The following is a 56,783-nucleotide window of genomic DNA, read 5'->3' on the forward strand; positions in this document are numbered from 1 at the left end:
GCCGCGCTTGCCGCTCGGCGGCGGCACCCAAACCATCCCAGGATCAAACCAGATCGACAGCGATCCGCGTCGCTTCAAGCTGTCATTGTAAGCCGACCAGTTCATGGTCTTGTACTTTGTAGGGGCCCAACTACTCATGCCCTCAAGCTGGATTCCAAAGATGAATCCCTCGACCGATTTGTGCAACAAAGCCTATCAGCGATGTCGTTGGGGACGACTGCACGGTGATAATAGACCGCTCCTCGGCGGTATAATCGGGGGTGTCCGGGCATCTTTTCCAGAGCCTTCACTGTAACACCACGTTCTAGATACCCTTATAAACAAGGGTATTCAAGCAAATCAACACGTTATGAAGAATTTGGTGGAGCCTAGGAGGATCGAACTCCTGACCTCTTCGCTGCCAGCGAAGCGCTCTCCCAGCTGAGCTAAGGCCCCATCAATCAGACCTCTCAGCCTGTGCGCGCCTGATTAGGCGTATTCAGAGGCGGGTTCAAGCAAAAAAATCCCGCCTCCGATAACTTTGTGCAACGATCAGCTGTCGTCGTCTTCGGAGGCCACGTCTGCGATCTCTTCCAACGGAACGTTGTCGTCTTCTTCGTCGTCATCCAGAACATCGTCATCGATTTCTAGATCTACGTTTTCATCATCCTCAAGCACCTCATCGGAGGTTTCGAGGTTCTTGGCTTTGAGCGTCGCCGCATCTTCGGCATCAGCCGCGATCATGCGGCTCTTGCCAGCTTCTACTTCGACCACGTCGCCCGTGTAGGGGCTAACGATCGGGTTCTTGTTCAGGTCATAAAAGCGCTTGCCTGTGGTTGGGCACACACGCTTGACGCCCCATTCTTCTTTGGGCATGGGAAATCCCCTTTGAATCGGTTGTGTCTCTCTCGACGGTCTGCGGCAACTGCCATATGAATGAGGCCGTGTCAAAGGGGTTTCGCCCGAACCCGCCCAAGGAGGGCCAATGTCGCAACATATCTTCCCCGGAAACCCACCTTTGTCGGTGGTTCTGCGCCATTCGACCCGAGCGCGCCGGATCAGCCTTCGGGTGTCCCGTCTTGATGGGCGGGTGACGCTGACAGTGCCCAAAGGCGTGCGGGACAGCGAAGCGTTGAACTTCGCACGCCAAAAGGAGATGTGGATTCGGGCGCAATTGGACAAACAGCCGATGCAGGTTCAGATCGCCCCGGGGGCAGAACTGCCTGTGGGCGGGCGTATGCGGCGTGTGGTGGCCGGCGCGGGGAAGTCGGTGGTGCTGGGGGTTGATGAGATCGCGGTGCCCGGTGATGCGGCGCGTGCAGCCGCGCGCGTGCAAGGCTTTCTGCGAGAGCTGGCGCGCAACCGGCTGGCGGAGGCGGTGGATCATTATGGCGCCCGCTTGGGACGCCATCCGACCCGATTGACGCTGCGGGACACGCGGTCACGGTGGGGATCATGCAGTTCGGCCGGGGCGTTGATGTTTTCATGGCGATTGGTGATGGCCCCCGAGGAGGTGCTGGATTACGTCGCGGCCCACGAGGTGGCGCATCTGACAGAAATGAACCATTCCAAGGCGTTCTGGGATCAGGTCGCACATATTCATGGCTCCTATCAGGATCAGCGCAATTGGTTGCGTGATCAGGGACAAGATCTGCACCGGTATCGCTTTGTGTGACGGCGCATTGACCTTGGTGCCATTTGTGATCACACTTGCACCATGATCCCCACAAACCGCGCCCAGCAAGACGTTTCCACCTCTGCACATGACCGCGTGTATCGCGCTTTGCGCGCACGCATCATGTATGGGGAAATGGCGCCCGGCGAAGCGTTGACGCTGCGCGGGATCGGCAAAGAATTTGACGTGTCGATGACCCCGGCACGGGAGTCGGTGCGGCGGCTGGTGGCCGAGGGCGCGCTGTTTCTGTCGACTTCGGGGCGGGTGTCCACGCCGGAGTTGAGCAACGAGCGTTTGGAAGAGCTGGCGGCCTTGCGCGCCTTGATTGAAGTAGAACTGGCAAGCCGGGCTTTGCCGCGTGCGCATATGGCGTTGATCGAGCGTTTGGTGGCGATCAACAACACCGTATCGGAGGCCGTCGCGCGGCGGGATGCCGTGGGGTACATCCGCGCCAACCTTGAGTTCCACCGCACGCTGTATCTGCGGGCGCAGGCCCCTGCGATGCTGGCAATGGCAGAGACAGTGTGGCTGCAACTGGGGCCAACCATGCGCGCGCTTTACGGGCGGTTGCGGCGGACGGAACCGCCGACTCAGCATAGGTTAATTATTGCCGCGCTGAAGGCCGGAGACGAGCCCGGATTGCGGCTTGCGGTGCGCTCTGACGTGACGCAGGGCCTGCGTTTGCTGGCCAGTTGAGCCAGCGTTAACTTTTTCAAATATTTTCAAAATGGCTGTCTGTTTCACGGCTGCATGACGTCGGTATCGCGACGGTGCGATTTTTGAGTCGGGCGTTTGTGAATGCAACGCCCGGCGGTTTAACCGTGCGTCGGCCAGACGTGGTGTTCGTCGTCGATGACAAAGGCGTGGCTGTGGCGGCGTCCACCGTGTTTGATGACGTGCGGATGTGTTGCCGGCAGGTCGGGATGTTCGTGTTCGATCTCGGCCTCGGTACGCGGCCAGAGCAGACGGCCTGCGAAGGTGGCAAGCAGGGCCAGACCCCCCATGATGAGCAATGAGGTGCCAAGCCCAAAGCGTGCCCCGCTCCAACCGGCCAGCGGGTAGGTCACAAGCCAGCAGGCATGGCTGAGCGCGAAGTGCGCGGTGAACACGGCGGGGCGGTCACTGGCACGAGCCGAGCGGCGCAGCAGACGACCGGAGGGGGTCAGCACGGCGGAGTAGAGAAAGCCGGTGAGCAACCAGAGGCCAAGAACCAGCGACCAAGGAAGAGGGCCGAAGGCTGTCAGGCCGATGCCATGCGCCAGCGTCACGGCGGAGAGAAGAAAGGCGGCAGCGGTCATAACAGGCCGGTCCGGGACTTCGTCCAGAACGCGGGGGAGAGACAGCGCTGCGAGCATGCTTCCGGCACCGAAGGCGCCCATGGCCACCGCGAGCCCGCTTTCACTTAGACCGTAGGTGTCGCGCGCCAAAACCACGGTGTTGACCAACACAAAGGCGCCCGCAGAGGCGGCTGCGGTGTTGAAGGCCAAAAGCCCACGCAAACGCGGAGTGGCGAGGTAGATCCAGCTGCCACGGGTGACGCGTTGCAGGAAAGGCCGCTGGGTGTCGTCGGAGCGGGCGGGCAGCGGTGTGATCCAGATCAGGAGTGTCGAAAACAAGAAGCCGAGCGCGGTGCCGACAAACAGGCCGCTGTAGGAGATCAGCAGCAACAGCACACCGGCAAGCGCGGGCGACAGCAGGTTTTCAAGGTCATAGGCCAGCCGTGACAGGGACAGGGCGCGGGTGTAGTCGGCCTCGTCTGTCAGAACGTCCGGAATCGTGGCCTGAAACACCGGTGTGAAAGTGGCTGAGGCGGCTTGCAGCAGAAAAATCAGCGCGTAGACCTGTGTGATGGTTTCGACAAACGGCAGGCAGAGCGCCACACCGAAGCGGATCAGGTCAGCCGCGATGAGCACCGCGCGGCGTGGCAATCGGGCCACCAGAGCGCCCATGATCGGGGAGAGGCCGACATAGGCCACCATCTTGATGGTGTAAGCCATGCCCAGAACCGCCCCCGCCTTTGGGCCAGCGAGGTCGTAGGCCAGAAGGCCAAGCGCAATGGTCAGCAGACCGGTGCCGATCAGGGCAACAACCTGAGCGGCGAACAGTCGCGAGAACGTGGGGTGTTTGAGGATCGCCAACATGTGGCCAGAGTAGCGGACGTGGGGCGGGCTTCAAGCGGGGAATGGAATGATGTTGCCGGCAGCTTTGTGGACCGAAATCGACGTTGTTTTTGGGATCGGATGATCGTCGCCAATCAATTGCCGAAGTGGCCAAGATTTGTTTGATTTAGGAAAGCGGACATTCAGCCCAACCGGTCCGGAGAACCAGACTGTGGACCGGGGTCGCAATCGCAACATATTTGTTGCCCCAGCAGTGGGAGGTGTGTTCAGTGTCGGTGATTGCCGCTGACTGAGGCTTACTCTTTTCGATAAAGAGCCGTGGAGCCGACGTGGCTTTCAGCCCATACGGCCGGGTCTTCGATCCGAGCGCACCTTAATACCTTGATCACGCAACTTGGAGAAATCGACATGAGCACCACCGGCAAACAGTTATTCACGACGCTAGAAAGCAATGGCAGGCTCACCGTGGCGATCGAGGACGTGACCTTTCCCGATCCTACCGGCAATCAAGTCCTTGTGAAAATGGAGGCGGCACCGATCAATCCGTCGGATCTCGCCATACTAACCGGGGCCGCCGATCTTGAAAACGCCGAATACTCGCCTGGTAAATACGTCGCCACCATGCCAGAACCGTTCAATGCGGGATCCAAGGCACGGCACGAGATAAAACTTCCTGCGGGCAATGAAGGTGCGGGAACCGTCGTCGCGACAGGGGACGGGGACATGGCCAAATCGCTGATGGGGCAACGTGTCGCTTGTGTGCCGGGTAATGCCTATAGCCAGTATTGTATCGCCGATGCCAAAATGTGCCTGCCACTGGGGGACTACTCGTCCGAGGATGGAGCAAGCGCCTTCGTCAATCCCATGACTGCGCTTGGGTTTGTGGAAACCGCGAAAATGGACGGGCAGAATTCCATACTGCATACGGTTGGGGCCTCCAATTTGGGGCAAATGTTGACCAGAATTTGCAACGAAGACGGCATTGGGCTGGTCAACCTTGTACGCAAGGAAGAGCAGGCCAAATTGCTACAGGAGCTCGGCACGACCCATGTGGTCAACACAGCGGCTGACACATTCATGAGCGACCTCCGCTCAGCGATCGACGATACCGACGCCTTCTATGGGTTTGATCCGATTGGCGGCGGAAAATCGGTCGACACTGTTTTTAAAGCCATGGAGCAGGTCGCGGTCAAAAAGATGACCGAGTATTCGCGCTACGGGTCCAACACGCAGAAGCGCATGTTCATCTATGGGCGCCTGGACGTTGGTCCGACGCTCCTTTCGCCAAGCTATGGCTTTGGCTGGACCCTGTCAGGATGGCTTTTGTTTCCCTTCATGCAATCGGTGGGCATGGAAACCGTGGGACGGATGCGCAAGCGTGTGTTGAAGAATCTGACGACAACGTTTGCCAGCCACTACAAGAAACGGGTTAGTCTCGAGGAGATGCTGACAAAGGAAGCCGTAACCGATTATCGCGCAATGAAAACTGGTGAGAAGTATCTGGTTATGCCTTGGAAATAACGGCTTGAACTGGATTTCGAGGCGCCAACTCGGGTGACCGCGGGGGTGGCGCAGGCCATGAGCCGCCCCACGTGCTCTCGCTCGGCCCATCGCGCCCCTTTCAAAGCCGAGATGCGGTGCGAGGGCGAAGGTAGTTGCACCCCGACGCGTTCCATGAGATTCGCGAGGTCCGCTGGATGCCTGTTGTCAGCGCCAGAGCGGACCCGTCTTGGATCGGCTTTCGTTTGCGCAGCATTTGAAATACGGGCGGATTACGGACATTTTCTGCGTTTGCGAAAACACCGAGTGAAGGCGACAAAAGCAACGGTTCAAAGAAAGCAGACGAGGAACAGTCGCGTGACTGAATTCGATACGCCATTTTCCGAACTTTAGAGGCAACCGAGACCCCCCGCGTTGCCCTCGATCCCACGTCTCAGATTTTTGGTTTTCTGTGAATATTTTATTGCCAAAACTCCCCGACAGGCTCCGTCTTTCCAAACACCTAAAAGGTGTGTCGATCTGTTGAAGCCGCCCCGCTTAGCTGGTGTGTGCCGAGTGATCCGGCCAGAAATTCAGTGTGGCCGCAAAGGAGAATTTCGTAAGCAGTAATATTCATTGCCAGGTTCAGCTTTTACTGTCACGCTAAAACAGATCCGCAAATTCAACTGTAGGGTTTGTTGAGTGTAAGACACTTAGGTAAGCGCTGTTTCCGGTTCGCAAAGTCACGGTCTTACTCCGAGAAATTTTAAGGAGACGATTGTGAAGAAACGCACTGCAATGGGAAAGACCTCGCCAAAAGACCCGCATCTGACACCCAATGACGCCAAACTGGCTTTGGATGATCTTAAATCATTTTTGCCGACCCAGACCAAGGCGCAGGCCATTTTCGAAGATCTTGGCGTGGACGTTGACCCCTTGTTTAATGCGGGAAAAGACACCACCAAACAAGCCGATAAGCTGGGCAATGACCTGGAGGAAATTGACGCGCTGTGGACAGCGTTGACCAATGACAAAACCGACGACAAGGCTGTTTTGAAAGACATCGATGTTCTGATCAACGATGCGGAAAAAATCGAATCCGACATAGGGTTGTTTCGCAAGTCCACCGTCAAGTTGGACAACGAGGCCAATACACTGATGCGCAAAATCGGCACGGCACAGCAAGCATTGAAAAAAAGAGTACTGGACGACAAGGCCGACATTCTGGACGCGGAAAATAGCATGACAAGGCTGGAAAATAAACAATCAGAGGTCGACGATGGGAACTGGTTGGAAAAATGGAACAACAGGGTTTCAATCCCTTTACCCGACAGTGGCGGTAGTGGGAGCGGGTTCCTAGATGACGTTGGCAGTGGGATTAGCGGATTTGGCGACAGCATCTATTCCGCATTGGGCGGTGATACCGCTGCCGAAAAGCGGGCGAAAAAACGGGATATCCAAGTCGCCATTAATAACCTTGAGATAGAACAGCGAAAGCTGGAAAAAAAGCGCGATGATGTTGTGCAAGAACAAGTAACCGTTCAGAGCGAGCTGACCATGGTCGGGCATGTCGACAAGGACGCTGCGACGCTGCAAAATCTGGCGAAAACCATCAAAGAAAAATTGATCGAAGCCAAAAACGCACTGGAGGCGGAAAAAGCCAAAGGGGTGAAGTACACCTCGATCGCCCAGATCCGAAAATTCTACGAAGACCGTATTGGCGAAGACATGAAAGAGCTTCACCAATGGTTGAAAGTTTTTCATTCCTGATTTTTTGACACCCCCACTTTTCCCAAACAGACATTTTAAGGATTGAACATGGCTGACGGCGCACCAAATTTGGCTGACTTTGAAAATGCGATGGATGGCTTCGAAAAATTCATCACCGGCGACAAATCCAAAAATCACGACGGCATGCGAGAAAATTGGATCTACCTTCAAATGTTCGCAACCTACGGCATTCGATTACCATTTACTGAAGCCGATCTAAAAACCAGCTTTCTGTTTGCCGAGAAAGACACCGCTTTGGTAAAAGGAAAAAAGCTAAAGGATACAGATTTTGCGTGGCTGCCCAGCCTGTCGCTGGCCTATACTGGCGTCAATAAATCCAGCAGATTTTTCCATGATACCGTCTTGCAAAACATGATTGATCTCTCGTCTGGGCTGACGATCTATTCTGACGAGAGCGGCGGCAAGGGAAACGAATTCGAACTGTTGATCGAATTGATGGACGGTGGCGAGGATGAACACAATGCGGTTCTGGACATCCTAAAAACCCGAGGAGACAAGGCCCGGGCCAATTCAGTATTGGCCAAAACCGTTTTGGAAAATCTAAAAGAGTATCATGCAAAACTGATTGTGAACCAAACCGCCGTGCAAGCTTCTCACAAGGAGATCGCCAAAGACGAAAAAGTTTCGGACGATGCGATCAAGCTGTTGGACGGCGATGCGGATACCGACGGCTCCATCAAAAATATCATGGCCAAAATCAAGCATGATAAATCTGTCATTGAACACGACAAGCTGATGCTGGAAACATCCGCAGCCTATGCCTGGGCGACGATTGTCGGGCTGATCGCAGCGGCGACAGTTTGGGGAGTTTACGGCAAGGAATGGAAAGAGATGTCGGACGACATCGATCGGCTGGACGGCAAATTGAAATCCGCGAACGAAGATTTAAGCCGCGCGATGGCGGTGCACGCGGTCAACACACAAGCAACAGACAGTTTGGAAAAATTGCTTGGCCATCTGGTCGTTGCCATCGAAAAGTCCGATGCAGTGCACAAATCGTGGAACGGAGTGGTTCAGGGAATTGATTACCTGTCGGCGCAGATTTCAGGATCAATGAAATCCACCGGACCAACGGATGACAAGCTGCGCAGCAACCGCCAGGTAAAACACTATATGAAGCACGCCGCTGAAAAGTGGACGGCCCTGAAACCGATAGTCGAACAGGTCAGCGATAATATTATTATCAGCGTTGATCCAACCGAGCTCAGCCTGAAAGATATGGCCGCCAGAATTCGTGCCGGTGACAAATAGTTTCAGCCCAAAATTTTTCAAAGGCAATTTTCATGCAAAATCTAGAATCCCTTTTCTCTGATCGCAAAGTCAAAAGCTGGGGCGTGCTTGCGTTCCGGTCGGTGACCGTTGACGGGATCGCACGCGCGCCCGTGCTGCACGCCAGCAAACTGATCGGGGAATTTGCATCGCTTGATCCCGACCCTTTGGACAAAATCTGGTACATATATTGCGACCACTTGATACTGGATGCGCCTTTGGAAATCACATCGGACGCCATTGTCTTCGCCCGCACTGTAGAGATTGAAAATGGCGGACATCTGCTAGTCAACGGCCCGTTGGAGCAAGTTGACATCATCACGCAATTCGTCGCAACCAAGGGAAAAGCGGCCAAACTTACCCTTGTCAGTGGAGAAGCAGGGCAAGCCCGACACGACATCACGGCTGACGGGTCTGCGGGTGCAATGGTTGCCGTTCTTCAGTCAAAAAAGGGTATCGTTCAGAAAGACTGGGCAGATGCCAAAGATGAAATCTCTGATCTGACCGACGGGTTAGAACACGGTGAAATTTTGCACCAAGGATTGGTGACCAGCTTTCAGTTGGCGATCATGACTGACAAATCAGAACCTGAAATCGCCGTTGATCAATTACACTGGATCGACACAATTGCCGCCTCTCGTGCCGCGACGATGACATTGGCTGCGCAATCGCGCACGCAAATCTGTTGGTTGGCCGCAACATTGCAGGGCACAATCATTGTGCCTCCTTTGGCTTTCACGGAATATTCGGACTCTGCAAAGGCCCAAATTGCGGCGCTTGAAGCGCAAAACACAGAGTATGAAAACTGGGTCGCATTGCGGAGCAACGATGCAAATTGGGTCAAAAACGCGAGACTTTCTGTGGCCCTGTCTGGGAACGAGGCAAGTCTTTCACAACAGCTTGAGGAACGCGCTGAGACCGCGTTTAAAAGCGCAACTATTGCTTTGGGCGCATCCTCGAGACAGATGGCGAAACTGGATCAAAATTTTAGCCATGCCCGCAATGATTTTGACGCCGGCGTAAAGATCTGGAAACGCGACCAGCAAATTAAGGCAACAATCGATCTGATAAAGAGCCTCATCAAATTAGGCACGGATATTGCGGCTATCGCTGGTGGAGGCGGTGAAGGCGCAGGTGCGGGGGCCGGCGCAAAAGCTGGCGAAGCGGAACAGATCGAGGGGGCCGGCGAAGCGGAACAAATCGAAGGCGAAGGCGAAGGCGTCGAAGGTGCCACGGGCGAAACTGAACAGACCGGTGATTCAGCGACCAAAGCGAAAAAGGACGGCATGACCACCAGCAGAATGAAGGATATTGGCAAAAGCTTGCCAGGTATTGGCGGTGACGTTGTTGATGTCGCAAGCAAGGTGCAAAAATTCGCACAGATCAACGCCACTGCAAACCAATTACACAAAATGGCTGGTGACACCTATGAGCAAGTGGAAAAAGGCGAAAGCGAAAGCATCACATTTGCACCGCTCAAAGGATTAAATTTTGTCACGGGAGGGGAGCAAGTCTGGAAGGCGCTTTCGATTTCAATCGACGACATGTTTGATCGCAACAAAAGCACACTGGATGATATTGAGGGCGGTCCCGAATTTTGTGTGGCGTTCAAACAATTGGTTGCCGGCGCGCAAGCGTTTTGTTCGGTCAAACTTGCAGTCGCAAAATCTCAGAACGCAATGGCCGAAGCAAAATTGCGCCAGCAGGCAGCCGACCGCGCTTTAAAACTAACGGAAAATTATTCGGGTGAATTACAGGCAGAACAAAGTTTGGTTCAGCAGTTTGAGCAGGCTGCATTTGGGCGGCTGTTGGATTCAAAACGAGCCGTCTATTTGGAACTGGAAAATTATCAGCAGGCAATTCGGTATTTCACTTTGGACTTGTCATTGGATATTCTGCCATCTTTGACTGCAACAGTTCCGGAATTTGCCGAAACCGGCGGTGCTATTGCGGGGTACAAACTGGCTTTTCCAGAAGGCGTGACCGCGGGCGATCTAGGCGACACAAAAATCACATTTCATGTCGAGGAAAGCATGCGATCTGCCGATGGCAGTTTGCTTTTGCCAATCGGGCTGGACCAACCTGAGTTGAAATTGCTTGCGCAGATCCGTTTGGATTCCATTCACCTTGAGTTGTTTGACGCGGACGAAAAGAAGATCCGCGTCGATTTCATGCAGATTATTGCAAATGGAACTTATCTGGATCGATCTACTAAGAATGAAGTTTTCAAATTTACGGGGCATGCGGCCGAACGCGACATGACTTTTGATGCGGCGGGAAAAATGAATTTGAAAGGCTCGCCTTACGGCGCCTACAAACAAGTGATCTTCAAGCCAACGCCGTTCACTCTTTGGAATTTGAGGGTGGATGATCCCGATGCTTTGGCCAAGATTAGTAAAGTTGAATTCTATTTTTCTGGCGAAGGTCATTTGTTGGTGCCGGGCCAGCCTCAAACATACGCGTAGACATGTTTGTTGCCTTTAGAACTACTCGTCAAAATTGCCCCCTTCACGCGAAGTTTGTGTGCAATTTTGACATTTCTAATTTCAATGCGGGGTGATCGACGAATAGCGTTCTGGGAAATCATCTGTGGCAAGTTCCGTACCGCGAGATGGGTCATCAAACAACAAGATGCCGCCGCCCTCTGCTGAGTTAAGCCCACTAAGCCCGCCTACCGTTTTGGCTTATCGCGCCAGCTGTCAAAGGCGGTGTTGATGTTGATGTCACCGGCGCGGGTTAGGGAGCAGCAACGCGACGATCATCGAGCTCCTCGCGACAGATCGATCGATTTATTGCAAACGCCGCTTCCTGCGCGTAGCTGCCATCCTATGTGGACGGAACACAAGCCAGCGTACTCGCAGGATTGGCGGCAAGCGACCTGAGCCGCCCCTACGACCTTTGGCGCATAGACGAAACCTGTTTCGCCAAGGAGACTGACTATCGGGGTTTGTTCCGTGAGTGGTAGAACCTGTCTCGACCGCCCGGCCAACCCCAACGCGCTGGGCGGTCATCACAAACTCGAACACAGCAAGCCGAGTATACTCCCCGAAGCATGAACGGCCGGTTCAGTGATGCTGCGGTGCGGTGACGGACAGTGCGTTGAAAGTCTCCTGTGGGCCGGGTCTGCCATAAAAAGCGGAGATGCTTTGCAACTTTGAAAAGGTCGCTATCTGCGCACAACCGCCACTAGGGTGCTTGGCGGGTGCCGGAGAGACAGGCGTGTGCCCATCGAGGTCGGCTGTCAGCCCATAGCGGCACCTGAGTTTTGCGCCTTCCACGTCAAATTGGGAGGGTATTTACAGGAGGTCTCCCGAGAGTCTGTTCGCATTCTTGGTAAAAGAGATTGTAAATCACGTTGCCAACTTTATCCGACAGAAAAAAGTAGAGCACAAAATTGGCAGCTGGGTTTCCATCGATATCGGTTTCTGACTGCGGGGCGGTTTAATTGAGATTTTGGACGATCGTCTCGCAAGCCCGCACCGCATCGTGGCTAAAAGACGGTATCAGATAGTCCGGCCAGCTCGACATTTTGACAACAAGAACACCGGCACTTTGGTCAATGTAGATCAGTTGGCCAAATACGCCGCGCGCCATGAACACGCCGTTTTCTACGTCATGGGTCCACCAGAAACGCCGGTACGCGCCATTGGGCGACAACAGCGTGTAGGGTGACTTGAATTTGGACGGGTCGGCACCTTGGCAAATGCCCTCGATCCATGCCTGCGGAACGACTTGGTGTCCTCCGACGCGTCCGCCGTCCATCACCATTTTGGCAAATCGTGCATAGTCGCGCAGGGTCGCGTTAAACCCACCATCCGCCAGCGCGGTACCCGCGTCATCTACTGTGAAAAACCCACTGTGTTCGCAACCTATCTTCTGCCAAATACGGCTCGAAAGAAGCGACGCTAAATCATCGCCGCCGACACGTTCCAGCGCCCATGCGATGACATCCGTTTCGATGGACCGATAAGAAAAACTCTGCCCGTGGTCTCTCTCCTTGGGCAAGGTAAGGATGACATCACGAATGGTGGGTTTGATTTCGCCCTCGCGCACCGGCCGCCACCCCGAAGCGATATCAATCCGGGTCATGTCGCTGTTGGGCAGGCCATAATCTTCGGTAAAGCGCGCACCCGACAGCATATCCAGTGCTTGGTCGACCGTGCAGCCGCTATAGCCGCACTCGCCCAGCTCGGGGACGATGTCTTGCAGCGGTTGTGCTAAGTCCAGCAGCCCCTCACCATGTAGGACCCCAGCCAAAGTGCCGACCAGAGATTTTGAAACGGATTGCCCCAAATGGGCCGTGTTGCGCGAGAAGTCATTGGCGTAAAATTCGTCGACAATTGTGTCGCCCTTCAGGACGAGAAGACCATCTGTGTAGCTCTCCCAGATCCAATCCTCGACCAGTAGATTTTGTCCAGAAAAAGAGGTGAAGGACAGCTGAGAAATGTCCTGTCTGTTGTCCGCGAAATTGCGCACAGCGCCGCTGCCGGATCGCACATCCACAGTTGGGAACAAACTCCGCATGTTTTGGAAAGACCAACGGTTAAACGGCGCCAAATCCCAGTTGTCCAAAGACGGGCGCTTTTCTGGCGGCGGAGGAAACCCCTGCATGATGCCAATCTCGCGCGCAGTCTTGGGCCGTTGCCTGACGGATGTTGGATGCATAGTCCACGCTTTCGCACGGTGACTCAGTCGAGAGCCACATTTTTAAGGGAAAGGCGGCGGCCTATGCGGCCGCCGGTGTTGATTGAACGGGGGAAGCGTTACTGCTTCAGGCGTGTCCAGACCTTGTTGTAAAGCGCCACAACATCCTGATCGCAGGGTTTGACAAAATCCGGCACCGGCGCGTCAGCTGGCATCACGATTTCAGGCGCTTCCAGCATCTCTGCATCCATGTATTTTTCCGACCCAAGAACACCATTCGCATAGCGGGCAAAGTTCGAGGTCATGGCGGCGTTTTCCGGATCCATCATGAAATTTACAAACAGCTTGGCGTTCTCCATGTTAGGGGCATCCGCCAGCACGGCCACGTTGTCCATCCAGCCGGTAAAACCTTCCTTGGGATAGGCATACTTCAGGGTTGGGCGATCGGTGCGAGCCCGCATAGCAGCCCCATTCCAGCTCTGTGACAGGTCCACGTCTTTGGACGTCAGTTTTTCGATCACCGCATAGTCCATGGTGCGCCAGTCAGCTTTCGCCTTGAGCAGCAGATCCAACAGCTCTTTCATCTGTTCGGGATTGGAGTTGCAGCGCGGGTGTCCAAGGTAACGCAGGCCAGCGTTGATCACATCGTTCATGTCGTTGAGCATGTTGACGCGGCCCTTTAGCTCTTCTGGTGCGTCAAAAATGAGACCAAGGGTGTTGATGTCGCCATCGTAAATGGCGCTGTCGACTGTAAAGCTGGTGGTGCCCCACTGATAGGGAACCGAATACTTGCGACCGGGATCCCAATAGACATCCACCCAATTCGGATCCATGTTCTTGAAATTGTCCATGTCGGCTGCGTTGATTTCGGCCAGCAGGCCTTCTCCCACCATGATTGCGATCATGTAATCGCCGGGCACAACCACGTCGTAACCGGTGTTGCCCTCCTGGACTTTCGCCAGCATGGTTTCATTGCTGTCATATCCGTCCAGTGTCACCTCGATGCCGTGCTGGGCCTCGAATTTCTTGATCATCTCAGGGTTGGTGTAGTTGCCCCAATTGTAGATGTTCAATTTGCCTTCGGCATGGGCTCCCATGGCGCTCAGGGCGACGACAGATGCGACTGCCGCTTTCAGAAAAATGTTGTTCATTTTAGTCCTCCAGTTGGTTGTCGTGCCCCGCTTTTTGCGGGTTTCGGGTTATTTTCGTTTGCGTTGAAGCAGGAAGGTCAGGGCCACCATGGCGATGGTCACGCCAATCAGGATGGTTGAGACCGCGTTGACTTCGGGCGTCACGCCGCGGCGGATCTGACCAAGAATGTAGATCGGCAAAGTTGTTTCCCCGGGACCAGCCACCAAGAGCGTCAGGATCACGTCATCCAGAGACACCACAAAAGCCAGCATTGCGCCCGCCATGACACCGGGCATCAGCAACGGCAGCGTGACATGGCGAAAGACCTGCCAGGGCGACGCATAAAGGTCCGCGGCTGCGGTTTCGAATGTTGCGGGCATGTCTTCCAGACGGGCGCGTATCGGCATGTAGGCGAATGGAATACAAAACACGGTATGAGCCAGTATCAGCCAGCCAAGTCCGGTCATCCCGGTCAATTGCCGCAAGATCGAAAAGAAGGATAGCGTCGCAATTGCAGTGACAATTTCGGGGATCATCAGCGGTTGGTTGATCAGAGCCACCGCCGCCGCGCGCCCGCGAAACACGCCGCGCGCGGTCGCCAACGCTGCCATCGTGGCAATCACTGTGGAAAAAACCGTTGCCGTCAACGCCACCTGTATCGACACAAACGCCGCGTTTCGGATGTCATCATTTTCCAAGGCCGCGCTGTACCAGCGCAGGCTGAATTCGGTCCAATGCACCACTGACCGGTTGTCGTTGAATGAAAAGACGACCAGGACAAAGATAGGCGCATAGAGAAAGAGAAGAACCAGCCATGAGATGCCGGTAAACAGCGGTTGGCGGCGCAGCTCTCGTGTGCCCGCCGAGCGCGTCAGGAACGTGGATTTCATTTGTTTGAGATCAGCCATGAGCACGCTCCTTGGGCGCTCCAGCCCGCAGGCTGAGCAGCAGCGCAATCAACACAATCGCCATGAGGATAAGGGCAGCCGCCGAGCCAAAGGGCCAGTTTCTGCCCGAGCCGAATTGCAGTGCGATCAGATTGCCGATCATCAACTTCTTGCCGCCGCCCAAAATCTCGGGGGTGATGTAGGCCCCCAGCGCCGGGACAAGAACCAGAACGGACCCCGCGACAATTCCGGGACGTGCCATGGGGATCACAATGTGGCGGAACACGCGGGTGCGGTTGGCGTAAAGGTCATGCCCGGCTTCCAGAAGGCTGAAGTCGAATTTTTCGAGCGACGCATAGATCGGCAGGATCATGAAAGGCAAATAGCTGTAGATCAGCCCGGCCAACACAGCGCCATCGGTGTAGAGCATTTCCAAGGGTTCACTGATCACCCCAAATTGCATGAGCATGAGGTTGATGAAGCCTTCGTCACGCACGATCAACAACATCGAGTAGGTGCGGATCAAAAGATTGGTCCAGAAGGGCAGCGTGATGGCAAACAGCCAGAAATTACGGTGTTCGGGTGGACGCGCGGCAATGAAGTAGGCCACCGGAAAACCCAGAACCAGAGCGCCGATCATTGTGGTAGCGGCCAATCCAAAAGAGCGTCCGAAAATCTGGAGATATGCGCTGTTAAAGGCCAGCGTGTCATCAAAGATGTCGCGCTCAAAAAGGAACTGTACATAAGCATTCGTTGAGAACACCCATTCGACACCGCCATAGACCCCTGGCTCAAGGAAGGAATAAACCAGCGCGATCGACAGGGGCATCACGCCAAACAAACCAATGACAACCAAAGCAGGTAGAAGCAGGGCAATGCGGGTTTTGCGCTGACGCTCAGAGCGCGACTGTTGCGCAAGGCGCAGGTTTTCAGCGGCATCAGCCTTTGTATGTGCCAGGCTACGCATCAGTCTTCCAGCACATGCAGCATTGTGAGGTCACATTGCAGACCCACACGCGCGCCAAGCGGGTGCGGGGTAGACACTTGCGCATGCACCTGAACGCCGTTCTCCAGCGTGACCAGCATCTGCGAGCCTGCGCCAAAATAGGTGCTGTCGGTAACTGTGCCCGTCAACAGAACATCGGGGGCATCTTCTTGGGTCACTGTGATGGTTTCCGGGCGTAGTGCGACGTGAACCGGACCCGGATTAAGCGCCATTGAGGCCGCATTGACAGAGATCGCGGCCCGATCCCCGAAACGAATGCGTGCCTTGCCGTCAGAGTATCCCAACAGCTCGGCACTGACGATATTTGTGTCGCCGATGAAATCGGCCACAAACCGGCTTTGAGGCGCGGTATAGATGTCTTGCGGGCTGCCAATCTGTTGCACGGCCCCGGCAGACATGACTGCGATCTGATCGGACATGGCCAAAGCTTCGCCCTGATCATGGGTCACAAACACAAAAGTAATGCCGGTTTCGTGTTGCAGACGTTTCAGCTCGCTTTGCATGCCCTTGCGCAATTTGAGATCAAGGGCGGACAAAGGCTCGTCCAGCAACAGAACTTTTGGCCGGGGCGCCAGCGCTCGCGCCAAGGCGACACGTTGTTGCTGCCCCCCCGACAGCTGGTCCACGCGCCGCGAGGCAAACTCTTCAAGCTGCACCAGCGCCAGCATCTCTTCGATTGTGTCTTTGATCTCGGCTTTGGGGCGCCGCAGCATTTCAAGGCCAAAACCGACATTGCGGGCAACGCTCATGTGCGGGAACAACGCATAGTTCTGAAAAACAGTGTTCACAGGCCTGTGGTGGGGGGCCAGATGGCCAATCGGCGCGCCGTCCAGTGTAATCTCACCCTCGGTTGGCAGTTCGAACCCGGCGATCATACGAAGCAGCGTCGTTTTTCCGCACCCGGATGGGCCAAGCAGGGTGAAAAACTGACCTTCGGGGATGGCCATCGACACATCACCCAGTGCTGTTACCGCGCTTACGCCTTCACCGAAGCGTTTGGTCACATGTCTAACTTCAATCATGGTCTGTCCCGGCAAGTCCCATTAGGGCTGTGTTGGGAATCAGACTAGGGCGCAAACCAGCGTTCTGTGAATACCCCCAAAGGCGAAGTGAATGCCTCCCCCAAAAGGGGTAGACAGGCTTTCAGGCGATGGATTGCAGAAAAATGGAAAACAAACCTGATTGGGACGAAATGCCCAGCTTGCGATAGATATTCTTGCGATGTGCTTTTACCGTTGCCGGCGACACCTCCAGCAAGTCAGCTGTGGATTTACTGGAGTGGCCGCGCAACAGATGTTGAACAACTTCAATTTCGCGATTGGTCAATCCGGTGCAGGTGGTTTCGATCAAAGCTTTCAAAGTGATTTCGCCAGCAATTTGCTCGCTTTGCGACCGCGGACTTCGGTAAAAATGTTGCTCGCAAAGCGCCGCAACAACCGGCTGCATCTCCCGCAGTTTTTTTACGTCACGCCGCGCAAAACGCGCGGCGCTGTTGATTGGACCCAGCGAGAAAAACAAGGTGCTGTCCGACAGCGTCACGAACACCGCAAGCTCGTCTTTCAGTCGGATCGATTTGTAGTAGATGTTAAAGTAATCCGAGCTTGAAAACCGGTCCGGAGCAACGTCATCCAATACCATTATCGGATCATGGCGCTCGCTGATAAAGCTCACAACAAATGGATCAAGCAGCCATGCGCGGTCCAGCCAACGATCCACAACAGCAGACCGTCTTGCCTGTTGAACGTTGTCATAGACATGTTCGGGAGGCCGGCTCAGATTCAATCGGGTGATAAAGGCTCCCTGAAATGGCAGGTAAACTCGCATCAGGTCCAGAAGATCGGGAATGAATTCTGCCGAGCCGATAGACCTAACGGCCCGCGCAAGCACCTCTTTGGACGTTTGACTGTTTTCCATTGTAACCGCCCCGGGTCGCTGCCCTTGCCTGGCACCATCATCCTTTGGTATTTGAGCTTTGGTGAGATGCCCATCGCAATTTTCTAGTTTATTGCACGATTGTTGGGAAGCCCAAGTGGCGATGAGATTTCTCCCAGAATGGGCACTGACCACAATTGTCGAAGGTGGCTCAGATCATGCTGCCAGCTACACTGATTATAATTGTCGATTTGATGCCGTTCGCAACTTTGCAAAACCCACTACCTGCGCAAAGCTACCATTTGAGCTTGGTGCAGCGGCTGTTACCTAGGATTTAAAGCAGGCATTTGTGGCTTGCGAAAACCAAAAAGCCGCCCCGAAAGGGACGGCCTGTCTTGTGTTGGATTGAGCGTCGCTTAGGCCGCGAGGCCTTTCTTGCCCACATCCAGGAACTTTTTGCGACGGTCCGCAATCAGCTGTTTGCGATCCTTCTTGCTCAGTTCTTTGAGCATCGCGGTGATCGCAGCTTTCACACTGTCGATCGCTGCTTGGGCGTCACGGTGCGCGCCGCCTTTGGGTTCTTCGATGATGCGATCCGCCACGCCCAACTTCTTCAGATCCTGCGCGGTCAGACGCAGGGCTTCGGCGGCTTCGCGCATTTTCTCGGCGTCTTTCCACAGGATCGATGCGCAGCCTTCTGGCGAGATCACCGAATAGACCGAATGCTCCAGCATCGCGACGCGGTTGGCGGTGGCAAAAGCCACAGCGCCGCCGGAGCCGCCTTCGCCGATGATCACCGACACCAACGGCACGCCGATGCTCAGGCAGGCCTCGGTCGAGCGAGCGATGGCCTCGGACTGGCCGCGTTCTTCGGCCCCTTTGCCGGGGTAGGCGCCGGTGGTGTCCACCAACGAGATCACCGGCAGATTGAAGCGATCGGCCATGTCCAAAAGGCGCACGGCTTTGCGATAGCCCTCGGGGCGGGCCATGCCAAAGTTATGGGCAATGCGGGATTTGGTGTCGTGGCCTTTTTCATGGCCGATCACCATCACCGGTTGGTCATTAAAACGCGCAAGGCCACCCGTAACCGCGAGGTCGTCGGCAAAGTTGCGATCCCCTGCGAGCGGTGTGAATTCGGTGAAAAGCGCCTTGACATAGTCGCGGGTGTGCGGCCGTTCGGGGTGGCGCGCGACCTGACATTTACGCCAAGGCGTCAGATCCTTGTAAAGATCGTCAAGCAAGTCGGCAGCCTTGCGATCCAGCGCGGCGGCTTCGTCAGCCACGTCCATTTCTTCGTTTGTCCGCGCAAGCGCGCGCAACTCTTCGGCTTTGCCTTCAATCTCCGCGAGGGGTTTTTCGAAGTCGAGATAATTGGTCATCGCATCCTCTTTGGCGGTCTTGCCCTGTGCCCGCTATATGACGCTGACCTGACGGAATTGCAACGTCTGTGGCAGTGTGCACGCTGCTGGCAAATTCAGCAAGATTTGTGCGTTGGGGCTGTGGCAGAGTGGTGGCGAGAGCGAAAACGGAGCGGTCTGTGGCCAATTATGAAAAGCGGTTGATGCGGGTGCTGCGCTATATCCATGAAAATCCGGCGAGCGACATGTCGCTGGATCGGCTGGCGGATGAGGCCGCAATGAGCCGGTTTCACTGGCATCGGGTGTTTCATGCCATGACCGGCGAAACCTGTGCACAGGCGGTGCGGCGGGTGAGGTTGCATAAGGCGGCATGCCTGCTTTTGTTGGAAGACACGCGTCCGGAAGAGATTTCGCAGGCCGTAGGATACGACAATCCGCGCAGCTTCGGACGGGCATTTGCCAGCCAATACGGCGCAAGTCCCGCGCAGTTCAGAAAGCAGGGCGTACATGTTGCGCCGCTGATGACACGCAAACAGGGAGAAGGACCGATGTTTCCAGTCACGATCAGAGACGAGGCGCCGCGGGTGATTGCGGGCGTGGTGCACAAGGGGGCCTATAGCCAGATTGGTGCCGCGTTTGAGGCGTTCTTTGCCACCTGCCAGAAAAACAACCTTTGGCCGCGAATTGGCAATCCGGTGGGGATCTATTTCGACAACCCCGAGGCCGTGCCGGAGGCGGATTTGCGGTCAATGGCTGGCGCGGAGCTGCGGCTGGACGATGTGCCGGAGGGGCTTGAGGGCTATGCGGTTGCCGGTGGGCGGTACGCGGTTTTGACGCTGCGGGGGCCTTACGAGTTGATCCCGCAGGCTTATGAGGCGTTGTTTGGCAAATGGCTGCCGGAGTCCGGTGAGATGCCCGGTGATGCGCCGTGTTTTGAGATGTACCTAAACAACCCGATGGAAACGCCGCGTGAGGATTTGTTGACAGAGATTTGCCTGCCGCTTGCAGACAAAGCAGAGGAAACCGCATGAGCGAGAAGCTGGATTTCAAGACGGCGGACAAGCCGTATTACAGCGGCAAGGTTGGCCGGTGGGATCGGATCGTTTTTTCCCAACTTCAGTTTTTGAGCATCACTGGGCAGGGCGATCCTGGCGGGCCGGTCTATGCCCGCGCTCTTGGGGCGCTTTATCCATTGGCCTATGGCATCAAGTTTGCCCAGAAGGCGCAGGGCGCGGATTTTGTGGTGCCGCGACTGGAAGCGCTGTGGTGGGCGGATGATCCAGGTAGCTTTGTGCGATCCGAACGCGACGCATGGCGCTGGAGTGCGATGATCCGGTTGCCGCAAGCCGTGACGCAAGCCGATTTGGACACTGCGCGGGAGGCGGCGCAGGTGAAGCTGGCCAAAAAGGGCGCGGATACCTCGGCGCTGGCGGAGGTGTCTCTAACGACGCTGGAGGAAGGCGCGTGTTTTCAGACGCTGCATGTCGGGCCATATTCGGACGAGGCGCCAGTGCTGGCGCATCTGCATGATGTTGTGATGCCTGAGGCAGGGATGACGTTTAACGGTCACCACCACGAGATTTACCTTGGCGATCCCCGCCGTGTGGCGCCGGAAAAGCTGCGCACGATTTTGCGTCAGCCGGTGACAAGTACGGGATAAAGCGAGGCCACCAGCAGAGCGGCCATGGTCCAGTTGAACGTGGTCAGGCGGGTTGGCGACGTCAGCAGACGGCGCATTTGTTGGCCCAAAACGGTCCAGCTGCTGACGCAGGGCAGGTTGATGGCGCCAAACACCGCGGCGACAGACAAAACGGCCCACAAGCTGCGATCGGGCGCATAAAGCGTTATCGCCGTGAGCGCCATGGTCCATGCTTTGGGATTGACCCATTGGAACAGCGCGGCCTGAAGAAACGTCATCGGCGCACCGCTTTTGCTGCCGTTTTGCGGCGCACCTGCGTGGGCGATTTTCCACGCCAACCATAGCAGATAGGCCACCGAGGCGATCTTCAGGATGGTGTGCAGCACAGGGACATAGTCAAACAGCTGCATCAGGCCGATGCCCACCAGCACAACCATCACCACAAAGCCAACGCCGATGCCCAGCATGTGGGGAATAGACCGGGCAAAGCCAAAGTTGGCCCCCGAGGCCATGAGCATCAGATTGTTTGGCCCCGGCGTGATCGAGGACACAAAGGCAAATAAGGTGAGGGCTGCGAGGATGTCGTAAGTCATGGGCGCAGTTTGAGGCATTATGGACGCTTGTGGGTTGCGTATTTGTGCGTATGTGATTTACTTTTGCAATTAATGGCGGATCTTGATCACATTGACGAACATATATTGCGCGAGTTGAGCCGCGATGGGCGGATCAGCAATCTGGCGCTTGCCGAAAACGTCGGGCTGTCGCCGTCAGCCTGTTTGCGCAGGGTGGCTGCGTTGGAGAAGACCGGCGTGATCTCAGGCTATCGCGCGGTGCTGAACCGTGCCGCATTGGGCACGGGGTTCGTGGCTTACGTCACGGTGGGGCTCAATCAGCACACCAAAAACGCGCAGGAGGCCTTTGAGCGGGCCATGGCGCAGGCGCCTGAGGTGCGGGAGTGCCACAATATCACCGGTCAGGTGGAATACCTGCTGCGCGTGGAAGCGGCGGATCTGCCATCCTACAAACGCTTTCACACCGAGGTTTTGGGCACCGTGGAGCAGGTACATGCGATCACCAGTTATGTGGTGATGGGCTCGCCGAAAGATGAGCGGGCGTGAAGGTAACTACGCCATGTATTGTCGTGGGAGATGAGACAACTACGTGCACTTTTGTAGTACGTCAGTCACTAGTTGCCCGCGTTTGCCCAATAATCATTTCGTAATATAGAGCAAGGCCCAAGCTTAAGGTTAGGTTTGCTTTCCCTTCGATGTCATGCATCAATCGGTTCATACGCATGTCAAAATTGTGTTTCTCTTCCTCATAATTCTCGAGGAGTTGGGTGCTGCCAAGGTAGAAACCAAGAACGCTCTCGACCTCAAAAATTTCTTCGGCGTGCGTAGAGTTGGCTTCTATTTCGGTGAATGTCAGTGGCGACCGGTAGTAAAAATAAAAGTCGGGGAACCCACCCCGCCGAAATTCCCTCATCAAACCCAAGAAGAAGAAATTGTCTGATGAGTAGGAATATTGACCTCCCAACTCTCCATGCATTTCACGCACTACGCCGCTTATTGCTTCCACCAGCCGCAATGGTTCTGAACTTGTTGATAAGTCATTCTTTTCGAATGTGCCGCTTACAGATGCAGACAATGTCCCTGGTCGAATCTGAACTTTGGTGCTTCTTTTTTGTACGACGATTTGGCCGTCTAGCGTTTCGATGATTACCACAAGCCCCATATGGTTGGGTAATTTAGAGTTGCTCAACGGGCCAAAGGTGCCTGCACTGCCATGTAGTATTTCGCGAAGGCTTTTTCCTTCACTGGGAAGCACGAAGTCCATTGCGAAACTTGTTCTAAGACTATCAAAATACTTGCAGCGACCGACGTTAATCAAACTGCGGTCACCGTCTGATTGAATGTCAATAATTCTAAACGGATCGCCATTGAATAGGTCTTCAACCTTACTCGCGGCTTCGAGCGCCTTGAGCCTGTCAGCGGTGAGCCAGTTTAGGTGATGTTCAAGCTCGAACCATTCATCGTGATACTTAATGAAAACTTCTTGCTTATCTATTGCTCCGTTGCCGGTTGGATTCAGCTCACGAGTGGCTGCAAAACTCCAATCGGTCTCGCCGATCAGAATTCTATATGGCGGGTTCTTCGCGCCATATAGGTCAATGAGTTCTTCGGAGGACAGACCCCTTAGTTCTTCATTTGTGCGATTCTCCAATAGAGGGCCGACTGGTTCGTCAAAAACTTCCTCTTCGTGGTTTTTTCCGTTAAGAATTTTTTCAGTGTGTTGTTTTGCAATCGTCTGAACCGCGGTCTTTAGATAAATCCCAATCAGTGATGCAACAAAAAACAAAGCACCGCTCAGAAACGGGTTGGCCTTAATCCACAAAAGAATATCGTTAAAAAAGTTTTCGATACCCGCCAAAACAGGGCCCCAATAAGGTATTGCTCCAAACTTCTCATTGGTTGGTCAATGATCAGTGAGCTTCAACCTGACCGATATTTGCTTAAAGCGCAACACAGCTCTAAATTGGATCGACGGACTATGCCTTGTGCAGTCACTTTCTTTCGCAGTTCAAGGCTTGTGAAAGAAAGTGACACGTTCTTCTAGAATTCTCAGGGTTACTAGCCCGCGGCGATCAGCTCGGCCTGCGCCACAATCACTTCGGCCTGTTTGATGCTTGCGATATCGACAAGGCGGCCTTTGTAAACCGTGGCGCCTTCGCCGTTGGCTTTGGCCTGCTCCATCGCAGCAAGGATTTCGCGGGCTTCGCCGACGGCTTCCTCGGAGGGGGTGAAAACCTCGTTGGCCAGTGCGATTTGCTTGGGGTGGATGGCCCATTTGCCAACCATGCCCAAAGTGGCCGAACGTTTGGCCTGCGCGATGTAGCCTTCGTCGTCAGAGAAGTCGCCAAACGGGCCGTCAACCGGCAGGACGCCGTGGGTGCGACAGGCAGCGACGATGGCGGCCTGTGCCCAGTGCCACGGGTCGGACCAGTGCTTTTCGCCTTCGCGGACCATGTAGTAGTTTTCCTGCGTGCCGCCGATGCCGGTGGTCTGCATGCCCATGGAGGCGGCAAAGTCGGCAGCACCCAGGCTCATGGCTTCAAGGCGGGGGGAGGCGGCGGCGATGGCTTCGACGTGGGCGATACCAGCGGCGGATTCGATGATGACCTCAAACGCGATGCGTTTGCTGCGGCCCTTGGCGGCCTCGATCGCGGTCACAAGCGCGTCTACGGCGTAGATGTCTTCGGCGCAGCCCACCTTGGGGATCATGATCTGGTCAAGACGGTCGCCCGCCTGTTCCAGCAGATCGACCACGTCGCGATACCAGTAAGGCGTGTCCAGACCGTTGATGCGCACCGACAGGGTTTTCTTGCCCCAATCGATGGTGTTGATGGCTTCAATCGCGTTGGCGCGGGCGCTGTCTTTGTCGGACGGAGCAACTGAGTCCTCGAGGTCGATGTTGATCACATCCGCAGCTGATGCCGCCATTTTGGCAAAGAGCTTGGTGTTGGAGGCCGGGCCAAACAGTTGGCAGCGGTTGGGGCGGGCCGGAGCGGCGGGTTGGATGCGGAAGCTCATGTCAGGTCTCTCGGTAAGGAAATTACGTCTGGCTTGCGTGAAGTGTTAGGAAGTTGCGCCGATGATCGCAAGGCAATTTTCGCGCCTGCGGCATAATACGCTGCGTTGCGGCGGGCTTTCGGCAGATTCGGAGGGAATTCGGCAATGATCGGAGAATTTTTCGCGAACGGCGCGTAAAGTTCGAAGAATCTTCGAAGTAGCGCGGATTCTTCGGGAGCTTCACAAGGAATTTGCGCCGTGTGTGGGCAAATATAGGTCAACAAGATTGACTTGGGGATGACTGAAAGGATCGCGCGATGATCAAGACACCGTATCTTTTGTTTCTGGGCGATGCGCCGGATCAGCTGGCCGCCAAGGTTGCGATTGGCATCAAGGACTGGCGTCCTGAAAACGCTGTGGGGCAGTTCCGGATGGACGGCTGTAAGGCCGATCTCGGGCTGACCGACATGAGCCTTGTTGAGGCGCGTGAAGCGGGCGCCAAGACGCTGGTGATTGGCGTGGCGAACCGTGGCGGCGTGATTTCCGCAGCATGGAAAAAGGTGCTGGTTATGGCACTGGAAGAGGGCTTTGATCTGGCCTCTGGTCTGCACAACCTGCTGCGCGAAGAGCCGGACTTGGTGGCTGTGGCTGAGGCGACAGGGCGAGAGTTGCACGATGTGCGCATTCCCGAGGTCGAGTATCCCATTGCCAACGGCAAAACGCGCACAGGCAAGCGGGTGCTGGCCGTGGGGACGGATTGCTCGGTTGGCAAGATGTACACAGCGCTTTGCATGGATGCGGAGATGCGCAAGCGCGGCATGAAGTCGTCGTTCCGCGCCACAGGGCAAACCGGCATTCTGATCACAGGCGATGGCGTGCCGCTTGATGCTGTGATTGCCGACTTTATGGCCGGATCGGTTGAGTATTTGACGCCCGACAATGACGACGATCACTGGGATCACATCGAGGGGCAGGGCAGTTTGTTCCATGTGTCTTATTCCGGCGTGACGATGGCGCTCATTCATGGGGGGCAGCCGGATGCATTGATCCTCGCGCATGAGCCGACACGCACCCACATGCGCGGGTTGCCGGAGTATGATCTGCCATCGTTGCAGGCGCTGCGCGATATGGCTTTGCCGTTGGCAAAAGTTGCCAATCCGGCCTGTCAGGTTGTTGGCGTCTCCGTGAACACGCAGAACATGGATGAAGATGCCGCCAGGGCCTATCTGGCCGAGGTTGAAGCAGAGATGGGCTTGCCTGCGACCGATCCGTTCCGGTTTGGGGCTGGTAAGCTGGTGGATGCGCTGGCGGCGGTTTAAGATCGCGGCTGACGGACGGGGGCGCCGCCCCCGGACCCCCGGGATATTTCCGGCAAGAGGAAGATGCGGGCGGATGTGTTTGCCCGCAGTATTGAGCTCAGCGCAATCTGAAGGGATTCCCATGAAAATCACTGTCACACCTGATGTGTTCAAACTGGCGCAGGTGTTCACCATTTCGCGCGGTTCGCGGACTGAGGCGAAGGTTTTGACCGTGCGCATCGAGGATGACGGGCATGTGGGTTGGGGTGAATGTGTGCCTTATGCGCGGTATGGTGAGACGCTTGAGAGCGTCACTGCAGAGATCGAAAGCGTTAAAGGGCCAGTGAACCGTGCGGGGCTTTATACGTTGCCAGCAGGCGCGGCGCGCAACGCGCTGGATTGTGCGCTTTGGGATTTGGAATGCAAGAAGGCCAGTAAACGGGCGTGGGAGTTGGCGGGATTGCCCGCGCCAAAGCCCGAGATCACAGCCTATACGCTGTCGTTGGCGGAACCTGCCGAAATGCAGGCGCAGGCGGCGAAGAATGCGCATCGTCCGCTGCTCAAGATCAAGCTGGGCACGCCGGATGATATGGCGCGGCTTGAGGCGGTGCGCGCCGGTGCGCCAAAGTCGACGATCATTGTGGATGCCAATGAGGGGTGGTCTGCCGAGGTTTATGCCGATCTTGCACCGCATCTGGTGCGGCTTGGCGTGGCACTTGTGGAGCAACCGTTGCCGGCGGGTGAGGATGAGGCGTTGATCGGGATGGAGCGACCAGTGCCGGTTTGTGCTGATGAGAGCGCGCATGATTGTTCGACGTTGTCCAAGCTGAAGGGCAAATACGATGTGGTGAACATCAAGCTCGACAAAACGGGTGGTTTAACTGAGGCGTTGAAGTTGCGCGAAGCGGCATTGGCCGAAGGCTACAAAGTCATGGTCGGCTGTATGGTTGGCAGTTCGTTGGCGATGGCGCCCGCGACGCTGTTGGCGCAGGGGGCGATGGTGACAGATCTGGATGGGCCACTGTTGCTGGCGGAAGACCGCGACACGCCGCTGGTGTTTGACGAGGCAGGTGTGCATCCTCCGTGCGCGGCGCTCTGGGGCTAAATTATTGGGCGCGACGGACATGGCCAACGCAGCTGAAAACAAACGCGACCTGATTGAGGGGCGCACGGCGCAGGTTGGATGATACTGTTGCGGCAATGAAAGCCGTTGCGAAATCCGTGTGAATACCGCACATCAAGGCAATTGAGACAGGAAGGATGATCAGATGAGCCGCACCGTTTACGTCAATGGCGAGTACCTGCCGGAAGAAGACGCCAAGATTTCGATTTTCGACAGAGGCTTCCTGATGGCGGACGCGGTCTATGAAGTGACGTCTGTTCTGGACGGCAAGCTGATCGATTTTGAAGGCCATGCGGTGCGCCTCAAGCGCTCGTTGGATGAATTGGACATGGCAGAGCCTTGCACCAAAGACGAATTGTTGGCGATCCACCGCAAGCTGGTAGAAGACAACGGCATCGTTGAGGGGCTGGTGTATTTGCAAGTCACGCGCGGCAGCGATGGCGACCGTGATTTCGTGTTCCCGTCCGAGGACACACCGCCGTCGATTGTGCTGTTCACGCAGAACAAGCCGGGTCTGGCGGACAGCCCTGCGGCCAAGAAGGGTGCAAAGATCATTTCGATTGAGGACATCCGTTGGGGTCGACGTGACATCAAAACGGTTCAGCTGCTCTATCCGTCGATGGGCAAGATGATGGCCAAGAAAGCGGGCTGCGATGATGCGTGGCTGGTTGAGGATGGTCATGTGACCGAGGGCACGTCCAACAACGCCTATTTCGTCAAAGACGGTGTAATCGTGACGCGGCCATTGTCCAACGACATCCTGCACGGGATCACCCGCAAGGCTGTGTTGCGCATGGCGGCCGAGGCGCAGCTTAAGATTGAGGAGCGTCTGTTCACCATTGAGGAAGCGCAAGGTGCAGACGAGGCGTTTACCACTTCGGCCAGCGCGTTTGTGATGCCGGTTGTGGAAATCGACGGCGTGGCGCTGGGCGCGGGGACGCCGGGCCCGATTGCGACCCGTTTGCGCGAGATTTACTTGGATGAGAGCCTGAAAGCGGCGATCTGATTTTTTTCAGAGCGGTGCGCGGAGACTGCGCACGCCGCAGGAACGCGAAAGGCGGGGCTTAGGCCCCGCCTTTTTTTGGTTTGGTTTTGCCAAACGCAGTCGCGTGCCGCGCAGAGGCGTGCGTCTGTCAGTAACTGAACGCGATCGACAGGGCAGCAACGCCTTCGGCGGTCATGTTTTCAAGAACTATCGCGGTTTCAGCAGGAACCGCTACGGGGCCTGAGCCGCTGTCCTCGGTGCCCCAGATGTCGATGGTGGCAATGCCGGTCGCGGCATCAAAGCTGACAGACCAATCCATGTTGTCCACCGCCGCGTCGCTGGAAATCGCGATGGTGATGGCTTCGTTTACCGGGTCCAGATCCGCGATGGTCACGGCGTCATATCCCGCGCCGAAATCAAAGCCGAGGCCGAATTCGTCCTGACCTTCGCCACCGACAAGCGTGTCGCCGTTGTCGCCGACCACAACATCGTTGCCATAGCCGCCGCTGACCCAGTCGGCCTCGGCATCAAAGGTCTCGTAGTCGGCGCCGGACACGGTGTCATCGCCCAGCCCGCCAAGGAGCGTGTCTGCGCCCTCGGCATCTTGCAGCCAGTCGTCACCCTGACCGCCGCGCACCAGATCGTCGCCACCTTCGTCAGTTGTGGTTGAACCGTCGTAGCCGTAAAAGTCGTTGCCGGCGCCGCCGACAACAGTGTCGTCGCCTTCGCCGCCGGAAATGGTGTCATTGCCATCCCCGCCAACCAAGCGGTCCTCATCCGCGCCGCCGTCGACGCTGTCGTTGCCGTCCCCGCCTGTGAGGAGGTCGTCACCAGCGCCGCCCGAGAGCGTGTCGTCGCCGGCGCCGCCGCGAACAGTTTCATCAGCGTCTGTGCCTGTGTGCGTATCAGCGCCATCCGTCAGAACCACTTCGGCGGTTTCCGGTGCTGTGCCGGATTCCACTTCGGAAAGATCGTCGGCAAATAGAAGGTTGAGGGCGGCCACGCTGGCGGTGTCCATGTTCTCCAATATCAGAACGGTTTCGGGGGGCAGGGCGACAGGGCCGCTGCCGGTGTCTTCGTTGCCCCAAATGTCGATGGTGGCGATGCCGGTGGCCTCATCAAGGTTGACGGACCATTCCAGCGAGCCGGGAACGATGTCGCCGGATACAGCCAGTGTCAGGGCTTCGGTGGCGGATTCAAAATCGGTGATGGTCACCGCATCAAAACCCTGACCGAACTCAAATCCGATGCCGAACGTGTCCACGCCAGCGCCGCCGTTGATGGTGTCGCCATTGTCGCCAAGAATTACGTCGTCGCCGTAGCCGCCACCCAGCAGATCGGCCTCGTCATCCAGAACGCCGGATTGTGCGCCGATCAGTGTGTCTTCGTTCAGGCCGCCCAAAAGGGTGTCCGCGCCGGTGATGTCATATAGCCAGTCGTTGCCGCTGCCGCCGCGTACGGTGTCGTTGCCGCCTTCGTCCGCGCCGTCGCCACCGTAGATGTCGTTGCCGCCACCCAAAGCGATGCGGTCATCATCGGCGCCGCCAGATATGACGTCGTTGCCGCCGCCGGACAGAATCCAGTCATTGCCGCCACCGCCGTTGAGCGTGTCATTGCCGTCGCCGCCCGAGAGCGTGTCGTCCGCGGTGGTTCCGTCAATCAGTACGGAGACATCGGCCACCGGAAGCTCTTCCGGATCGGGATCAGGGGTGCCTGTGTCGGCTGGGGATGAAAATTCATCGTCAGGTTCCAGCGTCGCAATGAGGACGCTTCCGCTGACCACTGTCGCAAGTGCCAATAAACCAATCATTTTCTGCCCCTAAACGGTTTTGCTTGGGGAAAGAGCTACCGAGTAAATTTACCGAAAATTGGCGCCAAATTAGAAACAATTGTGGCAAATGTGGCCGCAATGTGTTGGGGGATCAGTCTTTTCCGCCGACGTTTTCCTTGAAAGAGACCTCGAATTCGGCCTGCTTTTCAGGGTTGGCGTCGGTCTGGTAGGTGGCTTTCCAGTCGTCCATTGTCATGCCGTAGAAAATATCGCGGGCTTGGTTTTTGTCCATCTCGATGCCGCGTTCGTTTGCGGCCTCTTGATACCAGCGTGACAGACAGTTGCGGCAAAATCCGGCGAGGTTCATCATGTCGATGTTTTGCACATCGGTGCGCTTGTCCATCAGATGGTCGCGCAGAGTGCGAAAAGCGGCGGCTTCGAGTTCGATCTGGGTTTGCTTGTCCATAGTGTCCTCCTGCGACTGGCTTGGCTTAGGCCTAGCAATCCGGCGGCACGGGGGCAAGCGGCGTCACATGAACTTGAGCGCGAGCCACGGCACGAGGGCGAAAACAAAGATCAGAAGTTTGTAAAGGGCGAGCCAGTTGTAAAAAGTCTGGCGGGTGGCGTCTTGGCTGAGGCCAAACATACGGGCATGCAGCGCGGTGGCCCAATCGCCAAGCGCATAAATCACCACCGCGGCAAAGCTGAGGACAACGAGGTGGATCACCGCCATCCATCCGAAGAAAGTGGCCAGAGTTGCGAGGGTCATGAGTGATCTCCTTTCCGAACGGTCACCCAATATATGGGTATTTGACCCTGTGTTGGCAAGAAAGGCGGCGTTGATTTTGAAGGATTATAAGCCGCTTTCCGCCAGCGCCTCTGTCAGGATGGGCGCCAGTCGTTCGGCCCAACCGTTTTGCCCCTCAGGCGAGTCGATTTCGTCGTTGCGCAGCTCGACAAGAGTGTTCAGGCGGCCTTGGCGCAGGGCGTGTTGGTCGATGCTGTCGCCCGGCAGATGGCCGTCATAAGGCACGTTTTCGCCCACGGTCAGATCGGTCTCGCGGCGCAGGCGGGCCAACAGGGCGTGGCTGAAGTCCTGGAAGGTGCGCGAATAGAGGATGCCGATTTCCCACGGGCGCGGGGCGCGGCCGCTGAGTTTGGGGGAAAAGCTGTGCATGGCGACTACGATGACGTTGTCCCGCGCGGCTGCAAGGCCTTCGAGTGCTTCATGATAGGGGCGATAAAGCCTGTCGACGCGGCGGGCGATTTCGGCGTCGTCCACATGGCGATTGGCGGGAATGATGGTGCCGTCATAGAGGCGCATGACCAAAGTCGGATCGTCCATGCCGCGATTGGGGTCGATCACCAGACGGGAAAAGTTGGAACAGATAACCGGTGCGTTCAGCAGCTCTCCGAGGCGTTGCGAGGTGCCTTTGATGCCCACGTCAAAGGCGATGTGGCGGGACATGTTGTCCGCGCCAATGCCCAGATCGCCACCATTGATATCGGCGGGTACGGAATTTGAGGCATGATCACATGTGATCAGCCAGCGGGCGGGACGGTCAGCGCCGTAGATGGAGAAAGATGTGTTTGTCATTTGCCTGTCACCGGTTTGGTACACATCTATTCCAGTTCAATTCGAAAGGAAATCCGGGCGCTGAATGTTGCTTTTGTTAGCGTTAACAAGTATCGGGGTCAGCAAGAGCGATGTAGCAGGCTCACCTAAGGGTAAGACGCCAGTTCGGGGATGATGACACTATGAGACGACTGAGAAACGTAAAGATCGTGGCGACGCTGGGTCCAGCGTCGGAAACCTATGACATGATCCGCGGGTTGCATGAGGCTGGCGCCGACGTGTTCCGCTTGAACATGAGCCACGGCAGCCATGAAGAAATCCGCGAAAAACACCGCATTATACGTCAGGTCGAAAAAGACCTGCAAAGCCCGATTGCCATTCTGGCGGACCTTCAGGGGCCGAAGCTGCGGGTTGGCGTGTTTGCCAACGGTGAGGAAGAGCTGGTTGAAGGCGCGAAGTTCCGGCTTGATCTGGACGAGGCCGAGGGCGACATCAATCGCGTGTGCTTGCCCCACCCCGAGATTTTTGCCGCGCTGGAGGCAGGATCGAACCTGTTGGTCAACGATGGTAAGATCCGCCTGAAAGTTGACGCTTGCGGGGCCGATTTTGCGGATTGCAGCGTGACAATTGGCGGGACGATTTCCAACCGCAAAGGCGTGAACGTACCCGACGTGGTGTTGCCGCTTGCGGCATTGTCCGCGAAAGACCGCGACGATTTGGAATTTGTTTGTGGTCTGGGTGTGGACTGGCTGGCGCTGTCGTTTGTGCAGCGTCCTGAAGATGTAGAAGAGGCCCGCGGTTTGGCGCAGGGGCGCGCGGCGCTGCTGTCCAAAATCGAAAAGCCGGCGGCTGTTGAAAGCTTTGATGCAATCCTGAAAGCCAGCGACGGCATCATGGTGGCGCGCGGCGATCTGGGTGTGGAACTGCCGGTCAGTGCCGTGCCGCCTATCCAGAAACGTCTGGTGCGTAAATGTCGTCAGGCGGCCAAGCCGGTGATTGTTGCGACGCAGATGCTGGAAAGTATGATCGAAAGCCCGATGCCGACCCGAGCCGAGGTGAGCGACGTGGCCACCGCAATCTACGAAGGTGCGGACGCCATTATGTTGTCTGCGGAATCGGCAGCCGGTCAGTATCCGGTCGAAGCCGTGACCACGATGAACAACGTGGCGGTTGAGGTCGAAAGCGACCCGACCTATCGCGAAATCATCGAGGCCAGCCGCAGCGCGCCGCGCTCGACCGTGGCGGATGCCATCGTGTCCGCCGCGCGGGAAATTGCGGAAACCACCGAAGTGGCCGCGATCTGTTGCTTTAGCCAGTCAGGCACCACAGCGTTGTTGATTGCACGAGAGCGTCCGCGGGTGCCTATTATCGCGATGACGTCCTTGCGGGGCACGTCGCGGCGGTTGGCGCTGAGCTGGGGCACGAACTGTGTGATCGTCTCTGATGTGTCGCGGTTCAAAATGGCGGTTGTGGCCTCGGCGCGTGCCGCGCGGGATCTGGGGTATGCCACAAACGACGATCAGATTGTGGTTACAGCGGGCCTGCCGTTCAACGTGCCGGGCACAACAAACATTCTGCGTGTGGCCCCGTGTGAAGAGCGTTTGATTTTCAACATGGAAGAAGAGTAGCGTGTGCCCGGACCATCCGGGGTAACCACACGATACTATGACCACTGACTATCTGATCGCGATCGGCGCCTTGATCGGGCTGTTTTCCATACCGGCAATGTTGTCGGGCTATGCCGATGAACGGCGCCCCACCAAGGCGATGGCGGCGTTCATTCTGGCGGCGTCCATTCTGGCGACAGGGTGGATTCTGGATCCGTCCAGATACTCGATTGCCGAGCTGCCCAATGTGATTGTGCGCGTGATTGCCTATATGATGCATTCCTGAAGAACGGGCACTGGCAAAAGCCGCATTAATCGCTTGCAGAGTCAGTAAAGGCGGACTATACGGCGCCTCTATTCGCGCGACCGGCCTGAAAGGCATGCCGAGTCGCGTTTGTCACCGACCGAATACTAAAGGAGACGGAAATGCCTAAGATGAAGACAAAGTCGAGCGCCAAAAAGCGCTTTAAGGTCACTGCGACCGGCAAAGTTTTGGCAGGCCAGGCGGGTAAACGCCACGGCATGATCAAACGCACTCGCAAATTTATTCGTAACGCTCGTGGCACGACTACTCTGTCCGCCCCCGACGCAAAAATCGTCAAGGGCTTTATGCCCTACGATCGCTAAGAGGAGATTGAGATATGTCCCGCGTTAAAGGTGGAACCGTAACCCACGCCCGTCACAAGAAGATCATCAAAGCCGCAAAAGGTTATTATGGTCGTCGCAAAAATACGTTCAAGGTAGCGTCGCAGGCCGTCGATAAGGCGAACCAGTACGCAACACGCGACCGTAAGAATCGTAAGCGTAATTTCCGCGCGCTGTGGATCCAGCGTATCAACGCTGCGGTACGTGCGCATGACGAAGCCCTGACATACAGCCGCTTCATCAATGGTCTGAACCTGGCCGGCATCGAAGTGGACCGTAAGGTTCTGGCCGACCTCGCCGTACACGAGCCCGATGCGTTCACCGCGATCGTTGAGCAGGCGCAAGCAGCTCTGGCCGCGTAAGCGACACAGCAGTTCAAGATTTGAAAGGCCGCTCCGGTAATCGGGGCGGCCTTTTTCGTGTGATGGTGTTGTTTACCCGCGCCGCAAGTTGACAGGGACGGCGGTGAAGTTCACCAACTGAGCCAAACCCTGATTTCAACCCAAAGAAAAGTGACCCGATGCACCGCACATGTGTCGGGTTGTTTTTTGGGCCAAATAAACCTGATATCCACCCTTTCGCCACAATCCTTTCCTCAAAATTCACCATTCTCGGGCAAAAAGGAGCGCTGTGACCGGTTTCGATTGTCGAGGTGATTTGGTTCTGAGTGAGGGTTTTACATGGCGCGTATCAGCGAGCTGCACTATTCGAATGCCTATGCTGCATCGTCTGGTGTTAACGAGTTTCTGGAGGTTGCACTAAACGGCAGCGACGATCCCGATGATTTTGTCGTCAGTTTCTACCAAAGCGACGGATCGGTCGGGATCGAAATACCGCTGACGCATCCGGATGTTCAGGTCTCCGTTGATCCGGACAATGGCGAAACCATCTATGTGATTTCTGCAGATGACTTCCCGATTTTGTTGACTGACCCAAATGGTGGCGGCAGCAGCAACTATGAGGCCTACGCACTGAGCAACACCGATACAGGCTCGGTCGTGGACTTTTACGACATCGGCGGCGGTACTCAGAACATTCTGGCGCTGGATGGGGCGGCGGCGGGGGCAATCTCGGAAAACCTGCCGGTTCTGGTTGGACCCAACTCCACGACCACAACGTTGCAATTCAATCAACCTGATCCGGACACGCTGGCGTTTGAAACCGTGAATCCCGGTGACACAGGGCTGGCCTGTTTCGTGGCGGGAGCGCGTATAAGGACATCGCTTGGCTGTCGTGCGGTTGAGACCCTGTCAGTTGGGGATTTGGTGCAAACGCGGGACCACGGGCCGATGCCGGTACGATGGATTGGTCGCCGCACCGTTTCGGGTCGCGGCGCCTTTGCGCCGGTGCGCCTGGCGCGGGGTGTGCTTGGGGCGAAGCGCGCGCATTACGTGTCGCAGAACCACCGCATCCTGGTGGAAGGCTGGCGGGCTGAACTGTTTTTCGGCGAGCGCGAGGTGCTTGTACCTGCCAAGGCGTTGGTGGATGGCGATCGGGTTTTGCTGCGTCAAATGCCGGAAGTGACCTATTTCCACATCATGTTTGACAGCCATCAAATCGTCGAAGCCGACGGTGTGCCGAGCGAAAGCTTCTTCGCGGGTGCGCAGGCGATACGGGATGTGGATCTGGCCGCGCGCGTCGAATTGCTGTCGCTGTTTCCGGAATTGGCCGAGTCGGAGTCCGCCTATGGACAAATGGCGCGACCGGTGGCCTCGGTGCGTGTTGGCGGGCTTTTGCAGTAACCGCGGATAGAATTTTGAGAAACTTCGGCCAGTTTATGCCGATTCCAAAGGAGAAGTGACCTGTGGTCGCCTGTTCCACCCCGGTGGGCTTGTGTCTCGGCCCAAAGCCGCTAGAGGAAGCGGCAAGCGACGCTTTCTTGAATATTTATTGCGTTTTCTGACAGTGCATTCGACCGGGGCGAGATATGACGACAGTAATTGATTTTCTGAACGGGCTGCTTTGGGGCTACGTGCTGGTTTACGCGCTGACAGGCATTGGTATCTACTTCACGCTTCGGTTCGGGTTCATCCAGTTCCGCAATTTTGGCGAAATGATCCGCCTTACCGTCAGCACTAACGAAGCCGACAAGGCCGGGATTTCACCGTTTCAGGCTTTGGCGATCAGTTTGGCCTCGCGTATCGGCACCGGAAACCTTGCCGGCGTCGCCGTTGCCATAGGCGTCGGTGGGCCGGGTGCGATTTTCTGGATGTGGATTGTGGCCCTCTTGGGCATGGCGACCGCAATGGCAGAGGCCGCGCTGGCGCAACTTTACAAAACAACCGGTCCCAACGGGAGCTACCGGGGCGGGCCAGCGTTCTACATCGCGAGGGGCTTGAAAATGCCGTGGCTCGGCGCCGTGTTTTCCGTGTGCCTGATCTTTGCTTTCGGTCTGGTTATCAACGCAGTGCAGTCCAATTCGATCGCTCAGGCGATGGAAGCCTCTGTGGGTGTCCCCCCGAAGGTTTCCGGGTTGGTAATTGCGGCCGTGACCGGCTTGGTTATTTTTGGCGGTATCAGGGCGATTTCGCGCGTGGCCGAGGTGCTGGTTCCGTTCATGGCGGGCATCTACATGATCGTGGCCGTTTGGGTTTTGCTCACCAACTTTGGAATGCTGCCTGACGTCTTTAAGTCGATTTTCCTCAGCGCCTTTGGCCTTCAGGAAGTTGCAGGTGGCGCAGCTGGCGGCATGATGGTGGCCTTGCTCAACGGCGTGAAACGCGGCCTGTTCTCAAACGAAGCGGGCATGGGCTCTGCGCCCAACATTGCGGCCGCCGCGACACCGGTGCCACACCACCCTGTCAGTCAGGGCTTTGTACAGGCTTTCGGCGTTTTCGTGGACACGATCCTTGTTTGTACGGCGACGGCGGTGATGATCATTGTTTCCGGCGCAAATGAGATGGTCGATGCCAACGGCAACATGCTGGAAGGCATCGTAATGACGCAAAAGGCGGCCGAATATTTCCTTGGTCCCTTCGGCAACCACTTTATCGCGATTGCGGTTCTGCTCTTTGCCTTCACCACGATCATTGCCTGCTACGGGTACGCGGAAAGCGGCATGGTTTACCTGAAAGTGGGGTCTTCTCGCGGGTTGGCAGTGTTGCGCCTCGCGGTGATGGCGATTGTGTTTTGGGGATCGGTGCAGACCGTCACGGTGGTCTTCAATGCGGCGGATGCGGCGATAGCCGTGATGGCGGTTATGAACCTCTTTGCGCTGGCAATGCTCAGCCCGGTGGTGATCCGGTTGGTCAGTGACTACCGCGCGCAGCGCGCGGCAGGCAAAACCCCAACGTTCCACATTTCCGACCATCCGGATATGGCGGATGGGGTTGACGCCAAAATCTGGAAATAGGCTTTAACGTCGGACGCGATTTCAGTCAGCGTCCGACGACAAAATGCGGCGGCCAAGCGCCAGAGCAATCAGCGCAGCGGCGGGCCAGATGGCCCAGAATTGGCCTGACCAGCTGAAGAGGTTGATCAGGATCAAACCGGCGACCAGCACCAGAACACGCAGGTTGATACCGCCGATGTTGTCCCGACCCAACCAAACCGGCGCCCATCGGATGCCAGCGGCCACGGCCAGCGGCAGCAGGGCCCAATGCACCCAGATTTCGCCTCCCGAGAAGATATTGATCAGCACCAGTGCGCCGGCAATCAGACCTCCGAGGCGGGCTGCCTTGGCAAACTTTGCGGTGTCGGCGTCCGCGGGTGTTTCCACGGAAGGTGCCAGTTCCGGCTGCGTCTTGGATTTGGTTTCGGGCCGCCGTTGGCGCGGCGACACCTGCACCGGATCTTGCCAGATTGGCGTATCGTCATCGATGGCCGCGCCGGTCGCAACCCGGTAGACGGCAACATCTTCGGACAGGTTGCGCGGGCGCTTTTCTCCGAGGTATTCAAAGCGGGTCGAGAGTTTCGCGTGCACCTGATCATAGACCTGCTGCGAGATAAGAATACCGCCAGGTTGCGCCATAGTTTGCAGCCGCGCAGCAAGGTTCACGCCTTCGCCGATCAGGTCCTGACCGTCAACGATCACATCCCCAAGATGAATGCCGATGCGAAACCGCAGCCCGTCTTGTTGTGTCGCCAATTCGCGTTGAGTTTCGATCGCGCATTGCACAGCTTCGACCACCGAGGGGAACTCTGCAATCAACCCGTCGCCCGCCGTGTTGGCGATGCGCCCGCCGTGGTGCTCAATCAGTTTGTGAAACACGTCACGCGCAGCGTGCAGAGCGCTGTACGTGCCGAGCTCGTCGCGGGTCATGGCGGCGCTGAAGCCTTCGGCATCCGCGGCCAGAATTGTGGTTAGCTTGCGCGTGATCTTCTGTGACATGCACCCTCTCCCTGAGGCGGTAGCCTCAAACATGGGGCTTTGAGCGCGCGATGCAACCAGAAGTTTGCGCAACAGGCGGTACTGTTGCGCCATGGCTGCCCTTGCTTTCGTGGCCCTATGTGATAGCAGGTCGCAAGCAGAATTTGAGGGGCCGTCATGGACGATCTGAAGGTAAAATATCTGGGCCAGATTGGCGAAGCCGGCGACGAAGCCACGCTTGAAGCAATCCGATTGGCAGCCGTGGGCAAAAAGGGCGAAGTCAGCCTGAAAATGCGCGAGCTGGGCAAGATGACTCCTGAGGAACGTCAGGTGGCTGGTCCGGCGCTGAACGCGCTGAAAAACGAGATCACTTCGGCTTTGGCGGCCAAGAAAGCAGCGCTGGCCGATGCAGCGCTGGATGTGCGTTTGGCCACCGAATGGCTTGACGTGACTTTGCCAGCGCGCACCCGTCGTGTTGGGTCGATTCACCCGATCAGTCAGGTCACCGAAGAGGTCACCGCGATCTTTGCCGATATGGGATTTGCCGTCGCCGAGGGCCCGCAGATCGAAACTGACTGGTACAATTTCGATGCGCTGAACATCCCCGGTCACCACCCTGCGCGGGCCGAGATGGACACGTTTTACACGCACCGTAGTGAGGGCGACGCGCGCCCGCCGCACGTGTTGCGCACGCATACTTCGCCTGTCCAAATCCGCACGATGGAAAAGACCGGCGCGCCGATCCGCATCATCTGTCCAGGCCGTGTGTATCGCGCCGATTATGACCAGACCCACACGCCGATGTTCCATCAGATTGAAGGCCTGGCTTTGGGCAAAGATATCTCGATGGCGAACCTCAAGTGGGTTTTGGAAGAATTCTTTACCGCGTTTTTTGGCACCGAGGTCAAAACCCGCTTCCGCGCGTCCCACTTCCCGTTCACCGAACCTTCGGCCGAAGTCGACATTCAGTGCAGCTGGGAAGGCGGCACAGTGAAAGTAGGCGAAGGCGACGATTGGCTCGAAGTTTTGGGTTCCGGCATGGTGCACCCCAAGGTGCTTGAGGCCGGCGGCATTGACCCGCAGGAATACCAAGGCTTTGCATTCGGCATCGGCATCGACCGTCTGTCGATGTTGAAATACGGCATTCCCGATCTGCGCGCCTTCTTTGACAGCGATCTGCGTTGGCTGCGTCACTACGGGTTTGCAAGCCTCGATCAGCCGACGCTGCACGGTGGCTTGAACCGCTAAGAGACTGGGCGCCTTGGGCGCCCTTTTTCGTGGCGCCTTTTTGTGGCCCATGTCGCGAACAGGCGACACCGCCTTGGGCGTGGTGTTAGGCTTTTGTGAAAAGGAGCGCCGCCGTGACCTCGATTCTCATCATAGAAAGCAACACACCGGACTTGCTGGCCAAGGGTAAATCAGGCGCTGCGCCGTTCTTGCGGGCGTTTCAAGGCCTCGCGCCAGAGCTGCGCATCATTGTGGAATGCCCCTATGCCGCGCCGCTGGCAAAAGATGCACTGGACGGCATCGACGGGGTTGTTTTCTCCGGTTCCGGCGTGGCTTGGGCGACGGATGCAGAAGAAGCCGCGCCCTTACGGGCATCTATGGCGCAGGTTTTTGATGCTGGCCGCCCCGTGTGGGGCTCTTGTAACGGATTGCAATTGGCGGCTGTGGTATTGGGCGGCGCGGTGGGGGCATCGCCAAATGGAATGGAGATCGGCCTTGCCAAAGAGATCGCCCCGACAGAGGCGGGCAGGCTGCACCCGATGATGGTGGGGCGGCACGATGGCTATTGCGTGCCATGCGTGCACCGCGACGAAGTTCAAGACCTGCCTGATGGTGCCGTTTTGCTGGCAGGCAATGCCCATTCACCGGTTCAGGCGATGGCCTATGAGGCGGGTGGCGTGGATTTTTGGGGCGTGCAGTACCATCCCGAGATGACGGCGCTTGATGTGGCAGGCGCCACTGGCGGGCGCGGCGTGTTTGGCGACGGTGAAGACCTGACACCGTATTTGAAAGTCGCAGACACTGATCCTGGGGCGGCGGTCCGGCTGGGAGGGCAGGCCGACTCGCTTGTGCCCGCGGTGCGAACGCGCGAACTGGCTAACTGGCTGGCGCATGTGCGGTCGCGCCAAGGCTGACACAGCTTTTCTGTGCTTGATACACCTTGGGGGAGGCCCAGCTTGTCTGGGGCGGGGGCAAAGCCCCGCAGGCTCAAGCCACAGGCTTGAGCCGCCCCCAACCAGCGCAGCTGGGCGGGAGGGTTACGCTGGTACAGGCGCGGTTTCAGTTGCTATTTTTTTGCCGAGCGCCGTCATCTTGGAGATGCGGTTTTCTTTGTCCGGAACGATAATCGACTTCAGCTTCTTCTGCACCATGCCGTTCATGATCTTGCCCATGAGTTTGCCTGACTTCGGTTTCGCAAACCGCAGCTTGACCATCGTGCCGTCCCCCATTTCGACAAGTTCCATGGTTTCCAGCATCGACAGTCCCATTGGCAGATTGTAGCGCCCCGTGACGTAGTCTCCGGGGTTCCAGTCAACGATCTCATAGGGGAAAATTTCGTCACCGTGGTGGCAATGATAGGTTGTTCCAGGCTCGATCTTGCCTTTGTTGGTGTTGAGCAGGTCGACCTGGTCCGCTCCAATCCACTCGGCGCGCAGATCAGGCCGGGTGGCAATGGTGAACGCCAGCTCAGGCGAGACCGGCAGCGGGATCATCCATTCTTCCAGCAACAGATCCTCGCTGGATTCGACAAAGGTGCGTTCGGTTGTGCGGCGCCGTTCCCAGGCTTTGCGCATGTCGCGCACCACATATTCGACCTGGCCGATGTGCTCGATGTCCTCGCTGTGAAAATCAGAATCGTCAAACAAATCCGCCATGTCCATGGACCTGAGCGCATCACAGGAAATCAGCGCATAGGCGTTCAGCCCCGTGCGCTCCTTGACCGAGTTTTTCAACAGCCGGAAAGCGGTGATCACGTCCTGACCGGCCAGTTCTTCGCGTCCGCCGGTTTCCTGAATGACGCATTCGCCGTGGTGCACAACGACCTTAAGCTCCAGATCGCGCACATTGGCGCAGGCGTCACAGGGACAGCTGGTGTTTAGGATTATTTTTTCCTTGGACCGCGCAAAGACGCAGTAGAGCTGTTCTGCAAAGTCCAAAATGAACTGTTTGGTCATCACGTCGCTTTCAAAGGCATAGGCGAAGACCGCGTCACCTTGCAGGCCCGAGACCTCCAACGGCGCGCGGATCGCCGGCACCAGATCGCCAAACAGCGATTCCAGAATGCCTTTGGCGTGTTCAATTGGCGTTTCAGCCATGAACTTTGTGTATCCGGATATGTCTGCAATCACGAAATAGGCGGTTTTTACGCCGTTGTCCTTAGCGGCCATGGCCAAACTCCCTGTCATCCCTGAGGGTCACTATGCGTCAAGTCTGGTCATTATCAAAACACCAAGTGAGTCTCGCAGTTTGCGGGCCTCAAAGGCAATGCGCCCTTTCCCCTTTTGCCCATATCCGCTATTGCCCTTTCTGACCCTTATTTGACTGGCGGAACGGCGCGATGAAATTCACTCTTTCCTGGCTGAAAGACCACTTGGACACCCCTGCAAGCGTTGACGAGATCGTCGAAGCGCTGACCGACCTTGGCCTTGAGGTCGAAGAGGTTGCCAATCCGGCAGACCGTTTGACCGAATTTACACTGGGCAAAGTGGTGAAAGCCGAGAAACACCCCGATGCGGACAAGCTGCGTGTGTGTCAGGTTGCGACCGATGAAGGTGAGAAACAGATCATCTGCGGCGCGCCCAATGCACGCGAAGGTATCACCGTCGTGGTCTGCAAGCCGGGCATGTATATTCCGGGCCTCGATTTGACCATCAAGGTGGGCAACATCCGCGGCGTCGAAAGCCACGGTATGATGGCCTCTGAAAAAGAGTTGGAACTGAGCGACGAGCACGATGGCATTATCGAGCTGGCCTCGGGCGAAGTGGGCGACAAGTTTGTGGATTGGCTGGCGGAGAATGATCCCGCAAAGGTCGACACGATGATCGAGATTGCGATCACCCCGAACCGTCCTGACGCGCTTGGCGTACGTGGCATCGCCCTGGATCTGGCGGCGCGCGGGCTGGGCACGATGAAGCCTGCAAAAACCGCCACTGTTGCGGGCGGCTATGAGAGCCCGATCGGCGTGACCATTGACGCGGACGCCGCCACGGACGGCTGCGAAGTCTTTGCCGGCCGTCTGATCAAAGGCGTGAAAAACGGCCCGTCGCCACAATGGTTGCAGGACCGCCTGACCGCGATCGGTCTGCGTCCGATTTCTGCGCTCGTGGATATCACCAACTTCTTCACCTATGACCGCAACCGCCCGTTGCACGTTTTTGATGCGGACAAGGTCAAAGGCGATTTGCGCGTGCATCGCGCCAAAGGTGGCGAGACGCTCGTGGGGTTGGACGAAAAAGAACACACCTTTGCCGAGGGTATGGTTGTCATCAGCGATGATGAAGGCGTTGAATCCATCGGCGGGATCATGGGTGGTCTGGCGACCGGGTGCACCGAAACCACAACCAACGTGTTCCTTGAAGCCGCTGTCTGGGACCTCATTCAAATCGCCTATACGGGCCGTGGCCTGAAGGTGAATTCTGACGCGCGATATCGCAACGAACGCGGCATTGATCCGGCCTACAACATGCAGGCGATGGAGGATGCAACGCAGATGATCATTGATCTATGCGGTGGTGAGCCGTCCAATTTGGTGATTGCAGGCAACGTGCCGGACGTGAGCCGCGCCTATAAGCTTGATACAGACCGTGTGCAGTCGTTGGTGGGCATGAAAATTTCCGCCGAGACGCAACGCGCAACGCTGAGCGCGTTGGGTTTTGTGATCGAAGGCGACATGGCCCATGTGCCAAGCTGGCGCCCTGATGTGCGCGGCGAGGCTGATCTGGTGGAAGAGGTTGCCCGCATTGCGTCGCTGACGAAGCTCGAAGGCAAGCCGATGTCTCGGATGACGGCGGGCGTGCCCAAGCAAATTTTGTCGCCAATGCAAAAACGCGAACAAGTCGCGCGGCGCACGACAGCCAGCATCGGCTACAACGAATGTGTGACTTATAGCTTCATCGACAAAGCGGCGGCAGAGCTGTTTGGCGGTGGCGATGATGCGACCATGCTGCAGAACCCGATTTCCAGCGAAATGAGCCACATGCGTCCTGACCTGTTGCCCGGTCTTTTGCAGGCAGCGGCGCGCAATCAGGCGCGTGGCTATGCTGACATGGCGCTGTTTGAGTGCGGCGCGGCCTTTCAGGGCGGTGAACCGGGTGAACAACGTTTGCAAGTGAGCGGCCTGCTGGTTGGCAGAACTGTTGGCAAGGATGTGCATGGCGAGAGCCGTGGTGTGGATATCTATGATGCCAAAGCCGATGCCGAGGCGGTTCTGTCTGCCATTGGCGCACCGGCAAAGGTGATGATCCAACGCGGCGGAGACGCTTGGTGGCATCCGGGCCGTCATGGCCGCATTTGCCTTGGCCCGAAAAAGACACTGGGCGTGTTTGGCGAAGTGCACCCCAAGGTTTTGGATGCGCTGGGCGTGAAAGGCCCGGCAGTGGCGTTTACACTTTATCCCGAAGAAATCCCTCTGCCGCGCAAGAAATCGGCCTCCAAAGGCGCCGTGACCATGGCGGACTTGCAGGCCGTTGAACGTGACTTTGCCTTTGTGGTTGAGGCTGACGTCGAAGCCCTCACGCTGGTCAATGCAGCGGCGAGTGCTGACAAGGCCCTGATCGAAGATGTGCGCGTGTTTGACGAATTCATCGGAGGCAGCTTGGGTGACGGTAAAAAATCCCTTGCTCTCACCGTGCGTTTGCAGCCCACAGCGACAACGCTGAAAGAAGCGGACATCGAAGCGGTTGCAGCAAAAATCGTCGAGAAGGTCAGTAAGGCCACCGGCGGCGCGCTTAGGGGTTGATCAATGATACCGCGCCTGGCCCACGCCTATGAAGCAGAAGCCATCGCGCGGTTGATTGACGCCGCTTATCAAGCTTATCGCGACCAAGGCGTGGTCCTGCCGGATGTGTCCGGCGGGATTGACCGTGCCATCGCGGCGGGTCAAATCTGGGTCACCGGACGAGCCGAGGTGCAGGGCGTCTTAATGGTGGCTTTAGCACCGCCCAAGGCGCATCTGATGAATGTCGCGGTGTCACCTGATGCCCGTGGCAAAGGGCTGGGCGGCAAGCTGATCGGTCATGCGGTGGCCTTGGCGCAAGACGCCGGATGTGACGAGATCGCGCTGGCGACGCATGTCGATTTGACCGGAAATATCGCGCTTTATCATCATCTTGGCTGGCAAGAGACTGGTCGTGATGGCAATCGTGTTATGATGAGCCGTGGGCTTTAACTTTTGGCGAGGGCCTCGGCCAGCACATCAAACACCAGCCGGATCTTACGGCTGGTGTGCAACTCGCGGTGCGTGGTCAACCAGATCGGATAGGTGATCGGCGCGAGGTCTGGCAGAATGCGTTCGATGCCCGTTGATTTGGCCGCTACCTCCTCGGCCATCGGCGCAATGCCAAAGCCCTGACGGCAGAGTTCCCACGCCACAAGGCCGCTGGCAGAGCCGGCGCGAAAATTGTCATGGGTGATGGGAAAGCCCAGAGGGTGCAAATACTCAAGCATGCGGTCGTTGTCGGAAAACCCGATGAAATCATGGGTTTTCAGATCCGCGAGGGACTTAGGACGACCGCGCCGGTCAAGATAGTCGGGCGCGGCATAGAAATACCCGTTTGCGTCGCGGATCAGGCGGGCGATCAGGTCGGGTTGTTCGGGGCGCACATGGCGGATGGCGATATCGGCCTCGCGGCGCAGGATGTCGCGGATGTCATCTCCGGCCACGACGTCGATCACCAGCTTGGGGGCAAGCTGACGCAGGCGGGTGAGAATCGGGGGCAACAGATACGCAGAAAACACGTCGCTGGCGGTGATTGCCACGCGGCCCTCGATGGTCTGGCTTTGGCCTGACGCGGCGAGAGACACGCGGTCGGCGGCCGCGCCCATCGCGCGCACATGCCCCAGCAATTCCGCCCCGGCATCTGTAAGGCGCAGTGAGCGTCCAACCCGTTCAAACAGCAGCACGCCAAGATCGGCCTCCAAGGCAGACACCTGTCGCCCAAGGGTCGGTTGCGTCAGCCCGAGCCGCCGTGCTGCCGCGCTGAGCGAGCCGTCTTCGGCGGTCGCCAGAAAGGCGCGGATGTGGTTCCAGTCAAAATCTTTCATGCATATTTGTATAACGTACTTGCGAATTTCGGCAATTCACATGTGTTTGCGCATGACTATCTTAGGGGTAACGAAGGAGAGAGTTATGACGAGTGCAGCGAATTTTTGGGACAAACAGGCGCGTGGCTATGCCGAACGGCCGATCGATGATGTGCCAGCGTATGAATACACGCTGGGGCGCACGCGCAGCTATTTGAAAGACAGCGACCACGCCCTTGAGCTTGGCGCAGGCACGGGCAGCACGGCAATCACGCTGGCGGACGGGGTGAAACACATCACGGCGACCGACATATCCGGCGAGATGCTGGACATCGGGCGCGAACGCGCGATTGAGGCCGGCGTCAGCAACATCAGCTTTGCCAACGCGGCGGCGTCCACTGCGCCGGAGGGCCCGTTTGATGTGGTGCTGGCACACAACCTTTTGCATTTGGTGGATGATCTGGACGCGGATCTGGCCGACATCGCGTGGCGTGTGAAATCCGGCGGGCTGTTCATTTCCAAGACGCCTTGTATCGCGGAGCCTGGTTTGGGTGTGAAATTTGGCCTGATGAAGCTGGCGATTCCTTTGTTGCAGTGGATTGGCAAAGCGCCGTTTGTGCGTTTTCTGGGCGTAAGTGAGCTTGAAAATATGATCTCTAACGCGGGGTTTGAGATCGTGGAAACCGGCAATTATCCGGTGCGACCACCAAGCCGTTACATCGTGGCGCGCAAACTCTGAAACTGCTTCAGGTCGGTTCGCGATTGGCGCGGGCCCCACAAGGCGCTATCACCTCTTCAAATCCAAAAGGAGAGTTTTCATGACCCTGAGTGTTTATTTGAGTGGCGAGATTCACACCGACTGGCGCGAGCAAATCATTGTAGCCTGCGAAGGGCTGGATGTGGTGTTTGACAGTCCGGTGACAGATCACGCGGCAAGCGACGATTGCGGCGTGGCGATCATGGGCGCTGAGGACAACAAATTCTGGCACGACCACAAAGGCGCCAAGCTGAATGCGATCCGCACGCGGCGCGGGGTCGAGATGGCGGACGTGGTCGTGGTGCGCTTTGGCGAGAAATACAAACAGTGGAATGCGGCGTTTGACGCGGGCTATGCCAGCGCGCTTGGCAAAAGCATCATCGTGGTCAGCCAGCCGGAGCATCAGCACGCCCTGAAAGAAGTACACGCGGCTGCGTTGGCCGTCACGGATGAGCCAAAGGCCGTGGCCGAGATGCTGCGCTATGTTTTGACGGCGCAACTGCCCTAGGCTTTTTTTGTTCTAAAAATACCTTCGGGGGTGGCTTGTGCTTGCGCAAGTATGGGGGCAGACAGCCCCCTTTTCTCACGTCTCGGGTTAAGGGCGCGGTGGGATGTTGCGGCCTTTTTGAACCGCAGGGCGCGCCATAAAGCGGTCGACGTATGCCGCCACATTGGGGAAATCGTCAAAACCCACCAAGGGTTTCGCGCCGTAGAAATCCAGCGCCCCGATCCAAGGGGCGAGCGCGATGTCGGCAATAGAGAAGTCGCCTGCGATCCAGTCCTGACCTTCTAGCTGTTTCTCCATCACGCCGAGCAGGCGCTTGGCCTCGTTAACATAGCGCTCGCGCGGGCGGGGGTCTTCGATCTCGGATCCCGCGAACTTCACGAAAAAACCCATCTGGCCAAACATCGGGCCAACGCCGCCCATCTGGAACATCAGCCATTGGATGATCTGCGCCTTTTCAGCGGCTGAGTTGCCCAGCAGTTTGCCGGCTTTCTCTGCCAGATAAATCAGGATCGCGCCGCTTTCAAAAAGCGTCACCATCTCGCCGTCCGGTCCGTTTGGGTCGATGATCGCAGGGATCTTGTTGTTGGGATTCAGCGCGAGAAACTCGGGGCTTTTCACGTCGGCATCTGACAATGTCACCAGATGCGCCTCGTAAGGCAGGCCAAGCTCTTCAAGGGCAATGGACGCTTTCACGCCGTTGGGTGTGGGAAAGGAATAAAGCTGGATCGCATCGGGGGTGTCGGCGGGCCAGCGGGTGTTGATCGGGTGGTTGGTGACGTTGGTCATGTCTTCTCCTGTCGCGTGTATGGGGAAGATAAGGGCTTTTTCCCCTAAAACCACATGGCTATCCGTGCGAATCCGAACATGTTAATGTTCGCGCGCGCAGCCAAGCAAAAGCAATAAGCGCGCATACAGGGAAGGAAACGAAGACAATGATGCAAGAATTCAAGGATTTCATTGCCAAGGGCAATGTGATGGATATGGCCGTTGGGATCATCATCGGCGCAGCGTTCACCGCGATTGTGAAATCGATGGTGGGCGATTTGATCAACCCGTTTGTGGGTCTGTTCATGGGCGGTGTGGATTTCACCAACATGTATGTGGTTCTCGCCGGTGAGGTGGCCGAAGGCGCCAGCCTTGAGGCCGCACGTGAAGCAGGCGCCGCGGTGTTTGCCTGGGGTTCTTTTGTGATGGCGATCATCAACTTCCTGATCATCGCATTCGTGGTGTTCATGCTGGTGCGCTATGTGAACAAGGTCAAAGAAGCGGCTGCCAAAGCCGAAGAAGAGGCGCCGGCCGAGGAGGCACCCGCAGGACCGAGCGAGCTGGATGTGCTGCTTGAGATCCGGGACGCGGTGAGCAAATAAGGCGGTTTTCGTCAGACCATGGCGGTTGGGGCTTGCGCCCGGCCGCCATGTTTCGTTTTAGGGGCGGCAAATGTGATGGTTTGCCTACGGAGAATGACAGGTGGAGACAGTTATGGAACAAGTTGCGAGCTTTGGCCCGCTGGTGATGGCAGCAGCCAAGGCACTGGTGGTGCTGGTGATCGGCTGGATTGTAGCCGGTTGGGTGAGTTCTGTGGTGCGCAAGCGGGTGAATGCGTCGCCCGAGATCGACAATACGTTGGGCAACTTTGCTGCCAGCGTAGTGCGCTGGGTGATCCTGCTGATGGTGCTGGTTGCCATTCTGGGCATCTTTGGCATCGAAGCGACCTCGCTTGTGGCGATGATGGGCGCGGCAACGCTGGCCATTGGCCTGGCGCTGCAAGGCACACTGAGCGATCTGGCGGCTGGGTTTATGCTGATCCTGTTCCGGCCTTATAAGCTGGGTCAATATGTGGACATCGGCGGTACAGCGGGCACCGTGGTGGACTTGAACCTGTTTGTGACCGAGTTGAAAACGCCGGACAATGTGCAGATCATTGTGCCAAACGGTCAAGCTTGGGGCGCGGTCATCACCAACTTTTCCGCGCACGACACACGGCGTGTGGATGTGGTCTTTGGCATCGACTATGGCGATGACATCGAGACAGCACGCGAGATTATTCTGGCCTGTGCAAACAAAGACGATCGGGTTCTAAAAGACCCTGAGGCTTGGGCGCGCGTAACCAATCTGGGCGACAGTTCGGTCGACATTACAGCGCGGATCTGGTGTCAGGCAGACGATTTTTGGGAGCTGAAATTCGGCTTTACCCAAGCGGTCAAGGAAGCCTTTGACGCGGGTGGGATTTCGATACCTTACCCGCATACGGTGGAGATCAAACGCGAGGCGTAAACGTGCCGCTTGCAGCGGGGCAATTGGAACAGGCGGCAGCGGTAAAACGGTGCCGCCTATTTTGTTATTGACCCTGTTTTTGATCACAAATCAGGGAGCTGTATCGCGTCGGCATTACGTCGGTATTGCGGCGGTGCGAATTTGGCACGGGCGCGGGTTACCCGACCGAGCGGTGCGGTGCGTGTCGCGTAGGGGGTGCGACCTGCATCAACGCGTCGCGGCAGCTGTTTGCGAAAGTATGCGTTACCGGGCGAATTTCCCGCCCGGTAACTGCGGTGCTGCCTCAGGCGTTACACTGCGCAGACATTCCGGCCAACACGGCCGAGATCAGTGCGACAATCCAAGGTATCGCGGCCCAGACACAGATCTTGATCACCGGGATTAGTGGCGCATAAGAGAAAAGTGTCACGGTCAGTGTTGTCAGGACCAACGCTAGCATGCTGACAGCGAAACATTTCCCGGGTTTGCAGTTTTTGATCCAAGAGATGAAGGCGGCCAGAAAGGCGATGAGGAACCCGAGAATAACAAACCACCACCACCATTTTCCGCTGCAGCAGCCGATGCATTCTGTGGCGCTGCACATCCAACTGAAGGGTGGGAACTGCAAGGGCCATTTCCCAACGCCGAAGTAGAGTGCTGTGAAGAAACTGGTCAAACTCGCCATCCATGCGGAGAGCAGCCAGAAGCATTTGTCAAACTTGCGACGCGGGCAATCGAAAATCCAGCCGACCAGCAGACAGGTCAGGAACGCGAAGGCAACGATGGCAAGCGCGGTAATCCACAGCCAGTCAACTTGCAGGGATTTGCAAATCAAAAGGGCCAGATACAGCGTGACCATGCTTGCTGCGATGGCCATCGCAAGCGGCACCAGCCAGATTGGACAACAGGAGCTGCTGCAGTCGGGGGTGACAAAGTCCTGATCCAAAGTCTGCGTGCAGGGGCCCGGCCCGACCACTGTTACCGACACGCTTGTGCTGTCGCCTATGGTTTCATCGCGAGTGAGAGAATTGGCATTGCCGGGCACAGGTGCGCCGTTGATCTGCCAGCTGAAATTTGTCGGTGTGCCACCGGAGGATGTCACCGAGTAGGTGGCTTGACGCTGGTTTTCCTTGCACTCGGAGTACGTGACTTTCAACTCCGATGTGGGGCAAACACTGCAATTCTCGATCAGGACCGATACGCCGGCAGAGGGCACGCAATCGTTGCTTTCGCAAACCATCACGACGCTGACCTGGTAGGGTTCGACCGTGCCGTCAGGCAGCACAGGAGAATTGGCGGCATAGGTGTGCGAGGTGGTCAACGTCGGTGTCACGGCGCTGTTGCCATCGCCAAAACTCCAGTGAAAGACGCAATCCTCGGGGTGGTCGTCTCCGCTGAAGGCGGCGGAGCAATTTGCAACGTCTACGTTCAGGTCGAAAGTGGTGAGACACTCCGCGCACGGTGGAATGAAGGGCAGGACGACAATAATCGGCGGGCATCCAAAAAACTCGCCGTTTTCGTCCTTTGTCCAGATCACAAGTTCCGGCTGGTGTCCGAATGGCGGACTGGCCGGAAAGTCGGCGGAGACCGGTTCGTCCGGAAGGTTGTTCGGAGAAGGGTAGCAGAAATTCTGGATGTTCACATTGGTGGCGGCCGGACCCCAGATGTAATCCAGACAGACGGTTGAACCGGTGGGGTTCTTGACCTCTATCTTGAAAGACAGACGGGCGGTCGTCTCGTTGAGACATACGATGTCGTAATTCGGAATTTCACCGCTGTCGCCTTCGACATTCACAATCGGACAGCGGGTGCACTCCAACGCAGCAACGGTGACTTCGTCGCCGCAGGTTGGGTCGGCAAGGCAGTGCGCTGTGACGGTAACTGCGCTGCCACATCGGCAATTCGAGAGAAAACTGACGTACCAAAGTCCGCCGCTGATTTCGGATGTAGTGGTCGTATGGCTTTCGTTGGCACACTGCAACGTCACCTCGACACTTTGTCCGGTATCTTGGTTCTCTTCGCAGTCTGAGACGGTTCCAATCACGGAAATTCTTTGTGGAACGCCATTGTCATCAGGGGACAGCCCGGTGACCTTAAGGATTTGAATATTGCACATGGCAAATCTCCCTATTGGTGGCTTGAAAAGTGATTTTGGTATGCCCCAAAGTCTGGCGCAAAATCGGTTTTATGACAACTGACGCGGGTGGTGTGGATAAATCATACATGCATTCAGAGTGTTAGAGGGGCTTCGATCTAGAGGGGTTGGCTTGGTGAGGGGGGCTGAATGGCGGCTTTGAGGCGTCAAGGGCCAAGGAGAAGGCTTTGTGAGAAATGGCAGTTTTTGGTGCCTCATGGCGTTGGAAAACGCCTTGGTAAAGTCGTTTCAGAGCGTGTGATTGCAGGCTGGTTTAAGCCAACAAAAAAGGCGCCCCTGATCGGAGCGCCTTGGTGTCTAGGAGATAGAGGACGTCAGCTTTTGAGCGCCAGAGATGGCGAGATCACGTCGATGCCGAGAGCTTTGCCCACCGCATAATACGTCAGCTGACCCGCATGAACGTTCAGACCGTTCAGAAGGTGTGGATCGTCTTCGCAGGCTTGTTTCCAACCTTTGTTGGCGAGGTTCAGCAGGAAGGGCAGCGTGGCGTTGCCAAGCGCCTGTGTCGACGTCCGTGCGACCGCGCCGGGCATGTTGGCGACGCAGTAGTGCATGATGCCGTCGACCTCGTAGATCGGGTCGGCGTGGGTGGTCGCGCGGGAGGTTTCAAAGCAGCCGCCTTGGTCAATCGCCACGTCCACCAGCGCGGCGCCGGGCTTCATTTCGGACAATTGCGCGCGGGTGATAAGTTTGGGCGCCGCAGCACCGGGGATCAGCACAGCGCCAATCACCAAGTCGGCCACGCGGACCAGTTCAGCGGTGGCGCCAGCGGTGGAGTACTGGTTTTTGAAGGTGCCAGCAAAGACGTCATCCAAATAGCGCAGACGGGGCAGGGAACGGTCCAGAACGGTTACATCCGCGCCCATGCCCGCGGCGATTTTTGCCGCGTGGGTGCCAACAACCCCGCCGCCGATCACCACAACTTTGGCTGGGGCCACACCCGGTACGCCGCCCATTAGAACGCCGCGACCGCCGTTGGCCTTTTGCAAGGTCCAGGCGCCAACTTGTGGCGCAAGGCGTCCGGCGACTTCGGACATCGGCGCCAGCAGGGGCAGGCCGCCGCGGTCGTCGGTCACGGTTTCATAAGCAATCGCGGTGCAGCCGGACGCCAATAGGTCTTTGGTCTGTTCAGGGTCGGGAGCGAGGTGCAGATAGGTAAAGAGCAGCTGGCCCTCGCGCAGCATTTTGCGCTCACCGGCTTGGGGCTCTTTGACCTTCACGATCATGTCGGCCTGCGCAAAGACTTCGGCGGCGGTGCCGATGATGGTTGCACCGGCGGCGGCGTAGTCTTCATCGGTAAAACCAGCCCCGTTGCCAGCGCCAGATTGTATGAGCACATCATGCCCGTGTGCCACGGCTTCGCGTGCGGCGTCGGGGGTCATACCAACGCGGAATTCTTGAGGTTTGATTTCTGTGGGGCAGCCGATCTTCATGTCGCTCTCCTAGTGTGACTCTGAGTAAAAGGTAGGAACGCGCGCTTGGGATGTGCTTGATTTTTAGGCAGTTTGGGAACTTGGCTTTCGAAGATTCTTCGAATATGAGAGACAGAGGCGCAAGGAGTCACCACACTATGTCCATTGATCAAACGGATCGTCGGATTCTGGCGGTGCTGCAAAAGCAGGGTCGGATTTCCAATGCGGAGCTATCTGAGCGGGTGAACCTGTCGGCGTCTGCGTGTCATCGGCGGGTGCATCGGTTGGAGGCAGATGGCTACATTCGCGATTATGTTGCGTTGCTGGATCCGCGCAAAATGGATGTACCAACCACGGTATTTGTGGAGATCACTTTGTCTGGGCAGGCGGATGAAGTGCTGGAGGCCTTTGAGAAGGCTGTGGCACGCATTCCGGATGTGCTGGAGTGCCATCTGATGGCAGGCACGGCGGATTACATCCTGAAAGTTGTGGCCGAAAATACGGATGATTTTGCGCGTATTCACCGCCAACATCTGGCGCGGCTGCCTGGTGTGGCACAGATGCAATCGAGTTTTGCGCTGCGCACTGTGTTTAAGACGACGGCCTTGCCAGTGTGAGGCAAGAGCGAAGAAAAGAAAAAGCGCGGTAGAGCGTGTAGGGGGAAGCACAATGGATTGGGACCACATTGTAGTGGGCGCGGGCAGTGCGGGCTGTGTTGTTGCGGCGCGGCTGGCGGAAGGTGGGCGCAAGGTCTTGCTGTTGGAGGCAGGCGGGCGCGACACCTATCATTGGATCCACATCCCGATGGGCTATCTGTATTGCATCGGCAATCCGCGCACCGACTGGATGTATAAAACGGCGCCGGATGCGGGGCTGAACGGGCGGCAACTGATCTATCCGCGTGGCAAGGTTTTGGGGGGCTGCTCGTCGATCAACGGCATGCTGTATCTGCGGGGGCAGGCGGCGGATTATGACGGATGGCGGCAAATGGGTCTGCCCGGATGGGGCTGGGATGATGTGCTGCCGCTTTTCAAAAAGTCCGAAGATTACATGGACGGGCCAAGCGAGATGCATGGCGTGGGCGGCGAATGGCACGTGAATGATCAGCGCCTGCATTGGGATGTGCTGGACGACTGGATGGCGGCGGCAGAAGCGGCGGGCGTGCCACGTACGGATGATTTTAACACCGGCGACAACGAGGGCGTCGGCTATTTCAAAGTGAACCAGAAGAACGGCTGGCGTTGGAACACGGCAAAGGCGTTTTTGCGCCCTGCCAAGCAGCGGTTGAAGGTTGAAACCCAGGCGCATACCACGCGACTTCTGATCGAAGCCGGGCGCGTTGTTGGTGTAGAGTATCGTCAGAACGGCGTGCTGAAGCAGGCGCGTTGCGGGGGCGAAGTCGTGCTGTCTGCGGGCGCGGTGAATTCGCCGCAGATTTTGCAGTTGTCCGGGGTCGGGCCGGGCGAGGTGTTGCGGCAGCATGGCGTCGCGGTACAGCATGAGATGCCCGGGATCGGAGCCAACTTGCAGGATCATTTGCAACTGCGTTGTGCGTGGAAATTGCAAGATGCCAAGACGCTGAACACTATGTCGGCAAGCCTGTGGGGCAAAGCCAAGATCGGGATGGAATATCTGGCGCGGCGCACAGGGCCGATGTCGATGTCGCCGAGCCAATTGGGGGCGTTCACCAAGTCACGGCCTGATCTGGCGACGCCGGATCTTGAGTATCACGTGCAACCGTTGTCGCTGGAGGCGTTCGGGCAGCCGCTGCATGATTTTCCCGCCATCACCGCGAGCGTGTGCAATCTGCGGCCCGAAAGCCGCGGGCATGTGCGGATTGTGTCCCCGAACCCAGAGGACGCGCCCGTGATCGCGCCGAATTATCTGGCGACCGAGGGGGATCGGGCCGTGGCAGTTGCCGCGCTTCGGCAGGCGCGATCCATTATGGCGCAGGGTCCGATGGCAAAGTATCAGCCGGAAGAGATGAAGCCAGGCATCACGGCGCAGGATGAGGCGGAGCTGGCCCGTGCAGCGGGCGATATCGGCACGACGATCTTTCACCCCGTTGGCACCGTGCGGATGGGCAGCGATGCGGCGGCACCTTTGGATGGCGAGTTGCGGTTGCGCGGATTGGCTGGCCTGCGGGTGGTGGACGCGTCTGTCATGCCGGCAATCACCTCGGGCAACACCAACGCGCCCAGCATTATGATCGGTGAGAAAGCGGCGGAGATGATGTTGGCCTAGAGCCGCTCGCAAGCTTCAACCTCTGCAAAGGATTCACCTTTGGTGCGCCTGTCCAGCGCAATTGAGATTTGCGCGCTGGTGCCGGTGTCAAACACGGCCTTGCCGTGGGTCGGCACGATCACGCGCCCAACGGTTTTGCGGTACATGGTCCCAAAGCCTTCGGTGCCGTTATCACAGGTGAAAGGGAACGAAATCTCGGCCCCCGGACGGGTCGAAAAAGGAATTTCACCGCTGCAAGCAAGCGTGGCATTGCGCATGCAGAACACATCGGACTGCCCACTGCGATAGACGGCTTCGCCGGTCAGTTTTCGGCCGTCCGACACATTGGCGGAGATCGAGAAAACTGCTGCGGATTGGGAGGCGTTGGCGGCGGGTTCAGAGGTGCAACTCGCGCTGAACAACAGGGTACCGAGTGCAAGAATGCTTTTGAGAGAGGTCATTTGGTCACTTATAGTTTGAATTTGCTGCAACTTTAACGGGTTGGAAACCTTGTGGGAATGGCAAAATCGCGGGGGCCTGTGTGGGCACAAACCGGGATGCGTTGCATTGGCTCACCTCCCGTGTTTTGCTTGAACGGCGCTGATTTCGCGCCCGAGCCGGGACATTGATTTGATATTTATACGAGCATTAAGCGACCCGCTATTGAGGGTCGCATTCATGTGTATTCTCTTGATGGGGCCAGCAGTCGCCTCGGTGGCGCCGTTTCAATCGGTGATAGCGATCGAGCGATTGGGATTTGGCAATGCGGTCTATGCCTTTGTCGTGACGGCGGGGGCGCTGTTCAGTGTTCTGGCATCGGTTGCGATCGGCATCGTTGTGGATCAAACGCAGCGCTATCGAGGGATTTTACTGGCCTGCATTTGCGTCGGAATTGTCGCAGGATTTTTGATGGCGCTGTGGCCTACAGCAGCGGCATTTGTAGTGGTGCATATGGTTTTGTTCCCAATCGCCGCAACCACATTTACGCAGTATTTCGCATTGGCGGCGGTGGCGGCGGATCGCAATCCGGAGATCGACAAAGACGTCGGGCTGTCGCTGGTCCGTGCGGGATTCGCAGGCACCTTCGCCCTAACGCCGCCGTTGTGGGCGATGGCTTTGGCGCAGGGTGTGGACTTGTTGGCAGTCTATTGGATGCTGGCGATTGCGAATGTGCTGGTATTGATCGTGGTATACGTGATGTGGCCAAAGGATATGGGCGATAGCGGAGGCTCTGGTCTAACGTTTCGAGAGGCGGTGGCAGAGGTCATCGCGCCCACGGTACTGGTGCGGCTTGGTTTGATCACCGCGGTGACCTCGGCCAACGGGCTTTATAATATTTTGCTAGGATTGTTGGTGGTCACGCGGCTGGGCGGGCAGGAAAGCGATATTGGGTGGTTCTCTGGCGGTGTTGCCATGGTGGAATTGCCTGTCATGCTTGGGGGCGCGTTGTTGCTGCGACGCTTTTCCCGCGTTGCGATCATTCTCGTGGGCGCGGCGATTTATGCCGTCAGCTTTGCGGCGCTTGCGGTGGTGCCGTCGATGGCGGCGGCTTGGTGGCTTATCCTGCCGTTTGGTATCGGTGCAGGCATTATTCTGTCGGTGCCGGTCGGGTACATTCAGCAATTGGTAGAGCATCGGCCGGGCGCTGGCAGTTCGTTGATCTCCATGTCGCATTTTGGCGGCACGCTGGTGGCGTCGGGCCTGTTTGCGGGTTTTGCAGAGATCATCGGCTATGGCGGGGTGGCTGTGGTGGGCGCGGCGCTCTCGTTGGGCGCCGCGGTCCTGTTGTTTGCGCTTGAGGGCGGCAGATTGCGTCCCCGTGTGCGTTAACCCTCTTCGGGTTCAAGCTTGTCCTGAGTGCGGGTGTCAAAATCTTCAGCGGCGTGGCGTTCGCGCAGCTGTTGATCAAGTTCACCCCAAGCGCGGTTCACTTTGACGCCGCGCTTCACAGCCGGACGGTCATTGATCTCCTTGGCCCAGCGTTGCACGTGCTCATAGCTTTCCACGTCGAGGAATTCGCCAGCTTCATAGAGGCGGCCAAGCGCGAGAGCGCCGTACCAGGACCAAATCGCAATATCGGCGATGGTGTAGTCGTCGCCCGCGATGAATTTGTTGTCGGCCAGTTGGCGGTTCAACACGTCGAGTTGGCGTTTGGTTTCCATCGCAAAGCGGTTGATCGGGTATTCCCATTTTTCCGGCGCATAGGCGTAGAAATGGCCAAAGCCGCCGCCCAGATAAGGCGCACTGCCCATTTGCCAGAACAGCCAGCTGATCATTTCGGCGCGGTTTTCCTTGGGCCCAAGGAAGGCGTCAAATTTCTCGGCAAGATGCAGCAGGATCGCGCCGCTTTCAAAAACGCGGACTTCCTTGTCGCCGGACACATCCATCAGCGCCGGAATTTTGGAATTCGGGTTCACGTCGACAAAGCCCGAGCCAAATTGATCGCCCTCGCCGATGTTGATCAGATAAGCGTCATATTCCGCGCCGGTGTGAC

General features: G+C 57.1%; 53 protein-coding genes, 1 tRNA gene and 1 pseudogene (1 of these 55 running past the window's edge). 29 read left to right on the plus strand and 26 right to left on the minus strand.

Going from position 1 to position 56,783, the window contains the following annotated elements; genetic code table 11:
* The 3 genes and pseudogenes from SHIM_RS20080 to SHIM_RS00310 all read right to left on the minus strand — a co-directional run.
* A pseudogene (locus SHIM_RS20080) lies at window positions 1-138 on the minus strand (IS5/IS1182 family transposase); the annotation flags it as partial.
* A 221-nt stretch (window positions 139-359) separates the two neighbouring features.
* A tRNA-Ala gene (locus tag SHIM_RS00305) sits at window positions 360-435 on the minus strand.
* Between the two features lie 96 nt (window positions 436-531).
* The gene (locus SHIM_RS00310) at window positions 532-855 is read right to left on the minus strand and encodes a TIGR02300 family protein (RefSeq protein ID WP_054000631.1); all 324 of its coding nucleotides are present in this window, start codon (window positions 853-855) and stop codon (window positions 532-534) included.
* A gap of 109 nt (window positions 856-964) precedes the next feature.
* On the opposite strand from SHIM_RS00310, the gene SHIM_RS00315 reads away from it, so the two are divergent.
* Window positions 965-1,654, plus strand: coding sequence for a M48 family metallopeptidase (locus tag SHIM_RS00315; RefSeq protein WP_054000632.1), 690 nt, complete (start codon window positions 965-967; stop codon window positions 1,652-1,654).
* 42 nt (window positions 1,655-1,696) lie between these two features.
* The gene (locus SHIM_RS00320) at window positions 1,697-2,350 is read left to right on the plus strand and encodes a GntR family transcriptional regulator (RefSeq protein WP_054000633.1); all 654 of its coding nucleotides are present in this window, start codon (window positions 1,697-1,699) and stop codon (window positions 2,348-2,350) included.
* Between the two features lie 119 nt (window positions 2,351-2,469).
* Here the strand turns inward: SHIM_RS00320 and SHIM_RS00325 are convergent, their stop codons facing one another.
* Window positions 2,470-3,795, minus strand: a complete 1,326-nt coding sequence (locus SHIM_RS00325) for an MFS transporter (protein WP_054000634.1) — start codon at window positions 3,793-3,795, stop codon at window positions 2,470-2,472.
* 387 nt (window positions 3,796-4,182) lie between these two features.
* Here SHIM_RS00325 and SHIM_RS00330 point away from each other — a divergent pair, with 387 nt between their 5' ends.
* From SHIM_RS00330 to SHIM_RS00345, 4 genes are all read left to right on the plus strand, one after another.
* On the plus strand, window positions 4,183-5,295 hold the full coding sequence (locus SHIM_RS00330; protein ID WP_054000635.1) for a zinc-binding dehydrogenase: 1,113 nt from the start codon (window positions 4,183-4,185) through the stop codon (window positions 5,293-5,295).
* Window positions 5,296-6,108: 813 nt separating this feature from the next.
* Entirely contained in the window at window positions 6,109-7,023 is a 915-nt protein-coding gene (locus tag SHIM_RS00335; RefSeq protein ID WP_152926351.1) for a hypothetical protein, read from the plus strand.
* 48 nt (window positions 7,024-7,071) lie between these two features.
* Complete coding sequence (locus tag SHIM_RS00340; RefSeq protein WP_054000637.1) at window positions 7,072-8,295, plus strand: hypothetical protein; 1,224 nt, start codon at window positions 7,072-7,074, stop codon at window positions 8,293-8,295.
* Between the two features lie 578 nt (window positions 8,296-8,873).
* Window positions 8,874-10,778, plus strand: coding sequence for a hypothetical protein (locus tag SHIM_RS00345; protein WP_152926353.1), 1,905 nt, complete (start codon window positions 8,874-8,876; stop codon window positions 10,776-10,778).
* 976 nt (window positions 10,779-11,754) lie between these two features.
* Here the strand turns inward: SHIM_RS00345 and SHIM_RS00350 are convergent.
* From SHIM_RS00350 to SHIM_RS00380, 7 genes are all read right to left on the minus strand, one after another.
* Window positions 11,755-12,789: a serine hydrolase domain-containing protein gene (locus tag SHIM_RS00350; RefSeq protein WP_193749834.1), complete on the minus strand. Its 1,035-nt coding sequence runs from the start codon at window positions 12,787-12,789 to the stop codon at window positions 11,755-11,757.
* Window positions 12,790-13,076: 287 nt separating this feature from the next.
* Window positions 13,077-14,108, minus strand: a complete 1,032-nt coding sequence (locus SHIM_RS00355; RefSeq protein WP_054000640.1) for an extracellular solute-binding protein — start codon at window positions 14,106-14,108, stop codon at window positions 13,077-13,079.
* Between the two features lie 48 nt (window positions 14,109-14,156).
* On the minus strand, window positions 14,157-14,978 hold the full coding sequence (locus SHIM_RS00360) for an ABC transporter permease (RefSeq protein ID WP_054000845.1): 822 nt from the start codon (window positions 14,976-14,978) through the stop codon (window positions 14,157-14,159).
* A 10-nt stretch (window positions 14,979-14,988) separates the two neighbouring features.
* On the minus strand, window positions 14,989-15,942 hold the full coding sequence (locus SHIM_RS00365) for an ABC transporter permease (protein ID WP_054000641.1): 954 nt from the start codon (window positions 15,940-15,942) through the stop codon (window positions 14,989-14,991).
* A complete protein-coding gene (locus tag SHIM_RS00370; protein ID WP_054000642.1) occupies window positions 15,942-17,003 on the minus strand; it encodes an ABC transporter ATP-binding protein in 1,062 nt (353 codons plus the stop codon). The genes SHIM_RS00365 and SHIM_RS00370 overlap by 1 nt, the downstream gene beginning before the upstream one ends.
* 121 nt (window positions 17,004-17,124) lie before the next feature.
* Window positions 17,125-17,895 (minus strand): helix-turn-helix transcriptional regulator, encoded by a 771-nt coding sequence (locus SHIM_RS00375; RefSeq protein ID WP_054000643.1) that lies wholly within the window; start codon window positions 17,893-17,895, stop codon window positions 17,125-17,127.
* Between the two features lie 374 nt (window positions 17,896-18,269).
* Window positions 18,270-19,232: an acetyl-CoA carboxylase carboxyltransferase subunit alpha gene (locus SHIM_RS00380; RefSeq protein WP_054000644.1), complete on the minus strand. Its 963-nt coding sequence runs from the start codon at window positions 19,230-19,232 to the stop codon at window positions 18,270-18,272.
* 158 nt (window positions 19,233-19,390) lie between these two features.
* On the opposite strand from SHIM_RS00380, the gene SHIM_RS00385 reads away from it, so the two are divergent.
* Both SHIM_RS00385 and SHIM_RS00390 read left to right on the plus strand, forming a co-directional pair.
* A complete protein-coding gene (locus SHIM_RS00385) occupies window positions 19,391-20,242 on the plus strand; it encodes an AraC family transcriptional regulator (RefSeq protein ID WP_241488753.1) in 852 nt (283 codons plus the stop codon).
* Window positions 20,239-20,871: a GyrI-like domain-containing protein gene (locus tag SHIM_RS00390; RefSeq protein ID WP_054000645.1), complete on the plus strand. Its 633-nt coding sequence runs from the start codon at window positions 20,239-20,241 to the stop codon at window positions 20,869-20,871. Before SHIM_RS00385 ends, SHIM_RS00390 begins: the two co-directional genes overlap by 4 nt.
* Here SHIM_RS00390 and SHIM_RS00395 read toward each other — a convergent pair.
* Window positions 20,847-21,443, minus strand: a complete 597-nt coding sequence (locus tag SHIM_RS00395) for a LysE family translocator (protein WP_054000646.1) — start codon at window positions 21,441-21,443, stop codon at window positions 20,847-20,849. The two genes, SHIM_RS00390 and SHIM_RS00395, sit on opposite strands and share 25 nt — an antisense overlap.
* A gap of 72 nt (window positions 21,444-21,515) precedes the next feature.
* Between SHIM_RS00395 and SHIM_RS00400 the strand changes: the two genes are divergently transcribed.
* Window positions 21,516-21,968: an Lrp/AsnC family transcriptional regulator gene (locus SHIM_RS00400; RefSeq protein ID WP_054000647.1), complete on the plus strand. Its 453-nt coding sequence runs from the start codon at window positions 21,516-21,518 to the stop codon at window positions 21,966-21,968.
* A 61-nt stretch (window positions 21,969-22,029) separates the two neighbouring features.
* On the opposite strand, the gene SHIM_RS00405 is transcribed toward SHIM_RS00400, so the two are convergent.
* Window positions 22,030-23,280, minus strand: coding sequence for a hypothetical protein (locus tag SHIM_RS00405; protein ID WP_054000648.1), 1,251 nt, complete (start codon window positions 23,278-23,280; stop codon window positions 22,030-22,032).
* A 200-nt stretch (window positions 23,281-23,480) separates the two neighbouring features.
* Window positions 23,481-24,440, minus strand: a complete 960-nt coding sequence (locus SHIM_RS00410; RefSeq protein ID WP_054000649.1) for an L-malyl-CoA/beta-methylmalyl-CoA lyase — start codon at window positions 24,438-24,440, stop codon at window positions 23,481-23,483.
* A 296-nt stretch (window positions 24,441-24,736) separates the two neighbouring features.
* Between SHIM_RS00410 and dgcN the strand changes: the two genes are divergently transcribed.
* The 3 genes from dgcN to SHIM_RS00425 all read left to right on the plus strand — a co-directional run bounded on the left by dgcN (window position 24,737) and on the right by SHIM_RS00425 (window position 27,846).
* Entirely contained in the window at window positions 24,737-25,738 is a 1,002-nt protein-coding gene (dgcN, locus tag SHIM_RS00415; protein WP_054000650.1) for an N-acetyltransferase DgcN, read from the plus strand.
* 121 nt (window positions 25,739-25,859) lie between these two features.
* Window positions 25,860-26,822 carry an N-acetyl-D-Glu racemase DgcA gene (gene dgcA / locus SHIM_RS00420; protein ID WP_054000651.1) on the plus strand — a complete coding sequence of 321 codons (963 nt, stop codon included), beginning with the start codon at window positions 25,860-25,862 and terminating at the stop codon, window positions 26,820-26,822.
* Window positions 26,823-26,985: 163 nt separating this feature from the next.
* On the plus strand, window positions 26,986-27,846 hold the full coding sequence (locus tag SHIM_RS00425) for a D-amino-acid transaminase (protein ID WP_054000652.1): 861 nt from the start codon (window positions 26,986-26,988) through the stop codon (window positions 27,844-27,846).
* Between the two features lie 127 nt (window positions 27,847-27,973).
* On the opposite strand, the gene SHIM_RS00430 is transcribed toward SHIM_RS00425, so the two are convergent.
* From SHIM_RS00430 to SHIM_RS00445, 4 genes are all read right to left on the minus strand, one after another.
* Entirely contained in the window at window positions 27,974-29,635 is a 1,662-nt protein-coding gene (locus SHIM_RS00430) for a calcium-binding protein (RefSeq protein ID WP_054000653.1), read from the minus strand.
* 112 nt (window positions 29,636-29,747) lie between these two features.
* Window positions 29,748-30,062 (minus strand): DUF1244 domain-containing protein, encoded by a 315-nt coding sequence (locus SHIM_RS00435; protein ID WP_054000654.1) that lies wholly within the window; start codon window positions 30,060-30,062, stop codon window positions 29,748-29,750.
* Window positions 30,063-30,125: 63 nt separating this feature from the next.
* Window positions 30,126-30,365, minus strand: coding sequence for a DUF6868 family protein (locus tag SHIM_RS00440; protein ID WP_054000655.1), 240 nt, complete (start codon window positions 30,363-30,365; stop codon window positions 30,126-30,128).
* Between the two features lie 84 nt (window positions 30,366-30,449).
* A complete protein-coding gene (locus SHIM_RS00445) occupies window positions 30,450-31,193 on the minus strand; it encodes an N-formylglutamate amidohydrolase (RefSeq protein WP_054000656.1) in 744 nt (247 codons plus the stop codon).
* 161 nt (window positions 31,194-31,354) lie between these two features.
* On the opposite strand from SHIM_RS00445, the gene pyk reads away from it, so the two are divergent.
* The 6 genes from pyk to SHIM_RS00475 all read left to right on the plus strand — a co-directional run bounded on the left by pyk (window position 31,355) and on the right by SHIM_RS00475 (window position 36,776).
* Window positions 31,355-32,800, plus strand: coding sequence for a pyruvate kinase (pyk, locus tag SHIM_RS00450; protein ID WP_054000657.1), 1,446 nt, complete (start codon window positions 31,355-31,357; stop codon window positions 32,798-32,800).
* Window positions 32,801-32,837: 37 nt separating this feature from the next.
* Window positions 32,838-33,065, plus strand: coding sequence for a hypothetical protein (locus SHIM_RS00455; protein ID WP_054000658.1), 228 nt, complete (start codon window positions 32,838-32,840; stop codon window positions 33,063-33,065).
* A gap of 140 nt (window positions 33,066-33,205) precedes the next feature.
* Window positions 33,206-33,406: a 50S ribosomal protein L35 gene (rpmI, locus tag SHIM_RS00460; protein WP_054000659.1), complete on the plus strand. Its 201-nt coding sequence runs from the start codon at window positions 33,206-33,208 to the stop codon at window positions 33,404-33,406.
* Between the two features lie 14 nt (window positions 33,407-33,420).
* Window positions 33,421-33,786 carry a 50S ribosomal protein L20 gene (gene rplT / locus SHIM_RS00465; protein ID WP_054000660.1) on the plus strand — a complete coding sequence of 122 codons (366 nt, stop codon included), beginning with the start codon at window positions 33,421-33,423 and terminating at the stop codon, window positions 33,784-33,786.
* A 318-nt stretch (window positions 33,787-34,104) separates the two neighbouring features.
* Window positions 34,105-35,166: a Hint domain-containing protein gene (locus SHIM_RS00470; protein WP_054000661.1), complete on the plus strand. Its 1,062-nt coding sequence runs from the start codon at window positions 34,105-34,107 to the stop codon at window positions 35,164-35,166.
* Between the two features lie 185 nt (window positions 35,167-35,351).
* Window positions 35,352-36,776, plus strand: coding sequence for an alanine/glycine:cation symporter family protein (locus tag SHIM_RS00475; RefSeq protein ID WP_054000662.1), 1,425 nt, complete (start codon window positions 35,352-35,354; stop codon window positions 36,774-36,776).
* Window positions 36,777-36,797: 21 nt separating this feature from the next.
* On the opposite strand, the gene SHIM_RS00480 is transcribed toward SHIM_RS00475, so the two are convergent.
* Window positions 36,798-37,754, minus strand: a complete 957-nt coding sequence (locus SHIM_RS00480; protein ID WP_054000663.1) for an adenylate/guanylate cyclase domain-containing protein — start codon at window positions 37,752-37,754, stop codon at window positions 36,798-36,800.
* A gap of 156 nt (window positions 37,755-37,910) precedes the next feature.
* On the opposite strand from SHIM_RS00480, the gene pheS reads away from it, so the two are divergent.
* Both pheS and SHIM_RS00490 read left to right on the plus strand, forming a co-directional pair.
* Complete coding sequence (pheS, locus tag SHIM_RS00485) at window positions 37,911-38,981, plus strand: phenylalanine--tRNA ligase subunit alpha (RefSeq protein ID WP_054000664.1); 1,071 nt, start codon at window positions 37,911-37,913, stop codon at window positions 38,979-38,981.
* A 113-nt stretch (window positions 38,982-39,094) separates the two neighbouring features.
* Complete coding sequence (locus SHIM_RS00490; protein WP_054000665.1) at window positions 39,095-39,874, plus strand: type 1 glutamine amidotransferase; 780 nt, start codon at window positions 39,095-39,097, stop codon at window positions 39,872-39,874.
* A gap of 123 nt (window positions 39,875-39,997) precedes the next feature.
* Here SHIM_RS00490 and SHIM_RS00495 read toward each other — a convergent pair whose 3' ends face one another.
* Window positions 39,998-41,128 carry a DUF2652 domain-containing protein gene (locus tag SHIM_RS00495; protein ID WP_054000666.1) on the minus strand — a complete coding sequence of 377 codons (1,131 nt, stop codon included), beginning with the start codon at window positions 41,126-41,128 and terminating at the stop codon, window positions 39,998-40,000.
* 170 nt (window positions 41,129-41,298) lie between these two features.
* On the opposite strand from SHIM_RS00495, the gene pheT reads away from it, so the two are divergent.
* Entirely contained in the window at window positions 41,299-43,698 is a 2,400-nt protein-coding gene (gene pheT / locus SHIM_RS00500) for a phenylalanine--tRNA ligase subunit beta (protein ID WP_054000667.1), read from the plus strand.
* Window positions 43,699-43,701: 3 nt separating this feature from the next.
* A complete protein-coding gene (locus tag SHIM_RS00505) occupies window positions 43,702-44,127 on the plus strand; it encodes a GNAT family N-acetyltransferase (RefSeq protein ID WP_054000668.1) in 426 nt (141 codons plus the stop codon).
* On the opposite strand, the gene SHIM_RS00510 is transcribed toward SHIM_RS00505, so the two are convergent.
* The gene (locus SHIM_RS00510; protein WP_054000669.1) at window positions 44,124-45,002 is read right to left on the minus strand and encodes a LysR family transcriptional regulator; all 879 of its coding nucleotides are present in this window, start codon (window positions 45,000-45,002) and stop codon (window positions 44,124-44,126) included. The genes SHIM_RS00505 and SHIM_RS00510 overlap by 4 nt on opposite strands.
* A gap of 85 nt (window positions 45,003-45,087) precedes the next feature.
* Here SHIM_RS00510 and SHIM_RS00515 point away from each other — a divergent pair, with 85 nt between their 5' ends.
* Entirely contained in the window at window positions 45,088-45,720 is a 633-nt protein-coding gene (locus tag SHIM_RS00515) for a class I SAM-dependent methyltransferase (protein WP_054000670.1), read from the plus strand.
* Between the two features lie 79 nt (window positions 45,721-45,799).
* Complete coding sequence (locus tag SHIM_RS00520) at window positions 45,800-46,246, plus strand: YtoQ family protein (protein ID WP_054000671.1); 447 nt, start codon at window positions 45,800-45,802, stop codon at window positions 46,244-46,246.
* Window positions 46,247-46,333: 87 nt separating this feature from the next.
* Here the strand turns inward: SHIM_RS00520 and SHIM_RS00525 are convergent, their stop codons facing one another.
* Window positions 46,334-47,032, minus strand: a complete 699-nt coding sequence (locus SHIM_RS00525; RefSeq protein WP_054000672.1) for a glutathione S-transferase family protein — start codon at window positions 47,030-47,032, stop codon at window positions 46,334-46,336.
* Between the two features lie 146 nt (window positions 47,033-47,178).
* Here SHIM_RS00525 and mscL point away from each other — a divergent pair, with 146 nt between their 5' ends.
* Window positions 47,179-47,613, plus strand: a complete 435-nt coding sequence (gene mscL / locus SHIM_RS00530; protein ID WP_054000673.1) for a large conductance mechanosensitive channel protein MscL — start codon at window positions 47,179-47,181, stop codon at window positions 47,611-47,613.
* Between the two features lie 112 nt (window positions 47,614-47,725).
* A complete protein-coding gene (locus SHIM_RS00535; RefSeq protein WP_446740591.1) occupies window positions 47,726-48,520 on the plus strand; it encodes a mechanosensitive ion channel family protein in 795 nt (264 codons plus the stop codon).
* A 283-nt stretch (window positions 48,521-48,803) separates the two neighbouring features.
* Here the strand turns inward: SHIM_RS00535 and SHIM_RS00540 are convergent, their stop codons facing one another.
* On the minus strand, window positions 48,804-50,615 hold the full coding sequence (locus tag SHIM_RS00540) for a sulfite exporter TauE/SafE family protein (protein ID WP_054000675.1): 1,812 nt from the start codon (window positions 50,613-50,615) through the stop codon (window positions 48,804-48,806).
* Window positions 50,616-50,968: 353 nt separating this feature from the next.
* Window positions 50,969-52,087: an alanine dehydrogenase gene (gene ald / locus SHIM_RS00545; protein WP_054000676.1), complete on the minus strand. Its 1,119-nt coding sequence runs from the start codon at window positions 52,085-52,087 to the stop codon at window positions 50,969-50,971.
* Window positions 52,088-52,224: 137 nt separating this feature from the next.
* Here ald and SHIM_RS00550 point away from each other — a divergent pair, with 137 nt between their 5' ends.
* A complete protein-coding gene (locus tag SHIM_RS00550) occupies window positions 52,225-52,683 on the plus strand; it encodes an Lrp/AsnC family transcriptional regulator (RefSeq protein WP_054000677.1) in 459 nt (152 codons plus the stop codon).
* Between the two features lie 52 nt (window positions 52,684-52,735).
* The gene (locus SHIM_RS00555) at window positions 52,736-54,310 is read left to right on the plus strand and encodes a GMC family oxidoreductase (RefSeq protein ID WP_054000678.1); all 1,575 of its coding nucleotides are present in this window, start codon (window positions 52,736-52,738) and stop codon (window positions 54,308-54,310) included.
* Here the strand turns inward: SHIM_RS00555 and SHIM_RS00560 are convergent.
* Complete coding sequence (locus tag SHIM_RS00560) at window positions 54,307-54,750, minus strand: hypothetical protein (RefSeq protein WP_054000679.1); 444 nt, start codon at window positions 54,748-54,750, stop codon at window positions 54,307-54,309. The genes SHIM_RS00555 and SHIM_RS00560 overlap by 4 nt on opposite strands.
* Before the next feature lie 217 nt (window positions 54,751-54,967).
* Between SHIM_RS00560 and SHIM_RS00565 the strand changes: the two genes are divergently transcribed.
* Window positions 54,968-56,119 carry an MFS transporter gene (locus SHIM_RS00565; RefSeq protein ID WP_152926355.1) on the plus strand — a complete coding sequence of 384 codons (1,152 nt, stop codon included), beginning with the start codon at window positions 54,968-54,970 and terminating at the stop codon, window positions 56,117-56,119.
* Here the strand turns inward: SHIM_RS00565 and yghU are convergent.
* Window positions 56,116-56,783, minus strand: partial view of a glutathione-dependent disulfide-bond oxidoreductase gene (gene yghU / locus SHIM_RS00570; protein ID WP_054000681.1) — the 3' portion only. It continues 202 nt past the right edge of the window; the window shows 668 of its 870 coding nt (coding positions 203-870); its start codon lies beyond the right edge, outside the window — the gene reads right to left on this strand; it ends in the stop codon at window positions 56,116-56,118. The genes SHIM_RS00565 and yghU overlap by 4 nt on opposite strands.

Origin of the sequence: Shimia sp. SK013 (assembly GCF_001292625.1) — a bacterium.
Taxonomy (GTDB): Bacteria; Pseudomonadota; Alphaproteobacteria; order Rhodobacterales; family Rhodobacteraceae; genus Shimia.

Coding starts and splice junctions, on each gene's coding strand:
- SHIM_RS00445 (WP_054000656.1), bottom strand. CDS start 31,193: ATGACAAACACATCTTTCTCCATCTACGGCGCTGACCGTCCCGCCCGC.
- rpmI (WP_054000659.1), top strand. CDS start 33,206: ATGCCTAAGATGAAGACAAAGTCGAGCGCCAAAAAGCGCTTTAAGGTC.
- SHIM_RS00540 (WP_054000675.1), bottom strand. CDS start 50,615: ATGTGCAATATTCAAATCCTTAAGGTCACCGGGCTGTCCCCTGATGAC.
- SHIM_RS00360 (WP_054000845.1), bottom strand. CDS start 14,978: ATGAAATCCACGTTCCTGACGCGCTCGGCGGGCACACGAGAGCTGCGC.
- SHIM_RS00370 (WP_054000642.1), bottom strand. CDS start 17,003: ATGATTGAAGTTAGACATGTGACCAAACGCTTCGGTGAAGGCGTAAGC.
- SHIM_RS00325 (WP_054000634.1), bottom strand. CDS start 3,795: ATGTTGGCGATCCTCAAACACCCCACGTTCTCGCGACTGTTCGCCGCT.
- SHIM_RS00555 (WP_054000678.1), top strand. CDS start 52,736: ATGGATTGGGACCACATTGTAGTGGGCGCGGGCAGTGCGGGCTGTGTT.
- SHIM_RS00440 (WP_054000655.1), bottom strand. CDS start 30,365: ATGACCCTCGCAACTCTGGCCACTTTCTTCGGATGGATGGCGGTGATC.
- ald (WP_054000676.1), bottom strand. CDS start 52,087: ATGAAGATCGGCTGCCCCACAGAAATCAAACCTCAAGAATTCCGCGTT.
- SHIM_RS00535 (WP_446740591.1), top strand. CDS start 47,726: ATGGAACAAGTTGCGAGCTTTGGCCCGCTGGTGATGGCAGCAGCCAAG.
- SHIM_RS00515 (WP_054000670.1), top strand. CDS start 45,088: ATGACGAGTGCAGCGAATTTTTGGGACAAACAGGCGCGTGGCTATGCC.
- SHIM_RS00380 (WP_054000644.1), bottom strand. CDS start 19,232: ATGACCAATTATCTCGACTTCGAAAAACCCCTCGCGGAGATTGAAGGC.
- pheT (WP_054000667.1), top strand. CDS start 41,299: ATGAAATTCACTCTTTCCTGGCTGAAAGACCACTTGGACACCCCTGCA.
- rplT (WP_054000660.1), top strand. CDS start 33,421: ATGTCCCGCGTTAAAGGTGGAACCGTAACCCACGCCCGTCACAAGAAG.
- SHIM_RS00475 (WP_054000662.1), top strand. CDS start 35,352: ATGACGACAGTAATTGATTTTCTGAACGGGCTGCTTTGGGGCTACGTG.
- dgcN (WP_054000650.1), top strand. CDS start 24,737: ATGATCAAGACACCGTATCTTTTGTTTCTGGGCGATGCGCCGGATCAG.
- SHIM_RS00565 (WP_152926355.1), top strand. CDS start 54,968: ATGTGTATTCTCTTGATGGGGCCAGCAGTCGCCTCGGTGGCGCCGTTT.
- pheS (WP_054000664.1), top strand. CDS start 37,911: ATGGACGATCTGAAGGTAAAATATCTGGGCCAGATTGGCGAAGCCGGC.
- SHIM_RS00365 (WP_054000641.1), bottom strand. CDS start 15,942: ATGCGTAGCCTGGCACATACAAAGGCTGATGCCGCTGAAAACCTGCGC.
- SHIM_RS00525 (WP_054000672.1), bottom strand. CDS start 47,032: ATGACCAACGTCACCAACCACCCGATCAACACCCGCTGGCCCGCCGAC.
- SHIM_RS00435 (WP_054000654.1), bottom strand. CDS start 30,062: ATGGACAAGCAAACCCAGATCGAACTCGAAGCCGCCGCTTTTCGCACT.
- SHIM_RS00550 (WP_054000677.1), top strand. CDS start 52,225: ATGTCCATTGATCAAACGGATCGTCGGATTCTGGCGGTGCTGCAAAAG.
- SHIM_RS00400 (WP_054000647.1), top strand. CDS start 21,516: ATGGCGGATCTTGATCACATTGACGAACATATATTGCGCGAGTTGAGC.
- SHIM_RS00410 (WP_054000649.1), bottom strand. CDS start 24,440: ATGAGCTTCCGCATCCAACCCGCCGCTCCGGCCCGCCCCAACCGCTGC.
- pyk (WP_054000657.1), top strand. CDS start 31,355: ATGAGACGACTGAGAAACGTAAAGATCGTGGCGACGCTGGGTCCAGCG.
- SHIM_RS00330 (WP_054000635.1), top strand. CDS start 4,183: ATGAGCACCACCGGCAAACAGTTATTCACGACGCTAGAAAGCAATGGC.
- SHIM_RS00495 (WP_054000666.1), bottom strand. CDS start 41,128: ATGGCCGCTAAGGACAACGGCGTAAAAACCGCCTATTTCGTGATTGCA.
- SHIM_RS00390 (WP_054000645.1), top strand. CDS start 20,239: ATGAGCGAGAAGCTGGATTTCAAGACGGCGGACAAGCCGTATTACAGC.
- SHIM_RS00320 (WP_054000633.1), top strand. CDS start 1,697: ATGATCCCCACAAACCGCGCCCAGCAAGACGTTTCCACCTCTGCACAT.
- SHIM_RS00510 (WP_054000669.1), bottom strand. CDS start 45,002: ATGAAAGATTTTGACTGGAACCACATCCGCGCCTTTCTGGCGACCGCC.
- SHIM_RS00455 (WP_054000658.1), top strand. CDS start 32,838: ATGACCACTGACTATCTGATCGCGATCGGCGCCTTGATCGGGCTGTTT.
- SHIM_RS00520 (WP_054000671.1), top strand. CDS start 45,800: ATGACCCTGAGTGTTTATTTGAGTGGCGAGATTCACACCGACTGGCGC.
- SHIM_RS00425 (WP_054000652.1), top strand. CDS start 26,986: ATGAGCCGCACCGTTTACGTCAATGGCGAGTACCTGCCGGAAGAAGAC.
- SHIM_RS00430 (WP_054000653.1), bottom strand. CDS start 29,635: ATGATTGGTTTATTGGCACTTGCGACAGTGGTCAGCGGAAGCGTCCTC.
- SHIM_RS00560 (WP_054000679.1), bottom strand. CDS start 54,750: ATGACCTCTCTCAAAAGCATTCTTGCACTCGGTACCCTGTTGTTCAGC.
- SHIM_RS00340 (WP_054000637.1), top strand. CDS start 7,072: ATGGCTGACGGCGCACCAAATTTGGCTGACTTTGAAAATGCGATGGAT.
- mscL (WP_054000673.1), top strand. CDS start 47,179: ATGATGCAAGAATTCAAGGATTTCATTGCCAAGGGCAATGTGATGGAT.
- SHIM_RS00505 (WP_054000668.1), top strand. CDS start 43,702: ATGATACCGCGCCTGGCCCACGCCTATGAAGCAGAAGCCATCGCGCGG.
- SHIM_RS00310 (WP_054000631.1), bottom strand. CDS start 855: ATGCCCAAAGAAGAATGGGGCGTCAAGCGTGTGTGCCCAACCACAGGC.
- SHIM_RS00315 (WP_054000632.1), top strand. CDS start 965: ATGTCGCAACATATCTTCCCCGGAAACCCACCTTTGTCGGTGGTTCTG.
- SHIM_RS00375 (WP_054000643.1), bottom strand. CDS start 17,895: ATGGAAAACAGTCAAACGTCCAAAGAGGTGCTTGCGCGGGCCGTTAGG.
- SHIM_RS00355 (WP_054000640.1), bottom strand. CDS start 14,108: ATGAACAACATTTTTCTGAAAGCGGCAGTCGCATCTGTCGTCGCCCTG.
- dgcA (WP_054000651.1), top strand. CDS start 25,860: ATGAAAATCACTGTCACACCTGATGTGTTCAAACTGGCGCAGGTGTTC.
- SHIM_RS00470 (WP_054000661.1), top strand. CDS start 34,105: ATGGCGCGTATCAGCGAGCTGCACTATTCGAATGCCTATGCTGCATCG.
- SHIM_RS00480 (WP_054000663.1), bottom strand. CDS start 37,754: ATGTCACAGAAGATCACGCGCAAGCTAACCACAATTCTGGCCGCGGAT.
- SHIM_RS00395 (WP_054000646.1), bottom strand. CDS start 21,443: ATGACTTACGACATCCTCGCAGCCCTCACCTTATTTGCCTTTGTGTCC.